Origin of the sequence: Actinotalea solisilvae (genome assembly GCF_016464425.1) — a bacterium.
GTDB classification, from domain to species: Bacteria; Actinomycetota; Actinomycetes; order Actinomycetales; family Cellulomonadaceae; genus Actinotalea; species Actinotalea solisilvae.
In genome coordinates, this window is sequence record NZ_JADDKQ010000007.1 from 1 (window position 1) to 54,727 (window position 54,727).

General features: G+C 74.8%; 61 protein-coding genes and 1 tRNA gene (1 of these 62 cut by a window edge). 36 read left to right on the forward strand and 26 right to left on the reverse strand.

Going from position 1 to position 54,727, the window contains the following annotated elements:
• From hisC to JIG38_RS06895, 10 genes are all read left to right on the forward strand, one after another.
• Positions 1–1,009: histidinol-phosphate transaminase (hisC, locus tag JIG38_RS06850; protein WP_199423025.1), on the forward strand; the 1,009-nt coding region annotated here is incomplete at its 5' end.
• A gap of 444 nt (positions 1,010–1,453) precedes the next feature.
• The gene (locus JIG38_RS06855) at positions 1,454–2,209 is read left to right on the forward strand and encodes a cysteine hydrolase family protein (protein ID WP_199423026.1); all 756 of its coding nucleotides are present in this window, start codon (positions 1,454–1,456) and stop codon (positions 2,207–2,209) included.
• Positions 2,209–2,862, forward strand: coding sequence for an AmiS/UreI family transporter (locus tag JIG38_RS06860; RefSeq protein WP_199423027.1), 654 nt, complete (start codon positions 2,209–2,211; stop codon positions 2,860–2,862). The genes JIG38_RS06855 and JIG38_RS06860 overlap by 1 nt, the downstream gene beginning before the upstream one ends.
• Before the next feature lie 329 nt (positions 2,863–3,191).
• Complete coding sequence (gene pdhA, locus JIG38_RS06865; protein ID WP_199423303.1) at positions 3,192–4,292, forward strand: pyruvate dehydrogenase (acetyl-transferring) E1 component subunit alpha; 1,101 nt, start codon at positions 3,192–3,194, stop codon at positions 4,290–4,292.
• A complete protein-coding gene (locus JIG38_RS06870; protein ID WP_199423028.1) occupies positions 4,289–5,296 on the forward strand; it encodes an alpha-ketoacid dehydrogenase subunit beta in 1,008 nt (335 codons plus the stop codon). The genes pdhA and JIG38_RS06870 overlap by 4 nt, the downstream gene beginning before the upstream one ends.
• An 89-nt stretch (positions 5,297–5,385) precedes the next feature.
• Positions 5,386–6,882 carry a dihydrolipoamide acetyltransferase family protein gene (locus JIG38_RS06875; RefSeq protein ID WP_199423029.1) on the forward strand — a complete coding sequence of 499 codons (1,497 nt, stop codon included), beginning with the start codon at positions 5,386–5,388 and terminating at the stop codon, positions 6,880–6,882.
• Between the two features lie 137 nt (positions 6,883–7,019).
• Positions 7,020–8,246 (forward strand): phage tail family protein, encoded by a 1,227-nt coding sequence (locus JIG38_RS06880; protein ID WP_199423030.1) that lies wholly within the window; start codon positions 7,020–7,022, stop codon positions 8,244–8,246.
• A complete protein-coding gene (locus tag JIG38_RS06885; RefSeq protein ID WP_199423031.1) occupies positions 8,246–8,485 on the forward strand; it encodes a hypothetical protein in 240 nt (79 codons plus the stop codon). Before JIG38_RS06880 ends, JIG38_RS06885 begins: the two co-directional genes overlap by 1 nt.
• A gap of 37 nt (positions 8,486–8,522) precedes the next feature.
• On the forward strand, positions 8,523–8,846 hold the full coding sequence (locus tag JIG38_RS06890) for a hypothetical protein (protein ID WP_199423032.1): 324 nt from the start codon (positions 8,523–8,525) through the stop codon (positions 8,844–8,846).
• Between the two features lie 22 nt (positions 8,847–8,868).
• Entirely contained in the window at positions 8,869–9,327 is a 459-nt protein-coding gene (locus JIG38_RS06895; protein ID WP_199423033.1) for a SitI3 family protein, read from the forward strand.
• A gap of 13 nt (positions 9,328–9,340) precedes the next feature.
• Here JIG38_RS06895 and JIG38_RS06900 read toward each other — a convergent pair whose 3' ends face one another.
• The 8 genes from JIG38_RS06900 to JIG38_RS06935 all read right to left on the reverse strand — a co-directional run bounded on the left by JIG38_RS06900 (position 9,341) and on the right by JIG38_RS06935 (position 16,965).
• The gene (locus JIG38_RS06900) at positions 9,341–10,171 is read right to left on the reverse strand and encodes a putative sodium/potassium/calcium exchanger (RefSeq protein ID WP_199423034.1); all 831 of its coding nucleotides are present in this window, start codon (positions 10,169–10,171) and stop codon (positions 9,341–9,343) included.
• The gene (locus JIG38_RS06905; protein WP_199423035.1) at positions 10,168–11,166 is read right to left on the reverse strand and encodes a VWA domain-containing protein; all 999 of its coding nucleotides are present in this window, start codon (positions 11,164–11,166) and stop codon (positions 10,168–10,170) included. The genes JIG38_RS06900 and JIG38_RS06905 overlap by 4 nt, the downstream gene beginning before the upstream one ends.
• Positions 11,163–12,203, reverse strand: coding sequence for a vWA domain-containing protein (locus JIG38_RS06910; RefSeq protein WP_199423036.1), 1,041 nt, complete (start codon positions 12,201–12,203; stop codon positions 11,163–11,165). Before JIG38_RS06910 ends, JIG38_RS06905 begins: the two co-directional genes overlap by 4 nt.
• Positions 12,200–12,694, reverse strand: coding sequence for a hypothetical protein (locus tag JIG38_RS06915; protein WP_199423037.1), 495 nt, complete (start codon positions 12,692–12,694; stop codon positions 12,200–12,202). The genes JIG38_RS06910 and JIG38_RS06915 overlap by 4 nt, the downstream gene beginning before the upstream one ends.
• Complete coding sequence (locus JIG38_RS06920) at positions 12,681–13,721, reverse strand: DUF58 domain-containing protein (protein WP_199423038.1); 1,041 nt, start codon at positions 13,719–13,721, stop codon at positions 12,681–12,683. Before JIG38_RS06920 ends, JIG38_RS06915 begins: the two co-directional genes overlap by 14 nt.
• Before the next feature lie 13 nt (positions 13,722–13,734).
• The gene (locus tag JIG38_RS06925) at positions 13,735–14,727 is read right to left on the reverse strand and encodes an AAA family ATPase (RefSeq protein WP_372419859.1); all 993 of its coding nucleotides are present in this window, start codon (positions 14,725–14,727) and stop codon (positions 13,735–13,737) included.
• Between the two features lie 221 nt (positions 14,728–14,948).
• Positions 14,949–15,227 (reverse strand): acylphosphatase, encoded by a 279-nt coding sequence (locus JIG38_RS06930; RefSeq protein ID WP_199423040.1) that lies wholly within the window; start codon positions 15,225–15,227, stop codon positions 14,949–14,951.
• Positions 15,228–15,237: 10 nt separating this feature from the next.
• Positions 15,238–16,965, reverse strand: coding sequence for an MDR family MFS transporter (locus JIG38_RS06935; RefSeq protein ID WP_307844654.1), 1,728 nt, complete (start codon positions 16,963–16,965; stop codon positions 15,238–15,240).
• A gap of 115 nt (positions 16,966–17,080) precedes the next feature.
• Between JIG38_RS06935 and JIG38_RS06940 the strand changes: the two genes are divergently transcribed.
• The 6 genes from JIG38_RS06940 (at position 17,081) to JIG38_RS06965 (ending at position 22,095) form a co-directional block, all read left to right on the forward strand.
• Complete coding sequence (locus tag JIG38_RS06940; RefSeq protein WP_199423041.1) at positions 17,081–17,449, forward strand: YbaB/EbfC family nucleoid-associated protein; 369 nt, start codon at positions 17,081–17,083, stop codon at positions 17,447–17,449.
• Positions 17,450–17,516: 67 nt separating this feature from the next.
• On the forward strand, positions 17,517–17,831 hold the full coding sequence (locus tag JIG38_RS06945; RefSeq protein WP_199423042.1) for a type VII secretion target: 315 nt from the start codon (positions 17,517–17,519) through the stop codon (positions 17,829–17,831).
• Positions 17,828–19,102 (forward strand): phage tail family protein, encoded by a 1,275-nt coding sequence (locus JIG38_RS20660; protein WP_199423043.1) that lies wholly within the window; start codon positions 17,828–17,830, stop codon positions 19,100–19,102. The genes JIG38_RS06945 and JIG38_RS20660 overlap by 4 nt, the downstream gene beginning before the upstream one ends.
• Before the next feature lie 36 nt (positions 19,103–19,138).
• Entirely contained in the window at positions 19,139–19,519 is a 381-nt protein-coding gene (locus JIG38_RS06955; RefSeq protein WP_199423044.1) for an SseB family protein, read from the forward strand.
• The gene (locus tag JIG38_RS06960; protein ID WP_199423045.1) at positions 19,519–19,908 is read left to right on the forward strand and encodes a hypothetical protein; all 390 of its coding nucleotides are present in this window, start codon (positions 19,519–19,521) and stop codon (positions 19,906–19,908) included. Before JIG38_RS06955 ends, JIG38_RS06960 begins: the two co-directional genes overlap by 1 nt.
• Before the next feature lie 126 nt (positions 19,909–20,034).
• Positions 20,035–22,095 carry a bifunctional copper resistance protein CopD/cytochrome c oxidase assembly protein gene (locus JIG38_RS06965; RefSeq protein ID WP_199423046.1) on the forward strand — a complete coding sequence of 687 codons (2,061 nt, stop codon included), beginning with the start codon at positions 20,035–20,037 and terminating at the stop codon, positions 22,093–22,095.
• Positions 22,096–22,109: 14 nt separating this feature from the next.
• On the opposite strand, the gene JIG38_RS06970 is transcribed toward JIG38_RS06965, so the two are convergent.
• A complete protein-coding gene (locus JIG38_RS06970; protein ID WP_199423047.1) occupies positions 22,110–22,325 on the reverse strand; it encodes a hypothetical protein in 216 nt (71 codons plus the stop codon).
• Between the two features lie 217 nt (positions 22,326–22,542).
• Between JIG38_RS06970 and JIG38_RS06975 the strand changes: the two genes are divergently transcribed.
• A complete protein-coding gene (locus JIG38_RS06975; protein WP_199423048.1) occupies positions 22,543–22,791 on the forward strand; it encodes a DUF6458 family protein in 249 nt (82 codons plus the stop codon).
• Between the two features lie 72 nt (positions 22,792–22,863).
• On the opposite strand, the gene JIG38_RS06980 is transcribed toward JIG38_RS06975, so the two are convergent.
• The 5 genes from JIG38_RS06980 to JIG38_RS07000 form a co-directional block, all read right to left on the reverse strand.
• Positions 22,864–23,631, reverse strand: coding sequence for an anti-sigma factor (locus tag JIG38_RS06980; protein ID WP_199423049.1), 768 nt, complete (start codon positions 23,629–23,631; stop codon positions 22,864–22,866).
• On the reverse strand, positions 23,618–24,289 hold the full coding sequence (locus JIG38_RS06985) for an RNA polymerase sigma factor (protein ID WP_199423050.1): 672 nt from the start codon (positions 24,287–24,289) through the stop codon (positions 23,618–23,620). The genes JIG38_RS06980 and JIG38_RS06985 overlap by 14 nt, the downstream gene beginning before the upstream one ends.
• The gene (locus JIG38_RS06990) at positions 24,289–24,939 is read right to left on the reverse strand and encodes a class F sortase (RefSeq protein ID WP_199423051.1); all 651 of its coding nucleotides are present in this window, start codon (positions 24,937–24,939) and stop codon (positions 24,289–24,291) included. The genes JIG38_RS06985 and JIG38_RS06990 overlap by 1 nt, the downstream gene beginning before the upstream one ends.
• Positions 24,940–25,128: 189 nt before the next feature.
• Complete coding sequence (locus JIG38_RS06995; protein WP_199423052.1) at positions 25,129–25,956, reverse strand: DUF4397 domain-containing protein; 828 nt, start codon at positions 25,954–25,956, stop codon at positions 25,129–25,131.
• 243 nt (positions 25,957–26,199) lie between these two features.
• Positions 26,200–26,967, reverse strand: coding sequence for an alpha/beta fold hydrolase (locus tag JIG38_RS07000; protein WP_199423053.1), 768 nt, complete (start codon positions 26,965–26,967; stop codon positions 26,200–26,202).
• A 69-nt stretch (positions 26,968–27,036) separates the two neighbouring features.
• On the opposite strand from JIG38_RS07000, the gene JIG38_RS20945 reads away from it, so the two are divergent.
• Positions 27,037–27,780 (forward strand): helix-turn-helix transcriptional regulator, encoded by a 744-nt coding sequence (locus JIG38_RS20945; RefSeq protein WP_199423054.1) that lies wholly within the window; start codon positions 27,037–27,039, stop codon positions 27,778–27,780.
• Positions 27,781–27,804: 24 nt separating this feature from the next.
• On the opposite strand, the gene JIG38_RS07010 is transcribed toward JIG38_RS20945, so the two are convergent.
• Positions 27,805–28,305, reverse strand: coding sequence for a hypothetical protein (locus tag JIG38_RS07010; RefSeq protein ID WP_199423055.1), 501 nt, complete (start codon positions 28,303–28,305; stop codon positions 27,805–27,807).
• Positions 28,306–28,422: 117 nt separating this feature from the next.
• On the opposite strand from JIG38_RS07010, the gene JIG38_RS07015 reads away from it, so the two are divergent.
• The 4 genes from JIG38_RS07015 to JIG38_RS20950 all read left to right on the forward strand — a co-directional run bounded on the left by JIG38_RS07015 (position 28,423) and on the right by JIG38_RS20950 (position 33,039).
• Positions 28,423–29,577 (forward strand): Nal1-like putative serine protease, encoded by a 1,155-nt coding sequence (locus JIG38_RS07015; protein ID WP_233404601.1) that lies wholly within the window; start codon positions 28,423–28,425, stop codon positions 29,575–29,577.
• A 34-nt stretch (positions 29,578–29,611) separates the two neighbouring features.
• Positions 29,612–29,827 (forward strand): hypothetical protein, encoded by a 216-nt coding sequence (locus JIG38_RS07020; RefSeq protein WP_199423056.1) that lies wholly within the window; start codon positions 29,612–29,614, stop codon positions 29,825–29,827.
• A 166-nt stretch (positions 29,828–29,993) separates the two neighbouring features.
• On the forward strand, positions 29,994–31,922 hold the full coding sequence (locus JIG38_RS07025; RefSeq protein WP_199423057.1) for an NHL domain-containing thioredoxin family protein: 1,929 nt from the start codon (positions 29,994–29,996) through the stop codon (positions 31,920–31,922).
• Between the two features lie 217 nt (positions 31,923–32,139).
• A complete protein-coding gene (locus tag JIG38_RS20950) occupies positions 32,140–33,039 on the forward strand; it encodes a trypsin-like serine protease (RefSeq protein ID WP_199423058.1) in 900 nt (299 codons plus the stop codon).
• 75 nt (positions 33,040–33,114) lie between these two features.
• Here the strand turns inward: JIG38_RS20950 and JIG38_RS07035 are convergent, their stop codons facing one another.
• Entirely contained in the window at positions 33,115–33,717 is a 603-nt protein-coding gene (locus JIG38_RS07035) for a TetR/AcrR family transcriptional regulator (RefSeq protein WP_199423059.1), read from the reverse strand.
• 63 nt (positions 33,718–33,780) lie between these two features.
• Here JIG38_RS07035 and JIG38_RS07040 point away from each other — a divergent pair, with 63 nt between their 5' ends.
• Positions 33,781–34,308: a DinB family protein gene (locus JIG38_RS07040; protein WP_199423060.1), complete on the forward strand. Its 528-nt coding sequence runs from the start codon at positions 33,781–33,783 to the stop codon at positions 34,306–34,308.
• A gap of 748 nt (positions 34,309–35,056) precedes the next feature.
• On the opposite strand, the gene JIG38_RS07045 is transcribed toward JIG38_RS07040, so the two are convergent.
• A complete protein-coding gene (locus tag JIG38_RS07045; RefSeq protein ID WP_199423061.1) occupies positions 35,057–35,701 on the reverse strand; it encodes a hypothetical protein in 645 nt (214 codons plus the stop codon).
• Positions 35,702–35,910: 209 nt separating this feature from the next.
• On the opposite strand from JIG38_RS07045, the gene JIG38_RS07050 reads away from it, so the two are divergent.
• From JIG38_RS07050 to JIG38_RS07070, 5 genes are all read left to right on the forward strand, one after another.
• Complete coding sequence (locus JIG38_RS07050) at positions 35,911–36,288, forward strand: ArsR/SmtB family transcription factor (RefSeq protein WP_199423306.1); 378 nt, start codon at positions 35,911–35,913, stop codon at positions 36,286–36,288.
• Complete coding sequence (locus JIG38_RS07055; RefSeq protein WP_199423062.1) at positions 36,285–36,932, forward strand: cation efflux transmembrane domain-containing protein; 648 nt, start codon at positions 36,285–36,287, stop codon at positions 36,930–36,932. Before JIG38_RS07050 ends, JIG38_RS07055 begins: the two co-directional genes overlap by 4 nt.
• Complete coding sequence (locus JIG38_RS07060) at positions 36,932–37,843, forward strand: cation diffusion facilitator family transporter (RefSeq protein WP_199423063.1); 912 nt, start codon at positions 36,932–36,934, stop codon at positions 37,841–37,843. The genes JIG38_RS07055 and JIG38_RS07060 overlap by 1 nt, the downstream gene beginning before the upstream one ends.
• A 226-nt stretch (positions 37,844–38,069) precedes the next feature.
• Positions 38,070–39,473, forward strand: coding sequence for a hemolysin family protein (locus JIG38_RS07065; protein ID WP_199423064.1), 1,404 nt, complete (start codon positions 38,070–38,072; stop codon positions 39,471–39,473).
• Complete coding sequence (locus tag JIG38_RS07070) at positions 39,470–40,513, forward strand: hemolysin family protein (protein ID WP_199423065.1); 1,044 nt, start codon at positions 39,470–39,472, stop codon at positions 40,511–40,513. The genes JIG38_RS07065 and JIG38_RS07070 overlap by 4 nt, the downstream gene beginning before the upstream one ends.
• 3 nt (positions 40,514–40,516) lie before the next feature.
• Here the strand turns inward: JIG38_RS07070 and JIG38_RS07075 are convergent, their stop codons facing one another.
• A complete protein-coding gene (locus JIG38_RS07075) occupies positions 40,517–40,921 on the reverse strand; it encodes an HNH endonuclease (protein WP_199423066.1) in 405 nt (134 codons plus the stop codon).
• A 38-nt stretch (positions 40,922–40,959) separates the two neighbouring features.
• Here JIG38_RS07075 and JIG38_RS07080 point away from each other — a divergent pair, with 38 nt between their 5' ends.
• Positions 40,960–41,637 carry a Crp/Fnr family transcriptional regulator gene (locus JIG38_RS07080; RefSeq protein WP_199423067.1) on the forward strand — a complete coding sequence of 226 codons (678 nt, stop codon included), beginning with the start codon at positions 40,960–40,962 and terminating at the stop codon, positions 41,635–41,637.
• Here JIG38_RS07080 and lepB read toward each other — a convergent pair.
• Together lepB and JIG38_RS07090 are read right to left on the reverse strand one after the other, a co-directional pair.
• Positions 41,594–42,058: a signal peptidase I gene (lepB, locus tag JIG38_RS07085; protein WP_199423068.1), complete on the reverse strand. Its 465-nt coding sequence runs from the start codon at positions 42,056–42,058 to the stop codon at positions 41,594–41,596. The genes JIG38_RS07080 and lepB overlap by 44 nt on opposite strands.
• 10 nt (positions 42,059–42,068) lie before the next feature.
• A complete protein-coding gene (locus JIG38_RS07090) occupies positions 42,069–42,662 on the reverse strand; it encodes a DUF6448 family protein (RefSeq protein WP_199423069.1) in 594 nt (197 codons plus the stop codon).
• 183 nt (positions 42,663–42,845) lie between these two features.
• Here JIG38_RS07090 and JIG38_RS07095 point away from each other — a divergent pair, with 183 nt between their 5' ends.
• Positions 42,846–43,307, forward strand: a complete 462-nt coding sequence (locus tag JIG38_RS07095) for a hypothetical protein (protein ID WP_199423070.1) — start codon at positions 42,846–42,848, stop codon at positions 43,305–43,307.
• A 62-nt stretch (positions 43,308–43,369) separates the two neighbouring features.
• Here JIG38_RS07095 and JIG38_RS07100 read toward each other — a convergent pair whose 3' ends face one another.
• Positions 43,370–44,878 carry a vWA domain-containing protein gene (locus JIG38_RS07100; RefSeq protein ID WP_199423071.1) on the reverse strand — a complete coding sequence of 503 codons (1,509 nt, stop codon included), beginning with the start codon at positions 44,876–44,878 and terminating at the stop codon, positions 43,370–43,372.
• 202 nt (positions 44,879–45,080) lie between these two features.
• On the opposite strand from JIG38_RS07100, the gene JIG38_RS07105 reads away from it, so the two are divergent.
• Both JIG38_RS07105 and JIG38_RS07110 read left to right on the forward strand, forming a co-directional pair.
• A complete protein-coding gene (locus JIG38_RS07105; protein ID WP_199423072.1) occupies positions 45,081–45,533 on the forward strand; it encodes a helix-turn-helix transcriptional regulator in 453 nt (150 codons plus the stop codon).
• A 9-nt stretch (positions 45,534–45,542) separates the two neighbouring features.
• The gene (locus JIG38_RS07110) at positions 45,543–45,953 is read left to right on the forward strand and encodes a VOC family protein (protein ID WP_199423073.1); all 411 of its coding nucleotides are present in this window, start codon (positions 45,543–45,545) and stop codon (positions 45,951–45,953) included.
• A gap of 492 nt (positions 45,954–46,445) precedes the next feature.
• Here the strand turns inward: JIG38_RS07110 and JIG38_RS07115 are convergent, their stop codons facing one another.
• A complete protein-coding gene (locus JIG38_RS07115) occupies positions 46,446–46,733 on the reverse strand; it encodes a hypothetical protein (protein ID WP_199423074.1) in 288 nt (95 codons plus the stop codon).
• Between the two features lie 360 nt (positions 46,734–47,093).
• Here JIG38_RS07115 and JIG38_RS07120 point away from each other — a divergent pair, with 360 nt between their 5' ends.
• Positions 47,094–47,360 (forward strand): hypothetical protein, encoded by a 267-nt coding sequence (locus tag JIG38_RS07120; protein ID WP_199423075.1) that lies wholly within the window; start codon positions 47,094–47,096, stop codon positions 47,358–47,360.
• A 623-nt stretch (positions 47,361–47,983) separates the two neighbouring features.
• Here JIG38_RS07120 and JIG38_RS07125 read toward each other — a convergent pair.
• Both JIG38_RS07125 and JIG38_RS07130 read right to left on the reverse strand, forming a co-directional pair.
• Positions 47,984–48,054 (reverse strand) — tRNA-Gly (locus JIG38_RS07125).
• A 564-nt stretch (positions 48,055–48,618) separates the two neighbouring features.
• The gene (locus tag JIG38_RS07130) at positions 48,619–48,942 is read right to left on the reverse strand and encodes a GNAT family N-acetyltransferase (protein WP_199423076.1); all 324 of its coding nucleotides are present in this window, start codon (positions 48,940–48,942) and stop codon (positions 48,619–48,621) included.
• 75 nt (positions 48,943–49,017) lie between these two features.
• On the opposite strand from JIG38_RS07130, the gene JIG38_RS07135 reads away from it, so the two are divergent.
• The 3 genes from JIG38_RS07135 to JIG38_RS07145 all read left to right on the forward strand — a co-directional run bounded on the left by JIG38_RS07135 (position 49,018) and on the right by JIG38_RS07145 (position 51,779).
• Positions 49,018–50,004 carry a pirin family protein gene (locus JIG38_RS07135; protein ID WP_199423077.1) on the forward strand — a complete coding sequence of 329 codons (987 nt, stop codon included), beginning with the start codon at positions 49,018–49,020 and terminating at the stop codon, positions 50,002–50,004.
• 63 nt (positions 50,005–50,067) lie between these two features.
• On the forward strand, positions 50,068–50,643 hold the full coding sequence (gene dcd / locus JIG38_RS07140) for a dCTP deaminase (protein ID WP_199423078.1): 576 nt from the start codon (positions 50,068–50,070) through the stop codon (positions 50,641–50,643).
• A 65-nt stretch (positions 50,644–50,708) separates the two neighbouring features.
• Complete coding sequence (locus tag JIG38_RS07145; RefSeq protein ID WP_199423079.1) at positions 50,709–51,779, forward strand: hypothetical protein; 1,071 nt, start codon at positions 50,709–50,711, stop codon at positions 51,777–51,779.
• A gap of 21 nt (positions 51,780–51,800) precedes the next feature.
• Here JIG38_RS07145 and helR read toward each other — a convergent pair whose 3' ends face one another.
• Both helR and JIG38_RS07155 read right to left on the reverse strand, forming a co-directional pair.
• Positions 51,801–53,960, reverse strand: a complete 2,160-nt coding sequence (gene helR / locus JIG38_RS07150; RefSeq protein ID WP_199423080.1) for an RNA polymerase recycling motor ATPase HelR — start codon at positions 53,958–53,960, stop codon at positions 51,801–51,803.
• A gap of 132 nt (positions 53,961–54,092) precedes the next feature.
• Positions 54,093–54,727, reverse strand: partial view of a (Fe-S)-binding protein gene (locus JIG38_RS07155; protein ID WP_199423081.1) — the end only. It continues 1,780 nt past the right edge of the window; only the last 635 of its 2,415 coding nucleotides appear in the window; its start codon lies beyond the right edge, outside the window — the gene reads right to left on this strand; its stop codon occupies positions 54,093–54,095.

A 54,727-nucleotide genomic window follows, 5' to 3' on the forward strand; every position in this document is an offset into this window, starting at 1 on the left:
GCGCGCGTTCAAGCTGTCGTCGAACGAGAACCCGTTCCCGCCGCTCGACTCCGTGCGGGACGAGGTCGCCCGGGCCGCCTCGCTGCTCAACCGGTACCCGGACATGTTCGCGACCGAGCTCGGCGAGGCGCTCGCGGCGCGCCACGGGGTGGACCCGGCGGGGGTCGTCGCGGGCTGCGGCTCGGTCGCCGTGCTCGGCCACGTGCTCCAGGCGTTCTGCGACGCGGGCGACGAGGTCGTCCACGCGTGGCGCTCGTTCGAGGCCTACCCGATCCTCGTGGGCCTCCAGGGCGCCGTCGGCGTCGAGGTGCCGCTCGCCGCCGACGGCCGGCACGACCTGCGCGCCATGGCCGCCGCGGTGACCGAGCGCACGCGCGTCCTGCTCGTGTGCTCGCCCAACAACCCCACCGGGCCGGCCGTGCACCACGCCGAGCTCGTCGAGCTGCTCGCCGCGGTGCCGGACCGCGTCCTCGTCGTGCTCGACGAGGCCTACGTCGAGTTCGTCCGGCACGACGACGCCGTGCGCTCGCGCGAGCTCCTCGCGGCCCACCCGAACGTCGTCGTGCTGCGCACGTTCTCCAAGGCGTACGGGCTCGCGGCGCTGCGCGTCGGCTACGCGGTCGCGACTCCCGACGTCGCCCGCGCGGTGCGGACCGCGTCGACGCCCTTCGGTGTCAACCACCTCGCCCAGGTGGCCGCGCTCGCGTCGCTGCGCGCGGAGGACGAGCTCCTGGAGCGCGTCGACGCCGTCGTCGCGGAGCGCGCGCGCCTCCTCGCGGGCCTTCGTGACCAGGGCTGGTCCGTGCCCGACGCCCAGGGCAACTTCGTCTGGCTCCCCGCGGGCCCGCGCACGGTGGACCTCGCGGCCGACGCCGTCGCGCACGGGGTGCTGGTCCGCCCGTTCGCCGGCGAGGGCCTGCGCATCACCGTCGGCGACGCCGCGGCGAACGACCGCGTGCTCGAGCTCGCGCACGGCTGGGTGACGCGGGACGGCAGCGCGCAGGGCTGAGCGCTCGGGACCGGCGTCCACCCGCCCCGGCCCGCCCGTCCCGCCGCGGACCGGCTCCGCGAGGCGCCGGTCTCGGTCTGCGAGACCCAGGCGGCGCGGCCGCCGCACGGGCCGCTCGGGCGACTAGGTTCGTGCGCGTGAGCATCACGCAGGGATCCCGGCCCGAGGCGACGTCGTCGCCGCGCGCCTGTCGCCCCTGCCGAATGCCCTGCTGAGTCCCCACGGACTCCGCCGCGCGCGCCCCCGGCCCGCGCCGGCCCCCTCTCCGCCCGCCCGCCGCGGCTGACCGCCGTCGTGCCGGCACGGGCCGCCGTCTGCCACGGCGCGTCCATCCGGGCGGGTCCGGACCACCCGTCCGGGCCGGCCCGCGGCGTCACCACCGCCGCGCACCCGACCAGCACGCCCTCAGGCGCCTCCATCGCGCGCCCCTGACCAGGGAGAACCATGACCACCCTCGACACCCGGACCGACCGCCGGACGCCCCTCGAGCCCGTCGAGCTCGACCCCGCCGCGCTCGGCCTCCCGGCGAGCAACGCCCACCTCATCCCGCCGCTGCCCGCCCACTGGGCCGGCCTCGACCTGCGGGAGATCCTCAGCCGTCCCGCCGCGTTCCTCTCGGTGAGCCAGTCCAACTCGCTCTACCGCCCGGGCGGCGTCCAGTACGCCGAGGGCCACGCGTTCCGGGGCAGCCTCCCGGCCACCGTGCGCGCCGTCCAGGCCGCCCGCCGGGCCCCGAACTTCGTCTCCTTCAACTGGATCGGCTACTCGGTCTTCCGCCAGGACTACCCGCAGTCCGTGCTCGACCGCGCGCAGTACGACTCCTGGACCGGGTCGATCGACGCGACGCCCGAGCAGATCGCCTGGGACGACGCCCTCGTCGACGAGCTGCGCGACCTCGTCGAGCCCGGCGACAACGAGCTCTACGAGAAGGCCCTGCAGACGGCGTTCGTCGGCACGGACCTCCCGCTCGAGCTGGCCCGCAAGCGGGTCGAGGTCGTCGTCATCACCGGCATCCACCTGGACTGGTGCATCGAGGGCAACGCGCGTGCGGCGCGCGACCACGGCCTGCTGCCGATCGTCATCGGCGACGCGACCGGGGCCCAGCGGCCCGACCAGGAGGCCGCGGCGTTCGAGCGCATCACCAACTTCTTCGCGCCCGTCCTCTCGTCGGAGACGTTCGAGTCGTTGGTGACCCGCTGATGGGGAACGTCGGCCTCCTCCTCGTCGGCGTGGTGCTCTTCGTCAACGGCCTGTCGACGCTCGGCGTCGTGCCCGCGCGCAGCGCCGCGCCGCTGAACTTCTTCGTCGGGACCGCGCAGGTCGTGCTGCCGACGCTCGTGCTCGTGCTCCACGGCACCGAGCCCGGCGTGCTCCAGGCGACGTGGCCGAGCTACCTGTTCGGCATCACGTACCTGTGGTTCGGCTTCCAGACCGTGCACCGGATCGAGCCCCAGGGCTTCGGCTGGTACAGCCTGTTCGTCGCCGGCATCGCGGCCTACTACGCCGTGACGTCGATCGCGACCGACCCCGTGTTCGCGGTCATCTGGGCGACGTGGGCGAGCATGTGGGCGCTCTTCTTCGTGCTCCTCGGCCTCGGGCGCACGCACGTCGGCGGGCTGGACCTGGGCCGGTTCACCGGGTGGTTCCTCGTGCTCCTCGGCATCCCGACCTGCACGGTGCCGGCGCTCTTCCTCCTCGAGGGCCGCTGGACGACGAGCCCGGTCGCGGGTCTGGCCGCGCTCGCGGCCCTCGCGCTCGCGACGGTGGCCTCGGCCGCCCTGGCCCGCCGCGCCACCCGGCCCACGACCCCGCCGGCGGTGCCGACCGAGGCCCTCGCCAGCACCCCCGCCTGACCCACGGCCCGCACCACCCGGCCACCCGGCCACCCGGCCATCCGGCCACCACGCACCCTCACCACGCCGAGGTCGCTGGTTCGCGCCGAGGTCGCTGGTTCGAACCAGCGACCTCGAGCCGAACCAGCGACCTCGGCGGCGGCGATGGTGCGGGGCGGGGGGCCGTTCGTCCCGGGTGGGCGCGTGACGACGTGTTGGAGAGTCGGTACAAAGGGGAGTCCGACGTCGTTGTCGGGCCCGGACAGCGCCAACCTACGGTGGCGTAGCCTACGCTGACGTAGGTTAGCCCTGGCCGTCACCCGGAAGGACCCTGCGTGAACGAGCCCGACATGATCCAGCTGCTCACCCCGACCGGGGAGCGCCTGGAGCATCCCGAGTACAGCCCACGCATCGCCCATCTCGACCCGGAGGCCCTGCGTGGGCTGTACCGGGACATGGTCATGGTGCGGCGCTTCGACTCCGAGTCGACAGCGCTCCAGCGTCAGGGCGAGCTCGGCCTCTTCCCGCCCGCGCTCGGCCAGGAGGCCGCGCAGGTCGGCTCGGGCCGCGCGCTCGCGCCGCAGGACTACGCGTTCCCGTCCTACCGCGAGCACGGCGTCGCCCACACCCGCGGGGTCGACCTCGTCGACATCCTGCGCCAGTTCCGCGGCATCGACCACGGCGGGTGGGACACCGAGGCCCACAACTTCCACCTGTACACCCTGGTCATCGGTTCACACACGCTGCACGCGACCGGGTACGCGATGGGCATCCAGCGCGACGGCGCCGTCGGCACCGGCGACCCGACGCGCGACGCCGCCGTCGTCGCCTACTTCGGCGACGGGGCCACGAGCCAGGGCGACACCAACGAGGCGTTCGTCTTCGCGGCGGTGAACAACGCGCCGCTCGTGCTCTTCTGCCAGAACAACCAGTGGGCCATCTCCGAGTCCACCGAGAAGCAGTCCCGTGTGCCGATCGTCGAGCGCGGCCGGGGCTTCGGCGTGCCGAGCGTCCGCGTCGACGGCAACGACGTCCTCGCCTGCTACGCGGTCACGGCCGAGGCGCTCGAGCGTGCGCACTCGGGCAACGGCCCCACCTTCATCGAGGCGTACACGTACCGCATGGGCGCGCACACGACGTCGGACGACCCGACGCGGTACCGCTCGTCCGCCGAGGAGGAGGCGTGGCGCCGCCGCGACCCGATCGACCGGCTCCGCCTCCACCTCGAGGCGATCGGCGAGCTCGACGCCGTCTTCCTCGCCGAGCTCGACGCGGAGGGCGAGGCGTTCGGCGAGCGCCTGCGCCGCGAGGTCCGCGCGATGGGCAAGCCGCCGACGTCGACCATGTTCGAGCACGTGTACGCGGGCGCCCACGCCGTGGTGGACGCCGAGCGCGCCTGGTTCGAGCAGTACGAGGCGTCGTTCGACGTCGCACCGGAGGTCACGCGATGAGCGCCGTCCCCGCCGTCGAGCGCCTGACGCTCGCCAAGGCCATCAACCTCGGCCTGCGCGCCGCGCTCGAGGAGGACCCCAAGGTCCTGCTCATGGGCGAGGACATCGGCGCCCTGGGCGGCGTCTTCCGCGTCACCGACGGCCTGCAGAAGGACTTCGGCCCGGACCGCGTCGTCGACACCCCGCTCGCCGAGTCCGGCATCGTCGGCACCGCGATCGGCCTCGCGCTCCGCGGCTACCGGCCGGTGTGCGAGATCCAGTTCGACGGCTTCATCTTCCCCGCGTTCGACCAGATCACGACGCAGCTCGCCAAGGTCCGCTACCGCTCGCGCGGCCGGCTGTCGCTCCCCGTCGTCATCCGCGTGCCGTACGGCGGCGGGATCGGCGCGGTCGAGCACCACAGCGAGTCGCCCGAGGTCCTCTTCGCGCACACGGCCGGGCTGCGCGTCGTGACGCCGGCGAGCCCCGCGGACGCGTTCACGATGATCCAGGAGGCCATCGCCTCGCCCGACCCCGTGCTCTTCTTCGAGCCCAAGGGCCGGTACTGGGACAAGGGCGACGTCGACCGCGGCTTCTCCTACGGCTCGGCGACCGGCGAGGGCCTGGACCGGGCGCGCGTCGCGCGCGCCGGCACCGACCTCACGCTCGTCGCGCACGGACCCACGGTCGCGACCGCGCTCCGCGCCGCCCAGGCCGCCGCGGCGGACGGCACGAGCATCGAGGTCGTCGACCTCCGCACGCTCTCGCCGCTCGACACCGCGACCGTCGTCGCGTCCGTGCGCAAGACCGGCCGGTGCGTCGTCGTGCACGAGGCGCCCGTGCTCTACGGGACGGGCGGCGAGGTCGCCGCGCGGATCAGCGAGGAGTGCTTCTACTCGCTCGAGGCGCCCGTGCTGCGCGTCGGCGGCTTCCACAGCCCCTACCCCGTCGCGCGGCTCGAGCACGAGTACCTGCCGAGCCTCGACCGCGTGCTCGACGCCGTGGACCGCGCGCTCGGCCACTGAGCCCGCCGAGCCTCCTCCCGCCCGAGCCCGCCGGCTGAGACGCTGAGCCGTCCGCGCGGACCGACCGACCCCGACCCCAGGAGCCCCACGTGCCCCGGTACGAGCAGTTCCGCCTCCCCGACGCGGGCGAGGGCCTCACCGAGGCCGAGATCGTCGCGTGGCACGTCGCCGTCGGCGACGCGGTGACGGTCAACCAGCCGATCGTCGAGATCGAGACGGCGAAGTCGCTCGTCGAGCTGCCGTGCCCATGGGCGGGTGTCGTGACCGCGCTGCTCGCGGAGCCCGGCGAGACCGTGGAGGTGGGCACGCCGATCATCACGGTCGACGTCGACCCGCACGGCGCGCCCGACCCGGGCGCCTCCGAGGGCGGTGCCGCCGCCGGCGGCGCGGTCCGCGCCGCTCCCCACACGGCCGCGCAGGACGCGGCGGACACCGCGGCGTCCGGCCAGGCCGCGTCCGACGACGGCGCGAGCGGCGCGGTGCTCGTGGGGTACGGCGTCAGTGCGCACAGCGCGACGCGACGCCCGCGCCGCGCCGCCACGGTCGACGCCGGCTCGGGGCCCGCAGCTGCTGCCGGGGCGGCCCCGGTCGCCGCCGTCGCAGCGCCGCCCGCGGCGGCCGGCCCCGACGTCCCCGCGGTCGCTGCCGCCCCGACGGCCGCGGGCCGCAACGAGGAGTCCCGCCGCATCCTCGCGAAGCCTCCCGTGCGCAAGCTCGCGCGTGACCTCCGCGTCGAGCTCGCGACCGTCCGGCCCACCGGCCCCGGCGGGATCGTCACGCGCGAGGACGTCCTCGCGCGCTCGCAGGCCAACGAGGTCAAGCCCCTCGCGACCTACGCGACCGACGACCAGCCGTGGCTGGCGTCCGGCACGGTGAGCGACGACGGCCGCGCGACGCGCGTGCCCGTGAAGTCGGTCCGCAAGCGGACCGCCGAGGCGATGGTCTCGAGCGCCTTCACCGCGCCGCACGTCTCGGTGTTCCACACGGTCGACGTCACCAAGACCATGCGGCTCGTGGAGCGGCTGCGCGCCGACCGCGAGTTCGCCGACGTGCGCGTGACCCCCCTGCTCGTCGCGATGAAGGCGCTGCTCCTGGCGGTGCGCCGGCACCCCGAGATCAACGCGTCGTGGGTCGACGAGACCCAGGAGATCGTCTACAAGCACTACGTCAACCTCGGCATCGCGGCGCAGACGCCGCGCGGCCTCATCGTCCCGAACATCAAGGACGCGCACCGGCTCGGCCTGCACGACCTCGCGGTCGCGCTCGCCGACCTCACCGCGACGGCCCGCGCCGGGAAGACGCAGCCGGTCGACATGAGCGACGGCACCATCACGATCACCAACGTGGGGGTGTTCGGGATCGACACGGGCACGCCGATCCTCAACCCGGGCGAGTCCGCGATCCTCGCGTTCGGCGCGATCCGCGAGCAGCCCTGGGTGCACAAGGGCAAGATCAAGGTCCGCCACGTGACGCAGCTCGCGCTCTCGTTCGACCACCGCCTGGTCGACGGCGGCCTGGGCTCGCGGTTCCTGGCCGACGTCGCCGCGGTGCTCGAGGAGCCGGGCCAGGGCCTGGTCTGGGGCTGAGCCCGCCGACGGCGTGGGGCCGCACGGCCGTCGCCCGTGACCTGGACGAGTGATGGCCCGCGACGCGCGCGGCCCGTTACAGTCGCCCCGATCGCACGCGCTGGGGGGCAGATGAGCGAGATCGCGGGGGTGCGGGGATGACGACGAACCCGTTGGTCGCGGGTCCGGTGGACACGTCGTCCGCTCTGGGCGGGACGATGCTGGTGGAGTCCCTGTACGACCTGTCGCGGGCGATCGAGTCCGAGGACTGGGTGGCGGCGGGTCTGGCGGGGCTCTCGACGGTGCTGGACACGGCGGCGGCGGTGATGGACCCGTTGGGTCAGCTGATCGCGGCCGGGCTGGGCTGGTTGATGGAGCACGTGGAGCCGCTCAAGGGGTGGCTCGACGACCTGACCGGTGATGCGGGGGCGGTGCTGGGGTTCGCGGGGACGTGGGACAACATCGCCACGCAGATGGGCAGCGCGGCGGGGGACCTGGACCACCTCGTGGCGGCGGACCTGGAGGGGATGCGGGGCCAGGGGGTCGAGGCCTACGCCCGCTACGCGAGCGACGTCGCCGAGCACCTGCGGGGGATCGGTGGGTCCTCGACGGCGGTCGCGAGCAGTCTGCGGACGTGCTCGACGATCGTGCAGGTGGTGCACGACCTGGTGCGTGATGCGATCGCGGAGCTGGTGGGTGCGGCGATCTCGTGGGCGGCGCAGATCGTGTTCACCGTCGGGCTCGGGACGCCGTGGGTGGTGTCCCAGGTCGCGACCCGGGTCTCGTCCCTCGCGGCGCGGGTGGGCAGCAAGGTCACGGGCGTGATCACCTCGGCGCGTGCGCTGGGCGACCTGATCGACGCGCTCAAGGCCGCCATCCGCAGCCTCGGCGACAACCTCCGCGGCGCCCGCCCCGGCACCACGCACACGCCCCGCACGCCGGACGTGCCGATGCAGCACACGGGGGGCTCCTACCGGCCGCGCCCGGCGTCGGACATCCGGGCCGAGGAGTGGGCCGACCGGACGTACGACGCCTTCCGTGCCGACCCCGACCTGGCGGCGGACATCGCGCGGAACAACCCGGACCTCGATCCCGACGACGTCGAGCGAGCCCTCAGGCACGTCCTCGAGGACGAGCACCTGCTCGGCACCGACTACGGCGAGCCGTGGCGCGGACGCTTCGACGCCAACCCCGACATGGCGGAGGCGTTCCTCCGGCTGCGGTCGGGCGACGCCACCCCCACGGACCGGCTGCTCATCCGGCACGAGATCGCCGAGTCCGCCTACATGCGCAGCCACCCCGGCGCGTCGTACGCCGAGGCGCACGCACACGCCAACTCCGTCGCCAACTGGCAGGCGGCGCTCGACCGACGTGGAGGTAGCTGATGGGAGCAGTGGCCTACGGCAGCCGCGTGCACGCGGACGCGCGCGCCGTCCGGTACACCTTCGGCGTCGACCCGGCGCAGCCCGAGGGCGAGGTCGAGATCCCGGTCGAGGACGTCGACGCCTGGTCCGTCGTCGGGAGCGACGACAAGCCTTCGGCGGCGCGCTACGTGGTCGTCAAGGCCTACCGGCACTGGGCGAAGACGGGCGAGTGGCCCGAGCGCGTCTTGTTCCAGTCGTGACCGACGGCCGCGGGCGGCCGCACCTCATGGCCGGTGCGTGATGGCGGGGCTGGTCTTCCTCCCCGACGGGCGCGACTGGAACGCGTCGTCGTCGGTCTTCTCCTGGATGCTCGACACCCTCGCCGCGCGGGCGCAGGACCCGGAGCTGGTCAGCGAGCTGCGCGAGGTGTCGGACCACAACCTCGGGGCGCTCGACCTCGAGGACATGCCGCCGGCTCGCCTCGCCGAGCTCACGGCGGTGATCGCCCAGCTGCCCGCGATCGGCACCGCCGAGCTGCCGGACACCCCCGCCCGTCCGGTCATCGTGGCGCAGCTCGTCGAGCTGGCGCAGATGCTGGCTCCCGACGCCGCGCAGCGCTGAGAACGGACCTCGGGGCCGACCGGTGCTCGACTACCCCATGCCGATCGCGACGAGGTGCGGCACGGCCCACGTCCGGCGCCTTCTCGACGTGCTGCTCGCCGAGCTGAGCGCGGAGCTCGCGGTGCCGCGAGGCGTGCTCTCCGGGTCGGTCGGCGACGTCGCCAGCCCGGTCTCGGCCGGGCTCTACGCCGAGCTCCTCGGCACGCCCGCGACCTGCCGGGTCATCCTCCACGTCGACAACAAGGCGACCGACGACGACGGCTACTTCGCCGCGTACCCCGCCCTGGCCGTGGCGGCCGTCCGGCTCAGCGATGCGGTCGACGCCGAGGCCTGCCTCACCTACGAGCTCGACCGGGTCGTCATGCGCCGGCGCGGCGGGCGGCTGGAGCTGTTCGACTGGTTCCGGCCGTGGGGCGACCCCGCCGTCCTCGAGCGGGTGCCCCGACCGTTCGTGGTGACGCCCCAGGACGGTCGGCTGTGACGAGGCGCCGGCGTCACCAGTTCTTCGTGCCGCTGCCGCCCTGGTCGCCCTGCTCCTCCTGGCGCTGACGCTCGGCCTCGGCCTGCGCCTCCTCGTTGCGCTCCTGGAGCTCCTGCTGACGCTTCTCCTCCTCGGCCTGCTCCGAGCCGTCCTCGGGCTCCTCCTGCTGCTGCTCCTCGGAGTCCTGCGCCTGCTGCTGCTTGTCCTCGAGCCGCTCCTGGGAGTCGGAGTTCTGCTGCTGCTCCTCCTCGGACTGGCCCTCGGGCTCGCACGAGGCGCGCGCCTCGGTCGCGGCGTCGTAGTCGCGCTGCGCCCAGGCCGCGAACTCCCGGCCCTCGGCGCGGATCTCCTCGGGCGTCATGTCCCCCCACGGCACGCCGGGTGGGTAGGCGTCGCCCGCGTCGACGTAGCCCTGGGCCTCCGCCGCCCACTCGGCGCGGGTCTGCGCGTCGGCGAGCTCCTGGTCGCCCATCATCTCGAGCGCGATCGCGTAGTTGATGAGCACCATGCACTGCGTCGTCGGGTCCTCGGGAGCGATCTCGAGCGCGTCGGCGAGGTAGAAGGTGCCGAGCAGCGGGTCCTCGCCCTTCGTGAACGTCGTGCCGAGGTCGAACGGCGCCTTCCACCTCTCCACGGGGTCGGTGCTCTTGAGCCACGTGAACCCGACGACGGCGCTGCCGATCTGCCCGTCGGCGTACTGGCCGCGCGCCGTCGCGGCCACCACGTTCATGAGCGCGAGGTGCAGGCCGAACAGGAAGACGCCCAGCCACACGGGCAGCGTGGCCCAGACGAGCCAGCGGCGGCGGACGCGACGTCGGCGCTCGAGCGGCGTGGGCGTGCTCATGCGGACCTCCGTCGGCGCAGCGGCACCCAGCCGCGGGCGGTCGTCCAGGCCTCCACGCCGAGCAGGCCGACGACGAGCACCGCGAGCGGCCACGTGACCGCCTGCCACAGCTCGGTGTCGCGGCGACCGTCCGCGGCGATCTCCTCCGGGTCGAGGCCCTCGACGAGCGCGGCGACGTCGTCCGGGCCCGTGCGGTGCGCGTAGGCGACGCCGAGCTGCGCGGCGACGGCCTGGAGCGCCGCCTCGTCGATGCGCGAGACGGCCTGCTCGCCCGTGGCGTCGTCGACGATGTACGGGGCCTCGGGGTCCGGCTCGAGCGACCCGTCGTACTCACGCATGGGACCGCCCTCGGCGGTGCCGTACCCGAGCACCGCGCCGCCGTCCACGAGGTCGGCGAGCTCCTCGTACGACGCCGGCTCGCCGTCGGTGGTCTGCTCGCCGTCGGAGAGGAAGAAGACCAGGCGGACGTGCCCGGGGTCGGTCTCGGCGGCGCCCGTGAGCGCGCGCCGCAGCGGCTCGAGCGGCCGGTCGACGAGCGACCCGGACGAGAACGCCGTGATCTCCTGCCGTGCGGTCTGCGCCCAGGTGCGCACCGCCCGCTGGTCGGTGGTGAGGGGCAGCTGGCGGCTCGCCTGGCTGTCCCACGCGATGATCGAGTAGCGCGCGCCGGGGACCGCCGCGACGAGCGCGGGCAGGTCGTGCCGCATGCCGTCCAGGCGGGGCAGCCGCTCCTCCGACCAGTCCTCGGCGGCCATCGAGCCCGTCCGGTCGACGACGAAGAACACGTCGACGGCCACGCCGAGCTGCTCGTCGGTGGTGGCGGGGACCGAGGGGCCGAGGCCGATCGCGGTGACGACGGCGACGAGGGCGGCGCGCACCGCCCAGCTCCGCCGCACGGGCCCGCGCGCGTTCCACGCCTCGCGCACCGCGAGGACGAGCACCGGCACGAGGACGAGGAGCAGGAGCCACACGGGCACCAGCGGTCGCAGGGTCATCCGCCCACCCGCCGTCGCAGGGCGAGGAGGGCGAGCGTGGCGAGCACGAGCAGCACGAACCACGGCACGGGCCGGTCCGTGACGATGCGCTGCGCGTCGGCGTCGAGCGCGACCGCCTGCTCCTCGGTGACGTCGCGGATGACCTCGGCCACGGCCGCCGTGTCCTCCGCGAACCAGGTCTTGCCGCCCGCCTCCTCGATCGCGGTGTCGAACTCCTCGTTCTGGGCGGAGCCGCGCAGGTACGCGTCACCGCCGTAGAGGCCGTAGAGGGTCACGTCGCGGTCGGTGACGACGTCGACCGCCTGCGGCAGCGTGTAGACCGGCTCGCCGTACGGGTCGTTGTCGGTCGCGAGGATGATCGAGCGCGACCGGTCCGTCGCCTGCTCGTCGAACAGCAGCGCGCAGCTCGCGAGGCCGTCGCCGATGAGCGAGGCCTGCGCCGGCACGCCCTCGGTGCCCGCGATGAACTCGAGCAGGGGGTCGAGCCCGTCCCACGTCAGCGGGTCGAGCGGGTCGAACGCCTCGATGTCGAACTGGAGCGCCTGCTCGGCGACCTGGAGCTCCTCGAGCACGAGCGCGTAGTCGTCGGTGAGCGGGAAGACCGTGCGCGACGTCGAGTTGAACACCGACAGGCCGATCCGCTCGCCGTCGAAGCCCTCGACGAGCGTGCTGAACGTCGAGACGATCTCCGAGTCGAACGGGATCATCGAGCCCGAGACGTCGAGGCACAGGACGATGTCGCGCGTGCCGAAGGTGTCGGTGCGCGTCTCGCGGTCGACCGGTCGCGCCACGAGGACCGCCGCGCCGAGCAGCGCGACCGCGAGCGCGCCCGCCGTCGCGGCGCGCAGCACGGCGTACTCGCGGACGGCCCGCCGCACCTCGGGCAGGTCGTCGAGCTCGTCGGTGTGCGCGACCCAGCGGGCCGCGTCCTTCGTCTCGCGCCGCGCCCGCCACGCCCAGAACGCGACGCCGCCGACGGCGAGCAGCGCGAGCGCGAGCGCCCACGGCCAGACGAGGCCCCAGTGCACGGACGTCACCACTGGCTGATCACCCGCCGCGCGCCCGCGAGGGCCTGCTCGGACGACGCGCCGACCGTGCCGTACCGCGCGAACGCCGGCCGGTAGTAGGTCTCGATGAGGTTGGCGAGGCGTCGCGCGCCGTCGACCCGGCGCAGCTCGCTGAGCGTGAGCACGCGCGCGTCGACGCCGCGGCGCACCGACCCGAAGTCGCGCACGACGGCGCTGAGCTCGAGGTGCAGGGAGCGCGCGTCGAGCTCGCCCGCGACGTAGCGGGCCTCGAGCGCGTCGACCTTGGCCAGGTACACCGGCCGCACGCTCGCGTACGGGTCGTCGTACGGCCCCAGCCGGCGCTGCGGCGGAGGCGGCGGGGGTGCGTCGTGCTCGGGGCGCCGCCGCGTGTGCCGCACCGCCCACACGACGTACGCGACGGCGAGCGCCATGAGCACCGCGCCCAGCACGGGGACCCACCACGAGTACAGGACGGGGTCGTAGAGCTCATCGACGGGCACGGTGGCTCCGGTCGAGGAGGGAGATGAGGGCGGGCACCACGTCCTGGGTGCTGCCGACGACGACGTCGTGCACCTGGAGGCGGCGCAGGGTCGCGGCGCGGCGCGCCGAGCGCTGCGCCCGGACGGCCGCGGCGGCACGCACCACGTCGTCCCGCCCCTGGAGCCAGACCGGCACGGCCCAGCCGTCGCCCACGTCACGCGTGGTGCCGGGCGCGGGCTGGAAGGGGTCCGCGTCGGCGACCGCGATGACCAGGACCTCGTGGCGCAGGCGCACGCTCTTGAGGGCGTCGTGGTGCTCCTCCGTCGGGTTCGCCTCGTCGGTGACGAGCACGACGAGCGACCGCCGGGTCAGCGCGCCGACGCGCGTGAGGAGGCGGCCGACGTCGGACGGCGGCGCCTCGACGTCGAACGCGCGCTCGACCTTGCGGAGCAGGAGCTCGAGGTGCGCCGTGCCGCCGCGGGGCGGGAGCTGGGTCAGGCGGCCCGAGTCGGCGGCGACGAGCGCGACCCGGTCGCCCCGGTCGCGCGCGAGGTAGGCGACGAGCGTGGCCGCGTCGAGGGCGACGGCGCCCTTGCTCTCGCCGCCCGCCGCGGTCGCGGCCATCGTCCGGCCGGTGTCGACCGCGAGGACGAGGCTGAGGTTGCTCTGCCGGACGAAGCGCCGGATCACCGGGATGCCGGCGCGCGCGCTCGACTTCCAGTCGATGTCCCCGACGTCGTCGCCCGGGCTGTAGAGCGACAGGTCGTCGAAGTCCTGGCCGTGGCCCTGGAGGATCGAGCGGTGCCGCCCGTCGAGCAGACCGGTCGCGCGCTTGGCGAGCGGGAGCTGCAGCCGCGACCGCAGGTGCGCGAAGCGCGACGCGGAGCGCTGGGGCGTCGCGGCGGTCGGCGTCCACGGCGACCGGCCGTGTCCCGCTCCCGGACCGGGCCAGCCCACCGGGGCGGCCGGTCCCGCGACGGGCGCGCCCGGCCGCGCCCCGGGCGGGGCGGGCGGGGGCGGCGATCCGCCGGTGGGCGACCAGGTCATCGGGCTCGGGCGCTCAGGGGGTGGGGACGGCGTCGAAGACGGCGTCGACGAGCTGCTCGGCGGGCACGTCGTCGGCCAGGGCGTCGAAGGTGCGGACGATGCGGTGGCGCAGGACCGGGTGGCGCATCGCCTTGACGTCCTCGGGCGTGACGTAGCCGCGCCCGGCCTGGAGCGCGAGCGCCTGGCCGATGCGCATGAGGGCGATGGACCCGCGCGGGCTCGCGCCCACGCGGATCATCCGCTCGATGCCCGGGATGGGCCGCGGGCCGGCGCCGCGCGTCGTCGCCACGACGTCGACGACGTACCGCTTGATCGCGGCGTCGACGTAGACCCGGTCGACGAGCGCCTGGAGCCGCTCGAGCTCGGCGAGGCTGATCGGCCGCCCGACGATGGGCGCGACCTGGCGGCCGCTCGAGATGCGCTCGAGGATCTCGACCTCCTCGTCGCCCTGCGGGTAGGTGAGGACCTCCTTGACGAGGAACCGGTCCATCTGGGCCTCGGGGAGCACGTAGGTGCCCTCCTCCTCGATGGGGTTCTGCGTCGCGAGCACCATGAACGGCGACGGCAGCCGGTACACCTCGCCGCCGATCGACGTCTGCTTCTCCTGCATCGCCTCGAGCATCGCGGACTGCGTCTTGGCGCTCGAGCGGTTGATCTCGTCGAGGAGCACGAGGTTCGCGTGCACGGGGCCGAGCTGGGTCGTGAACGAGCCCGTCGCGTAGTTGAAGATCTGCGTGCCGACGATGTCGTTCGGCATGAGGTCCGGCGTGCACTGGATGCGGTGGAACGAGCCGGACACCGCTGCGGCGAGCGTCTGCGCGGCCGTCGTCTTCGCCAGGCCCGGCACGCTCTCGAGGAGGATGTGCCCGCCCGCGAGGAGGGTGCTGACGAGGGCCACGCGCAGGTTGTCCTGTCCGACCACGCGCTGGGCGAAGACGGCGTCGATCCGGTCCAGCAGGTGCCGCGCCTCGGCGTGGTCGCTGTCGGTGATCGGCTCGGTCAGCATGCGAGGTCCCCCAGGTCGGCGCGCTCCGTGACCGCGTCCGACCCGGTGGGGCGCCGAGCGTGAGACGCCCGCGGCACGGGGGAGGTGCGGCAAGGGGCGAGTATGCCAGCCAGGGCCGCGCGCGCCCGGTCGGGTCCGCCGGGCCTGGGGACCGCGCGGAGCAGCCGCCGACGGTGCGTGCCGGGGCGGGCGGACCGGGGTCATCCCGTCGGGCGGCCGCGTCACCCGATCGAGAAGCCCGTCGACCCGGTGGGTGCGACGTCCTCCGCCCGGACGTCCGCGACCGCGGCACCCGGCGGGCCGTGGTGCGCCCACGCGGCGACCGCGGCGACGGCGTCGGGCGAGCCCTCGAGCACGACCTCGACCTCGCCGGACGGCAGGTTGCGCGCCGAGCCCGCGACGCCGTGCTCGGCGGCCGTGCGCCGGCACGCGTACCGGAACCCGACGCCCTGGACGCGCCCGGCCACGACGAGCCGCACGGCGACGCGGTCGGCGGCCACCGCGTGCTCCTCAGGCCCCGGGCGGCGTGCCGGGCCCGCGCGGGGCGGGTGCCGGGGCGTCGTCGTGCCCGACCGCGGCGGCGGCGTCCATGCGGCTCTGGATGCCCGACACCTGGCGCAGCGGGATCTCCGGCAGCAGGAACGCGAGCGCGATGGAGACCGCGATGATCGCGGCCGCGATGAGCAGGACGAGCGACGTGCTCTGCTCGAAGCCGTCGAGGAACGGCGCGGCGAGCCGCGGGTCCATCGCGTCGATGAACGACGAGTCGTCGAGCGACGGCGGCTCGCCACCGCCCTGGAGCATGCCGACGACGGGGGCGTTCGCCGGGTCCTCGACCACGGCCGGGTCCGCGAGCGCGTCCTGGAACGCCGGGGTGCGGCTCGCCGCCGTGAAGGCGTCGCGGATGTTGCCGGCCACCGTCGAGAAGAGGATCGACAGGAACACGGCCGTGCCCAGCGTGCCGCCCATCTGCCGGAAGAACAGGGACGACGACGTCGCGACGCCCATGTCCTTGGGCGGGACGGCGTTCTGCACCGCGAGCACGAGCGGCTGGAAGCAGAAGCCGAGGCCGAACCCGAAGATCGCCGAGCGCCACGCGACCTCGACCATCGAGGAGTCAGGTGCGAGCTGCGACATGAGCAGCGCGCCGAGCGCGAGGCAGACGGTGCCGAGGATCGGGAAGATCCGGTACCGCCCCGTGCGCGCCACGGTCTGGCCGGACACCACCGACGTCGTCATGATGCCGAGCGTGAGCGGCAGCAGGGCGAGGCCGGCCGCCGTCGGCGACATGCCCTTGGCGATCTGGAGGTAGAGCGGCAGCGTCGCGAGCCCGCCGAACATACCCATGCCGATGACCAGGTTGATGAGCGCCGAGACGCCGAACGTGCGGTTCCGGAAGAGGTGCAGGGGCAGCAGCGCGTCGTCCCCCGCACGGCGCTCGGCGAGGAGGAACGCGACGATGCCCACGACTCCGAGCGCGTAGCACGTGAGGGCGACGGGAGAGCCCCAGCCCCACTCGCGCCCCTGCTCGGCGACGAGGAGCAGCGGGACCAGGCCGCCGGCGAGCGCGAGACCGCCGGGCCAGTCGATCCGGTGGAACACCTTGGCGAGCGGCGGCAGGTGCAGGACGCGCGTGATGACGACCAGGCCGAGGATCCCGAACGGCACGTTGACGAGGAAGATCCAACGCCAGCCCGTGATGCCCAGCACGGTGTCGGCACCCGCGAGGAAGCCGCCGATGATCGGGCCCAGCACCGACGACGTGCCGAACACCGCCAGGAAGTACGCCTGGTACTTGGCGCGCTCGCGCGGGCTGAGCAGGTCGCCGAGGATCGTGATCGCGAGCGACATGAGACCGCCGCCGCCGAGCCCCTGCACGGCGCGGTACGCCGCGAGCTGGTACATGGACGTCGCCGTGCCGCACAGCAGCGACCCGATGAGGAAGAGCACGATCGCGGCCAGGTAGAGCGGCTTGCGCCCGTAGATGTCGGAGAGCTTGCCGTAGAGCGGCGTCGCGATCGTCGACGTGATGAGGTACGCCGTGGTGACCCAGGCCTGCAGGGAGAGCCCCTGGAGGTCGTCGCCGATCGTGCGGATCGCGGTCGCCACGATCGTCTGGTCGAGCGCGGCGAGGAACATCCCCATCATGAGGCCGCCGAGGATCGTGAGGATCTGGCGGTGGGTGGGGGCGAAGGTGGCGGACTGCGGGGGCGCCGAGGACGGCGCGTCGGGACTCACTGCTGCACTGTAGGTCCGGCCCCCGACACCGGCGCGGGCTGCACGATCGGGTGAACGGTGGACCCGGCGCGGACAGGGGGTGGGCGACGTCGGGCGCGCTGGCTAGGGTGCGGGCGTGACCTCCTTCCACGACCCCGACGCCGCGATCGCGAAGGTCCAGCGCGACATCGAGCTGGCGGCGCAGCGCGCGGAGCGCGCCCAGCAGGTCAAGGCCCAGATCGACGCCGTCCGCGGGCGCGGCCGCTCGCCGCGCGGCGAGGTCGTCGTCGAGGTGGACGCCTCGGGCCAGCTGCGCGACGTCGTCCTCACGGACGCGGCCATGGACCTGCGGCACGACGAGCTGTCGCGCCACATCGTCGAGGCGGCCCGCGCGGCTCAGCGCGAGGCCGGCGGCAGGGCGGTCGCGATCATGGGTGAGGCGTACGGCGAGGAGTCGCCGCTCACCGAGCACCTCAGGGCCGAGGTCGAGCAGCGGTACGCATGAGCAGCGCGAGCACCGCCGTGACGCACGAGAGCGCGCGGCGGCCGTCCGGTCGGGGGCAGGGGGAGCAGTGAGCGAGTTCGAGGTCGACACCGAGGTGCTGCGGTCGCACGCCTCGCGGCTGTCCATGGTGACCGACGCGGTGGCGCTCGCGGAGGGCGCCGCAAACCAGGTGGACCTGCACGGCGGGGCGTTCGGGGTGCTGTGCGCCTTCCTGCCGGGGTTCGTCAACTCCGCCGAGGTGGAGACGGGGCAGGCGATCGGTGCCGCGCGCGACTCGCTCGAGGCGATGGCCGACGGCGTGGTCGCGATGGCCGACGACTACCGCGCGGTCGACGACGGGGTGCGGGGCCGGATGGACACGATCGCGGGGGTGCTGCGGTGACGGCGAACCCGTTGGTCGCGGGTCCGGTGGACACGTCGTCCGCGCTGGGCGGGACGATGCTGGTGGAGTCGCTGTACGACCTGTCGCGGGCGATCGAGTCCGAGGACTGGGTGGCGGCGGGTCTGGCGGGGCTGTCGACGGTGCTGGACACGGCGGCGGCGGTGATGGACCCGTTGGGTCAGCTGATCGCGGCGGGGCTGGGCTGGTTGATGGAGCACGTGGAGCCGCTCAAGGGGTGGCTCAACGACCTGACCGGTGATGCGGGGGCGGTGCTGGGGTTCGCGGGGACGTGGGACAACATCGCCACGCAGATGGGCAGCGCGGCGGGGGACCTGGACCACCTGGTGGCGGCGGACCTGGAAGGGATGCGGGGCCAGGGGGTCGAGGCCTACGCCCGCTACGCGAGCGACTTCGCCGAGCACCTGCGGGGGATCGGTGGGTCCTCGACGGCGGTGGCGAGCAGTCTGCGGACGTGCTCGACGATCGTGCAGGTGGTGCACGACCTGGTGCGTGATGCGATCGCGGAGCTGGTGGGTGCGGCGATCTCGTGGGCGGCGCAGATCGTGTTCACGGTCGGGCTCGGGACGCCGTGGGTGGTGTCCCAGGTCGCGACCCGGGTCTCGTCCCTCGCGGCGCGGGTGGGCAGCAAGGTCACGGGCGTGATCACCTCGGCGCGTGCGCTGGGCGACCTGATCGACGCGCTCAAGGCCGCCATCCGCAGCCTCGGCGACAACCTCCGCGGCGCCCGCCCCGGCACCACGCACACGCCCAGCGCGCCGGCGACGCCTCCGCCGCCCAGCACTCACGGCGTCGCGTTCTTCGGCCCGAGCAACCTCACCTACTACACCCGGTCGAACGCGACGCTCGGCACGTCGAGCTCGCCGTACTTCCACATGCCGATCGAGGACTCCGCGCTCGTGCGGACGCCCAGCGACGCCCTGCGGTACACCGGCAACACCCCGAGCATCGAGCGGGAGATCCTCAACCCCTCGGGTCCGAACGGCCCCGAGATCTACGGTCTCAGCTTCCCGCTCGAAGGCCTGGGTTCCGTGCCGCCCACGCGAGCCGACGCCAACGGGTGGCCCCACTACATGGACGGCGGTCATACGGCGGTGCGTCTCGAGGACGCCCCCGGGCGTCCGGGGACCGGGGGCTACCTCGTCAACCCGACGCGGGAGTTCGTCGTCCACGGCGGGCCGGCCGTGCCTCCGGGCAGCGTCCTGTTCCAGCTGATGCCCGACGGCTCGTGGCAGCCGCTCCGCCGCTACTAGGCCTCGCGGCGAACCCCCTCGATCGGAGACCTGACCGTGCCCACCTTCATCCCGATGACGCCCTTCGAGTCGGCGCTGGCCGCGGGGCAGCAGTCGGGCGACGCCGCCGCCGTCCTGGCGGCACTGCCGGCGGCCGATCTCGTCGTGCCGAGCGGTGCGCCGGTCGGGGAGGAGTTCGAGGGCTTCGTCCCCGTGCTCTTCGACCGTGAGGGGGTCACGATGCTCGCCGTGTTCACCCACGTGTCGCGGATCGGTGAGCTCGCCGACCTCGCGCCCTACGCGCTGACGCTCAGCGGCGCGGACCTGCTCGCTCGTGTGCCGGCGGGCTCGGGCGTGGTCCTGAACCCCGGCCAGTCGGTGGGGATGGAGCTGCTGCCCGACGCCGTCGCGCAGGCCCGGCGGACGTTGCAGGGCTGATGGACGTCCCTCTGAGCGCGCGCCAGCGCGCAGCCGCCGCGCAGCGGGTCGCCGAGGCGGAGGAGCGTCGTCGCCGCCTGGACGAGCTGGGGGTGGCCGCCGACGCGCGCGTCGCGGAGGAGGAGCGCACGACGACGCCGGTGCCGCCCGAGGTGCGTCGCGAGATCTCGCGCCGGCTGGCCGAGCACCCGCGGGGCGGCTGCGCCGTGTGCGAGCGCCGGGCCTACACCGGTGACCACGAGCCGTACCTCCTCGAGAGCGTCGTCCAGCAGGTCGCCGTCTGGCGATGCTCCGTGTGCGGCACGTGGTGGGAGGAGATGCCGCACGAGGTGCACGCCCTGACGGACGACGAGGTGCGTCGCCTGTACGGCGACCGCCTCCCGTGCTGAGCGGGGCGCGAGCCGGCGGCGCAGCGTCCTGGTGGAGCCGAGGCTGCCTCCACCGCACCGACGGGCCCGCCGTCACCGGCGGGCCGACCGGGCGGGGCGCCCGTGGGCCCGCCGTAGGCTGAGGCGGTGACCGCCCCGACCACCCCCGCGCGCCGACTTCCGGTCGCGGGCGCGGTCGCCGGGCTCCTCGTCGCCCTCGCGGCGGCCGCCGCGGGCGTCGCCTTCTCGGGTGCCGTCGCCCCGACCCTGCTGGACCCGGGCGCCGTCGTGCGCTGGGGGCTCCCGCTCTCGACCGTCGTCACCGAGCTCGCGGCTGCGGTGACGATCGGCTCGCTCGTGCTGGCCGCGTTCGTCCTGCCCCGCGCCGCCGGACGCACCCCGGGCGAGGGCCGCGCGTGGCCGACGTCGGCCGTGGTCGCCTCGGTCGCCGCGGGCGTCTGGGCGGTCGCGAGCGTCGTGCAGCTCGTGCTCACGTACGCGCAGATCACAGGCCGTCCCGTCGGCGGGGAGGGGTACGGCGCCGAGCTCGGGCTCTTCGTGTCGTCCGTCTCGCTCGGCCGCACGCTCCTCGGGATCACCGTCGTCGCCGCGCTGACCTGCGTCGTCGCGCTGCTCGTCACGCGGCCGGCGGGCGCACTGGTCAGCGCGCTGCTCGCGGCGTCGGCCCTCGCCATGCTCTCGACGAGCGGCCACACGGTCGGCTCGACCAACCACGAGCTCGCGATCTCCTCGCTGTTCCTGCACCTGCTCGGCGCCGCCGTGTGGATCGGCGCGCTCGCCGGGCTCGCGCTCGTGAGCGGCCGCCTGGGCCGGGACCTCGCACCGTCCGTCGCGCGCTTCTCGGGCATCGCCGCGTGGTGCTTCGCCGGCGTCGCCGTCTCCGGCACGGTCAACGCGGTGCAGCGCCTGGACGAGCCCGGCGACCTCGCGACGCCGTACGGCCTCCTGCTCGTCGCGAAGATCGGGCTGTTCGTCGCGCTCGGCGTCCTCGGGGCGCTCCACCGACGCGCCGTCGTGCGCCGGCTCGCCGAGCGCAGCACGCCAGCAGCCTCACGTGCGCCCGGGGTGTTCTGGCGCCTCGTCGCCGTCGAGCTCGCGGTCATGGGCGCCGTGTCCGGCGTCGCCGTCGCGCTCGGCTCGACCGCGCCGCCCGCCGACCTCGAGCCGCCGACCACGCCGACGCCCGCCGAGATCGTCACGGGCCACGCGCTCCCGCCCGCGCCGACGGCCGAGCTGTGGCTCACGAGCTTCCGCTGGGACCTCCTGCCCGCGCTCGGCTGCCTCGCCGCCGTCGTCGTCTACGGGCGCTGGGTCGCGCGCCTGCGGCGGCGCGGCGACGCGTGGCCGGTGCACCGCACCCTCAGCCTCCTCGCGGGGATGCTCCTGCTCGCCTGGACGACGTCGGGCGGCCCGGCCGTGTACGGGCACGTGCTGTTCAGCGCGCACATGCTCCAGCACATGGTGCTCGTCATGGTCGTGCCGATCCTCGTGGTGCTCAGCGCGCCCGTGACGCTCGCCGCGCGCGCGCTGCCGCCGCGCGACGACGGCTCGTGGGGACCGCGCGAGTGGATCCTGGGCCTCGTGCACTCACGGTGGGCGACGGTCCTCGCGCACCCCGTGGTCGCGGCCGTGAACTTCGCCGGCTCGATGTTCGTCTTCTACTTCACCGACGCGTTCTCGTTCGCCCTGACGACGTACGTCGGGCACCTGCTCATGGTCGCCCACTTCACCCTCGCGGGGTACCTGTTCGTCAACGGCCTCATCGGCGTCGACCCCGGCCCGCACCGGCCGGGCTACGCGCTGCGGCTGCTGCTGCTGTTCGCGACGATGGCGTTCCACGCCTTCTTCGGGCTCGCGATCGTCAGCTCCGAGGCGCTCCTCGTGCCGCGGTGGTTCGGCCTCCTCGGCCGGCCCTGGGGGCCCTCCGCGCTCGCCGACCAGCAGGCGGGCGGCGCCATCGCGTGGGGCATCAGCGAGCTGCCCATGCTCGTGCTCGCGATCGCGGTCGCCGTCGCCTGGACCCGCGACGACGAGCGCACGGCCCGGCGGCGGGACCGCGCGGCGGACCGCGACGGCGACGCCGAGCTCACCGAGTACAACGCGATGCTCGAGCGGCTCGCGCGGCGCGACGCGACGCCGAGGCCGCAGCAGGCGGTCGAGGCGCAGGGCACCGAGCCCGGACGCTGACCGCCCGCGATCGCTCAGTCCTGCGGCTCCGCCGGGCGCTCGACCATGTACGCGCGGCCGTCCGGGCCGACGACGCGCTCGAGCGTCGTGCGCAGCGCCGCCTCGCGCTCGCGGTCCTCGGCCGACGCGGCGTGCCCGCGCGTCCGGTCGCCCACCTGGGCCGGGCCGAAGACGGGCAGCAGGAAGCGCTCGGTGAAGCGCATGCCGCGCTCGCGGCGGGGCTCGGCCATGGGGCACCTCGATCGGCTCGTCGTGCTCGGGCACGGGGCGCCTCGGTGGCGCACGACCATCGTAGGTCGGGCCGACAGCCGGCCCGCGAGGCGGCGGCGTCGCCCGGACGGGTGGTGCGGCGCCGTTCACCCGCTCTCGACAGGCGGACCCGGGGCACCTCCGCCATGCTCGTGCCGAACCGGTCGGTCCCCCGACCGCCGAGGAGGAGGTACGACCATGGGAATCGGAAGCGGGATCTTCCTGATCGTCGTCGGTGCGATCCTCGCGTTCGCCATCGCCCCCGACACGTGGGACGTGGTGAACCTCAACATGGTGGGCTACATCATGATCGTGGCGGGCATCATCGCCCTGATCATGGGCATGGTCTACAACCGGCAGCGCGCGAACACGAGCCACCGCGAGGTCGTCGAGCGCTACGACACGCGCACGCCGCCGCCGGCGGGCCCCGCGGGCCCGGCCGTCTGAGCCGCGCCGCACGCACGACGCCGCCCGCGCCCCCCGGGGGTCGCGGGCGGTGCTGCGTCCGGGGCCGGGCGGTCAGACGTCGAGGACGCCGCGGACGATGCTGTCGCCCGAGTGGGCGGGGTCCCCGTCGAACGGCTCCTCCGACACGTCGACGACCGCGAAGTCGTCGAGGTCGAGCCCGTCGGGGACCGTGAACCGGCCCTCGGAGCCCGTGAGCACGCCGAGGCTGACGAGGCGCGTGACCTCCCGGTCGATGAGCCACACCTCGCGGAAGCCGTCGTCGCCGTCCTGCTCGTCGACCGTGAGGACGAGCACGCGCGAGCCGTCGGCCGCGACCTCGACGACCGCCTCGCCCGTGGCCTCCCAGCCGGGCAGCGGGTCGAGCGTCGCCTCGGCGACGACCTCGGCCTCCGCCCCCGCGGGGTCGAGCAGCCGCGGCACCAGGGTCGCGCCCGCCCCGCCGACGACGACGCCGGCGGCGGCCGCCGCAGCGATCCAGGCCGTGCGGGGACGGCGGCGCTCGGCGAGCACCGTCACGGGCGCGCCGCCACCGGTCGCCGGGGCGGGCGCGGAGGCAGCCGTCGGCGCGGCGGGCGCCTGTCCGTCCGGGCGGAGCCCGGCAGGCAGGTCGAGCTCCGCGCGGACCCGGTCCCACACCCCGGCCGGCGGGGCGACGAGGGTGTCGCCCGGCCGTGCGGCACGCCCGACCGCCACGACAGCGGCGAGCTCCGCGACCTCCGCGGTGCACCGCGCGCAGCCGTCGACGTGTGCACGGTCGGCGTCGGCGACGGTCTCGCCCAGCGCCACCAGCGCGAGGGTCTCCTCGTCAACGTGCTCCACCGTCCACCTCCAACCTGTCCCGCAGGCGCAGCAGGCTGCGCCGGATGTGACTCTTCACCGTGCCGAGCGGCAGTCCGAGCCGCGCGGAGATCTGGTCGTGCGTGAGGTCCTCCCAGAAGGCCAGGGCCATGATCGTGCGTTGCGGCTCGCCGAGCCGCGTCAGCTCGTCGGCGACCGTGAGCCGCTCCGCGAGGTGCGCCGTCTCCGGCTCGGGGTCCCGCCCCGTCGTCGCGGCGACGGCCTCCTCGTTGCGCCGGTCCCGCCCGTGCCGGGCGTGGACGTCGGCGACCGCGTTGCGGGTGATGCCGGTGAGCCAGGCGCGGAGCGGGGAACGTCCGGGGTCGAACCCCTGCCGGCCGCGCCACGCGCTGACGAACACCTGCTGCGTGACGTCCTGGGCGTCGTCGTCGTCCCGCAGCGCGCGCAGCGCGAGGGTGTGGACGAAGGGCGACCAGCGGCGGTACGCCTCGGCGAGCGCGGTCTCGTCGCCGGCGGCGAAGGCGCGGCCCAGCGCGTCGTCCGCCCACGAGGCGGGCGGGTGGAGCTGCGCGACGGGTGACGAGGACAGCGGAGCGCTCCTTCCCGCGGGTCGGTGGCCGGGCCTGCGGACCGGCCGGGGGATCGGGATGCCGACGTGGTCGCCGGCGGCCAGGCTCATCAGCCGAGCACGGGGTCGGCCGTGACGATGATGTTGTCCGAGTAGCGACGCTCCTCGCGCTGGAACGTACCACCGCACGTCACGAGGACCAGGCGGCGCGGGCCCTCGCGCGTGAACACCGCGTCCCAGGCGGCGTCCGTCTTCGCGACCTGCTGGACGGAGCTCACGGCGTAGGCCGCCACGGTCCCGTCGGCGAGCGTCACCTCGACGACGTCGCCGACGGCGAGCTCCCCGAGCCGCGCGAAGGGGCCGAGCCCCGCGGAGGCCACCGAGTCGACGTGGGCCGCCACGACGGTGGTGCCGTCGGGGTCGGACGGTGCGGCACCGAAGCGGTACCAGCCGGCGCGCTCGGCGAGCGGGGGGATCTCCATCTGGCCGTCGGCCTGGACGCCGACGGGGTCGACGGGCAGCTGGACCTCGAGGGCCGGGATGCTCACGGCCGTCGGCGCGGGGCCCGTGGTCTGCGCGGCCGTGGCCGACGCGAGGTCGGTCGAGCGGACGGGGACGTCCACGACCGGGCCGGGCGCGGCCGTCGTCGTCGGGGTGGGCGAGGCGACGGCCTCGGTGGTGCGGGTGGGCTGCGGGTCCGCGCCGCACCCGGCGAGCAGGACCAGGAGGGCGGCGGCCGCGGCGAGCGTCCGTGCGGTCATCGTGCGCCTCCTGCGGTCGACGGGTCGGTGCCCGGCTCTGCCATGACAGGCCCCGCCCCGCTGTGCGTACGGGGCGGGGCGAGGGCCACCCGGCCGACCTCGCGGTCGTCGGTCGCGGGCCTGGCCGGGTGGCCGCCGGGTGCGGCGCCGCAGGGCAAGGGGCGCCGCACCCGACCTGATCGGTGTGGGTCAGTCCTGCGCGACAGCCGCGTTCATGCGGCGCCCCAGGAGGACGGCACCACCCGCGGCGGTCAGCAGGGCCGCGCCGATCAGCCAGGGGGCGGACGAGGAGGTGTCCGCCAGGCCCAGCTCGCCGGACGGGACGCCGGCGGGGGCGGAGTGCAGGCCGTCGATGGTCTGGACGGCGAGCTGGAGGTTGCCGGCGTCGAGCGAGCCCCACGCGTAGACGATGGTGCTCGTGCCCTCGGTGACCGGCACGTCGGCCGGGCCGATGACGGGCGCCGTCGTGCCGGTCGCGGCGACCGCGGCCGAGACGGTGCCGGCCGGGAGGTTGAGGACCTGCTCCGCCGGGTTCGAGAGGTTGGTGATCACGGGCGAGCCACCGGCCAGGACGTCGACCGCGGGCGCCGCGGCGGTGTGGCGCACGGTCAGGCGGCCCTGGCCGGCGGCGGTCTGGGAGACGTCGTTGGTGAAGAGCGTGGCGGTCGGCGCGCCCGCGGCGTCGAGGTGCGCGACCGCGGTGTAGTTCATGCCGCCCATGAGGGGCAGGTCGACGGGGCCGATCGCGGGGGCGCTGGCGTCGGCAGCGTCGGCCGCCGTGATGGCGACGCTGTAGGTGCCCGCGGGCAGGTCGAGCGGGCCGGCGAGGTCGCCGGGGGCGAAGTCGTCGAGCGTGCGCTCGCCGTTGACCCAGACGTCGACGACGAGGTCGGGCACGCCGTGGAGCACGGAGAGCTTGGCGGTGTCGGCCGTGGCGGCCGCGGCAGGGAGAGCGCCGAGGGCGGCGAGGCCGAGGGCTGCGGTGCCGGCGAGTCCGGCGGTCAGACGAGCGCGCATGGTTCCTCCTGAGTCCTGCCCCCGGAGAGGCACGAGAACTGCTTGACATCTGAACTACCCGGGGAGGGCGGCGTCCGGATGCAGCGAGTTCCAAGATCTTTCTCAGGAGGTCGGCGGGCGGGCCCGTACGGCTCGGCGACGGGACGTGCGGCGCACGGGACGCGTGGGACGGGAGTGACGTCGCGAGCGCCCGACGGGGCCGCTTGCGCCACCCTCGTCCCGTGCGCCGCACAGTCCGGGCGCCTACCCGCGCGCCGCCGCCGCGATCGCCGCGGCCAGGTCGTCGGGGCGCGACAGCATCGGCCAGTGGCCGGTCGGGAGGTCGACGTAGGTGACGTCACGGGTGTCCGGGAGCTCGGCCGGCATCTGGCCGGCGGCGATGAGCTGCTGGAGCACGTCGGACGGGATGCTCGTGCAGATCACAGTGACGGGGACGTCGTGGCGACGCGGGTCGGTGGGGTGCGCCGGCGCGCTCGCGACGCCCGCCGGGTGCGGGACCGCGCGGCGCTCGACCTCCGCGCGCAGCGCGTCGTCGAGCCCGTCCGCGCTGGTGCCCTGCGCGGCGAGCTCGTCCCACGCGGGGATGGGGTGGTCGGCGCCGGTGGCGTCCGGCGCGATCGTCGCGCCCTCCCGCATCGGTCCGGAGTCGACGTACATGGCCCGCCGCACCCGGTCGGGCAGGCGGTCGACGACGTGCTGCACCACCATGCCGCCGCCGCTGTGCCCGACGAGCACGACGTCGCCGTCGAGCGAGCGGACGAGGTCAGTGACGGCGGCCACGTGGTCCTCGAACGTGATGCCCGCCCGGTCCGCCTCGGCGGACTCGAGGCCCGGCAGCGTCACCGCGTGCGGCTCGAGCCCCGCGTCGCGCAGGCCGGGCACCACGCGGTCCCAGGCCCACGCGCCGAGCCAGAAGCCCGGGACGAGGACGACGTGCACGGTGGAGCGCGCGGCGTCTGCGCCGGCGTCGGTGGTCGGGGTGGTGGACGGGGAGGTCGTGTCGTTGCTCATGAGCCCACCGTCGCACGCCCTCGGTGACACCGGTCTGTCACCATTGTCGGACGACCTTCGGGAGGCCGCGTGAACAGGACCGAGCGGCTCTACGCCGTCGCCGAGGAACTGCGGCGCGCGGGACGTGCGGGCACGTCCGGCCCGCGGCTCGCCCGCCTGCTCGAGGTGAGCGAGCGCACCATCAAGCGCGACGTCTCCGCGCTCCAGCAGGCGGGCCTCCCGATCTGGGCGCAGGCAGGCCCGGGCGGGGGCTACGTGCTCGACGCGGTCGCGTCGCTCCCACCGGTGAACTTCACGCCGGCCCAGGCGGTCGCGGTCGCCGTCGCGCTCGCGGCGATGCCCCCGGGCAGCCCGTTCTCGGCCGACGGCGCCGCGGCGCGCGGCAAGGTGTTCGACGCGCTGGGGCCGGCGGACCGGGCGCGGGCGGAGCGGGTGGCCGGCCGGGTCTGGCTCGACGGTCGCCTCGCCCAGGCCCGGCCCGGCGACGACGACGCCGGCACCGACCCGGGGGTCCTGCGCGCCGTCGAGGAGTCCCTCGGGCGCCGCCGCGTGCTCGCGATCCGGTACCGCTCGGGCAGGGACGAGGTCACGCGCCGGCACGTGGAGCCGATCCTCCTCGCGCACGCGCGCGGCTGGTGGCACCTCGTCGCGTGGTCGCGGGACCACGACGCCGTGCGGTGGTTCCGGCTCTCCCGGATCGAGAGGGCCGACGTCACGCGCGAGGCCTACGAGCCGCGGCCGGTCGCCGTCGTCGGCGAGCCACCGCCGGGCGCGGCGCCGGCGGTGCCGCCGGGTCCGGCCGGCCCGGCCTGACCCGGCGGCCGGCGGCCGTGCAGGTCAGAGCACGCGGAAGGGCACGCCCGGCTCGAGCGCGGCGGTGAGGACGACGACGCCGTCGTGCAGGCGCAGGTCGGTGACGACCACGCCCGCGACCTTGCTCGCGACGAGCCGCCGGACGTCGACCGCGACGACCGGGTCCTCGGCGCCCGTGCGGAAGTCGACGACGCCGTCGGGCAGGCCCTGCGCGCGCAGCTGCTCGCGGACCTTGCCCTCGACGAGCGGCATGAAGCGGTGCAGCGGGATGCCGCGGCTCTCGGCGCGCACCGTCACGGTCGCGACGCCGTCGGCCCAGCCCGTGAACGTCGCGGCGACGGGGACGTCGCCCGCGAGCCCGCCGAGGAACCGGCCGAGGCCGCCCTGCTTGCCCAGCAGCTGCGACGCGTCGACCACGGCGTGCACCGTCGAGCCCTGCACCCGCACGGAGCGGACGAAGGGCGGGATCACGCCCTGGGCCCGCGCCAGCGTCAGCGCCTCGTCGGTCGGCAGCTCGATCCGCACGGTGCCTCCTTGGTCCGACCACCCGGCGGTGGTGCGTGAGAACGTCTGGCTAGACCGTACGGGTGTCGGCGCCAGGCGGCACACTCGGGACGGACGGTCGACGGAGCAGGGGGACGCATGGGCAGCACGGGCATCGGGGCGCGCGTGGGCGCGGGCGCGGGGATGGACCTCGACGAGGCGCGCCGGACCAAGCGGGAGGTGGCCGCCTACGTGCGCGAGCTGACCGAGCGCCAGGTCGACGCGAGCGCGGCGGGCGCGCCGCACGCCCCCGAGCGCGGGGGTGTCGCGGTCGGCCTCGCCCCGCTGCCCGACGGCGGCTTCGGCGTGGCCGTGCGGTACCGGCTCGGCGTGCCGCGGGCGCGCATGGTCGCGCGCCGCGTGGTCGAGCAGGTCGGTCCCGGTGTCGACGTGCGGCGCACCGGGCGCATCCGCGCCGTGCCGGGTCGCGACGCCGTCGTCGCGCAGGGGGTGGTGGGCGCTCCGGAGCGCGGCCGGTCGGGCGACGCCCCGCGGCCGCGGCCACCGGTCGTGACCGCGCAGGCGGTCGGGGAGACGGGCCGCGCGCGTCCGCTGCGTCCGGGCGTCTCGATCGCGCACGCCGACGTCTCCGCGGGCACGCTCGGCGCGTTCGTCCGCGTGGGCGGTCGGCTGCACGTCCTGTCCAACTGGCACGTGCTCGTCGGCTCGCCGTCGGCGTCCGTCGGGGACGCCGTGCTGCAGCCCGGCCCGGCCGACGGCGGCCGCGACCCGCAGGACAGGGTGGCGACGCTCGCGGCGTACGCCGAGCTGCGGCCGGGCGTCACGGCGCTCGTCGACGCGGCGGTCGCGCTGGTCGACGAGGGCGTGGACGTCGACCTCGCCTACCCGATCGGCCCGGTCACGCGCGTGGCGGAGGTCCGCGGGGCGGAGGAGGTCGAGAAGATCGGCCGCACCACCGGCCTCACGCGAGGCCGCGTCACCGCGATCGAGCTGGACGACGTCGTCGTCGGCTACGGCGCCGAGATGGGCGAGCTCTCGTTCGACGACCAGATCGAGGTCGAGGGCCTCGCGACCGGCCCGTTCTCGCGCGGCGGGGACAGCGGGTCGCTCGTCTACCTCGCCGACGGGGACGAGGCGGCGGGCGCCGCCGTCGGGCTGCTCTTTGCGGGGAGCGAGACCGGGGGCGAGAATGGCACCGGGCTCACGTACCTCAACCCGATCGCGACCGTGCTCCGGCAGCTGGACGCGGACCTCGAGGTGGAGGGCGCCCCCGGCGGGAGCTTCTCCCGCTGACGTGCGGCTCCGGCCGCCGGACCGCGAGGTGACGATGGCCGACCTGGACCAGGCACGGACCGCCAAGTCGCACCTGCGCACGGCCCTCGCCGGCCGGACGGGCGTGCGTGGCATCGGCCTCCAGCCCGACGGCGACGGGTACCTCCTCCGCGTCAACGTCGAGCGCCCCGCCGACGGCGCCGGCGTGCCGACCCGCGTCGACGGGGTCCCGGTGGACGTGCGCGTCGTCGGGGCGGTCCGCGCGATCTGAACCTCCCGCGCCCCCGCGTCCTCCCCGTGCGGCGGGGGCGCGCTCCGGGAGCGCGGCGGAGGGTTCGGCACGCCTGACGACCCGGACCCTCCGCGGATGGCCGTCGGAGTGGCCGCTCCCTGGGACGGAGGGATGCTCGACGGGCTGTCTCGCGTTGACTACCTCCGTGACCGACACGAGCACCCGCCTGCCCCGCGTCCGCGCCTCCGAGCTCGTCGGCCGCGGCTGGCTCAACACGGGCGGCCGGGACGTGACGCTCGCCGACCTGCGCGGCAAGATCGTCCTGCTCGACTTCTGGACCTTCTGCTGCGTCAACTGCCTGCACGTGCTCGACGAGCTGCGCGAGCTCGAGGAGGAGTACCGCGACGTCCTCGTGGTCGTCGGCGTGCACTCGCCCAAGTTCGTCCACGAGGCCGACCCGGTCGCGCTCGCCGCCGCCGTCGACCGGTACGAGGTGCACCACCCCGTCCTGGACGACCCGGACCTCACCACGTGGTCCGCGTACTCGGCCCGCGCCTGGCCGACGCTCGTCGTCGTCGACCCGGAGGGCTACATCGTCGCCCACATGGCCGGCGAGGGGCACAAGAACAACCTCGCCGTCCTGGTCCGCGAGCTGGTCGCCGAGCACGAGGCCAAGGGCACGCTGCACCGCGGCGACGGACCCTACGTGCCGCCGCCGGCCGCCGAGACCACGCTGCGGTTCCCCGCCAAGGCGATCCGCCTCCCGGACGGCCACCTGCTCGTCGCCGACGCCGGCCACCACTCGCTCGCCGAGCTCGCGGAGGACGGCGAGACGCTCGTGCGCCGCATCGGCACGGGCGAGCGCGGCCTGCGCGACGGCGCCCCGGACGAGGCCCGCTTCAGCGAGCCCAACGGCCTCGCCCTGGTGCCCGACCACCTCCGCGAGACGCTCGGGTACGACGTCGTCGTCGCCGACACGGTCAACCACGCGCTGCGCGGCGTCCGCCTCTCCGACGGCGCGGTCCGCACGCTCGCGGGCAACGGGCAGCAGTCGATGGTCGGCGCGGCGGACAACGTCGTCGACGGCTACGACGCGGTGCCCGAGGGCGTGCTGCACACCGGACCGGCCCAGGCGACCAAGCTCTCGTCGCCGTGGGACGTCGTGTGGTTCGCGCCGCTCGCGTCGTTCGTCGTGGCGATGGCCGGCAACCACACGCTGTGGACCTTCGACCCCGAGGCCGGCGTCGTCGCCCACCTCGCCGGGACCATGAACGAGGGCCTGCTCGACGGCCCGGTCGAGGACGCGTGGTTCGCGCAGACCTCGGGTCTCGCCGTCGGCGGCGACGGCCGGCTGTGGCTCGCCGACTCCGAGGTCTCGGCCCTGCGCTGGGTCGACTCGGCGCCCGGGACCGCCGACCTCGCGGTCGGGACCGCCGTCGGCGCGGGCCTGTTCGACTTCGGCCACCGCGACGGGGCGGCGGACCAGGCGCTCCTCCAGCACCCGCTCGGGGTCGCCGTCCTGCCCGACGGCTCGGTCGCGATCGCCGACACCTACAACGGCGCGGTCCGCCGCTACGCGCCCGGCGCCGACGGCGGTCCGGGCGAGGTCACGACCGTCGCGCGCGACCTCGCCGAGCCGTCCGGCCTCCTCGTCGAGGTGCACGACGACGGCGCGGTCGACCTCCTCGTCGTCGAGTCCGCGGCGCACCGCCTCACGCGCCTGCGCCTGCCGGCGCGGCTCGCGGGCGAGCTGCTCGACCGCGGCGCGCACCGCACGCAGCGACCGGTCTCCGAGGTGGGGTCGGGCGAGGTGCGGCTCGACGTCGTGTTCACGCCCGCGACGGGCCAGAAGTACGACGACCGCTACGGCCCCTCGACCCGCCTCCAGGTGTCGTCGACGCCGCCCGAGCTGCTGCTCGACGGCGCGGGCGACGACGTCCCGCTCGAGCGCGTGCTGCGGATCAACCCCGACGTCGCCGAGGGCGTGCTGCACGTGACCGCGCAGGCGGCGTCGTGCGACGCCGACCCGGCGGTCGAGTTCCCCGCGTGCCACCTCAACCAGCAGGACTGGGGCGTCCCGGTCCGCGTCGTCGACGGCGGCCCGGCGGTCCTCGCCCTCCCGCTGCACGGCTGACCCACCGGCCGCGCGCCGGTTCTGGAACCCGGACGCCACCGCGCGCGCCGGATCCGTTCCAGAACCGGCGCCCCCGCCGTGCCGGCGGGGGTCAGAGGTCGCCCGCCGCCGCCCGGGTGAGGAGCTCGAGCACTCGCGCGTCGGGTCGGTCGGGCCTACCGTGCGGCGAAGGTGACCCGAAACCGGGCCATCCGGACACCGTCGTCTGGGAGGAACCGTGCGCAGACCGCTCATCACCCTGGTCGCCCTGATCGCGTTGCTGGTGGGGCTCTCCGCCCCCGCCTCGGCGATCACCGGCAACTACGTCGAGGACACCGAGCACCCCTACGTCGGCCTCGTCGTGTTCTACGACGCGGACGGGGAGTTCACCCACCGCTGCAGCGGCGCCCTGCTGACGCCGACCGTCTTCCTCACGGCGGGCCACTGCACCGCCGAGTCCACCGAGGCCGTCACCGCCCGCGTCTACTTCCAGCAGGACGCAGGCGTGAACTACGACCCGGCCACCGAGCTCGACCCCGTCTCGGGCTACCCGGAGACGTGCGCCGCCGGCACGCTCGGCGTCACGTGCGCGATGTCCGACCAGCTCTACGACTACGGCTTCACGGACTTCGAGGGCTTCCCGAACGCCCGGGACGTGCGCGACGTCGGCCTCGTCGTCCTCGACCAGCCGATCATGCTGCCCGAGTACGGCGTGCTCGCCGCGGCCGGGACGCTCGACGGGTACGGCACGCAGCGTGGTCGCCAGGACCTCACCGTCACGGCCTCCGGCTACGGCCTGACCGAGAGCAACCCCGTCCACGTGACGTCGTTCCGCGAGCGCCTCATGGCGTCCGCGCGCATCAACAACGTCGAGGGCGGCCTGGCGGGCGGCTTCACGCTGCAGAGCAACGGCAACGGCACCGGCAAGGGCGGGACCTGCTCGGGTGACTCCGGCGGTCCGGTGTTCCTCGGCGGCTACACGTCCAACACGATCGTCGCCGTGACGTCCTACGGCCTCAACGCCTGGTGCCGCGGCAACGACTTCGCCTACCGCACGGACCGCGCCGAGATCCTCGCGTGGATCCTCGCGACGGTCGAGGAGAGCGGGACCGCGTACGACGACGTCCAGGTCGTCTGACCCGCCCACCCACCCGGCCCCTCGCCGGGATGCCGATTCCGCCGGCGTGTCAGCCCGACACGCCGGCGGAAGGCGTCATCTCGGCGAGGGGGGAGCGCCGACCGCCCGGAGCACGAAGGTCTCGGTGGCCGCGATCGCGGCCTCGCGGCCCGGGCCCTCGTCGGGCACGCTGCGGCTCGACAGGCACGCGTTGATGAGGGGCACCGTCGTCTCGAGCGGCTGCGCAGGCAGGTCACCGCTCGCGATCCCCTCCAGCAGGATGCGCCGCAGGATCTCCTCGACGAGCTCGGCGTGCTCGCGCAGCTGGGCGCGCGTCCCGCGCGAGAGGACGCTGCGCAGGTCCGGTCCGGGCGCGAGGTGGAACACCCGCTTGAGCTGCGTCTGCTGGCGCACGTAGGTGCGCAGCTGGTCGACCGGGTCCTCGACGTCGGCGAGCGCTCGCTCGAGCGTCGCGACGTACTGCTCGGTCTCTTGCGTGATGAACGCGATGAGCAGCGACTCCTTGTCGGGGAAGTGGTTGTAGACGGCCGTCCGGCCGATCCCCGCCGCCGCCGCGATGTCCGCGAGCGTGATCGCGTCGAAGCCCCGGTCGCTCATGAGGCTCGTGAGCGCGGCGAACAGCTTGTTGCGGGTCTGCTCGCGGTGCTCGGTCAGCGAGCCCCCGATGATCTTCGGCACGTCGCGATTCTCCCACCCCGGAGGGGCGCGCGGTGGTCGGGGGCCCGGCGCTAGGGTCCGGGCATGGCTGACGACCAGATCGAACCGGACACCAAGGACTGGACCTGGGTGCTCGACGCCCCGTGCCCCGAGTGCGGCTTCCAGGCCGAGGCGGTCTCGGGCCCCGAGATCCCGGACCTCGTCGAGAGCTACACGGCGCGCTGGGAGCACGTCCTGACGCGCGACGACGTCGCCGCGCGGCCGGCGCCGCACGTGTGGTCGCCGCTCGAGTACGCGTGCCACGTGCGTGACGTCTTCACGATCTTCGGCCGGCGCGCGCGGCTCATGCGGGACGAGGACGGGCCCGAGTTCGAGAACTGGGACCAGGACGAGACCGCCGTCGCCGAGCGCTACGGCGAGCAGGACCCGGCGACCGTCGCGCGCGAGCTGCGCGCGGCCGCGCAGGGCGCCGTCGCCGCGTTCTCGGGCGTGGCCGACGACGAGTGGGCGCGGCCGGGCTACCGCAGCAACGGCTCGCAGTTCACCGTGCTCAGCCTCGGCCGCTACTTCGTGCACGACGTCGTCCACCACCTGCACGACGTCCGGGGCTGAGGCCCCACCCGAACGGAGCAGTCGTCCCGCCCGGTCGTGCACATCTTTCGTGCACAGGCCTGTGGGGAACCTTGGGGATGACCGTGCCCGCATGTGGACGAAGCTGTGCGCGGACGGTGGACAGAAAGTCGGCCCGGGAAGCCCTTGTCGGCCCTTCCGGGGCAGGACTAGAACTAGGTCATCGGCAAGGACGGACCGCCGCACCGACCGGGGAGACCCGGGAGGGCCTGGCCAGGGAGAACCTGGGAGGGAGCCGCTGGGGCAACCCGGCGGGGACCGACCACGGACCCGTGGCGAGGGCGACGGACCGCACCGAGCCGGCAGATCGGAGCACGACGGACCAGCTCACCGGGGCGACCTGGTGGGACCTCGAGGGGGCGACCCCGAGAGCTGCGGATGGCGCCGCAGGGATCGCACCGGACCGGTCGCACGTGATCGCTGGATCGACACGATCCTGACGGGCCTCGGCCCCGACGGACGTCCGAAGGGGCCTCGGCCCCGAACGGACGACGACGATCCGCCGCATCGCCGGAGCGGGACCGCAGCACCGGGCAACCGGAGCCGCGGACGGTCGATCACGCAGCAGGGCCCCTCGGACGCTTACTCCGAGGGGCCCTTGCTGCATGTCCAGGGTAGGCAGAGGACGTCCACCCGCGCGCGACCGACACGCGGCCGGGAGGTGACGCGTCGGCGAACTCGCGCCTCGCCCGTCGGTGCGCCGGGACGGCCGACGCGAGGCTGGCGGCCGTCAGCCGCAGCCGAGGATGACGCTGCCGAGGACGACCGCCGGGCTCGCGGGGTCGGTGGTCTCGAACCACCAGACGACGCCGTCGGCCTCGACCGACTCGACCTGGAAGTTCTCCACGTAGCCGGTCTGGGCCCCCGGGAGCGCCGCCACGTCGGCGTAGGCAGCACCCGGCCCGAGGTCGTGCGGGTAGGCGACGCCGGCCGCGGGCTCCTCGCCCTGCTGGGTCCAGCCGAAGAGCGAGCCGTCGTCGGTGTCGATGAGGATCGCCAGGCCGGCGAACATCGCGTGGTCGAGATGCGGTGCCCCGCAGTCGGCGAGGAAGGCCGCGACCTCGTCCGCCGGGCCGAGCAGCTCCTCGACCTGGGCGAGCTCGACGGGTTCGCCGATGACGAGGTCCCCGACCCGGTCACCCGTGAGCTCCACGAGCGGCGCCGGCGCCTCGGCCTCGGTCGGCTCGGGTTCCGGGGTCGGGCTGGGCGTCGACGAGGGCGTGGGCGGGGCGGGGCGCTCGGACGTCGGCGTGGGGCTCGGCGCGGCCGCGTCGCCGCCGGTGCACCCGGACAGCACGCCGGCCGCGAGCACCGTCAGCGCGAGCAGGGCTCCCGACCGCCGGGAACCGAGGGCGGTACGACGTCGCGCGCGCATCTGGTCCTCCGGTGCTGGTCGGGACGCCAGTATGGCGGCGCAGGCCGCCGCACCCCGCGCGACGCCCCGCGGCTCGGCCGATCCCGACGACGGGGACGACCACGACCGGATCGGGCCGGGGCGGCGAGCGGGGCCGCTGCACCCTCGCCCGGCAGGTGCGCCGGCGTCGGCGGAGGCGACAGCGGTACGGCTAGCATCGGTACGTGACGATGACACAGGCGGATACCGATCGCCCCGCGTTCCCTGAGGCGCCCCGCCCCGACGCGGCCGCGCTCGAGGCGGCGTCGTGCCTGTTCCGCGGGCTGGCCGAACCGGCGAGGCTCGCGATCCTGCGCCACCTCGCCCTCGGCGAGCACCGGGTCGTGGACCTGACCCGGCACCTCGGGCTGGCCCAGTCCACCGTCTCCCAGCACCTCGCGTGCCTGCGCGACTGCGGGCTCGTCACGTCCCGCGCGCAGGGACGCGCGTCGGTGTACTCGATCGCGCACACCGACGCGGTCGTGGACCTGCTCGCGGCCGCCGAGCGACTCCTCGAGCTCACGGGCGACGCCGTCGTCCTGTGCCCCACCTTCGGGGTCGGCCGGTGAGCGCGGGGGTCGCCGTCGGTCCGGTCGAGACGCGCGCGCTCACGCGCCGGGCACTCGGTCTCGCCCGGTTCACCGTGGCCTACAACGTCGTGGAGGGCGTGGTCGCCATCGCCGCGGGGGCGGTCGCGGGGCTGGTGTCGGTCGTGGGGTTCGGCGTGGACTCCGCGATCGAGTCCGCCGCCGGCGTGCTCGTCGCCGTGCGCCTCGCGGCGCGTCTGCGCGACGGCGTGACGGACGAGCGGCGCGAGCGTCGTGCCCTCCGCGCGATCGCGGTGACGTTCTTCCTCCTCGCCGGCTACGTGGTCGTCGAGGGCGTGCGGAGCCTCCTCGCGGGCGAGGCGCCCGACCGGTCGCCGGTCGCGGTCGGCGTGCTCGTGGCCTCGTTGGTCGTCATGCCGCTGCTCGCCGCGGCGAAGCGCCGCGTCGGCCTGCGCCTCGGCGACCGGCTCGTCCTGGCGGACGCGGCGGAGACGCGCATCTGCGTCCTGCTGAGCGTCTCGACCCTGGCGGGTCTCGTGCTCCACGCGCTCACCGGCGCGACGTGGCTCGACCCGGTGGCCGGGTTCGTCATCGCGGCCTTCGCCCTGCACGAGGGGCGAGAGGCGTGGGAGGGCGAGCTGCTCGAGCGCGGGGTGCGGGGCTGATGGGCCACGAGCACGGCCACGGGACGGCGACCGGGCGGCACCGCCGTCGCCTCGCCGTCGTGCTGGTGCTGACGCTCGCGGTCGCGGGCGTGCAGGTCGTCGGCGGGCTGGTCTCCGGCTCGCTCGCGCTCCTCGCCGACGCCGGGCACATGCTCACGGACGCCACGGCCGTCGCGATCGCCCTGCTCGGCGCGCGCCTCGCGGGACGGCCCGCGACGAACGCGCGGACCTACGGGCTGCAGCGCGCGGAGGTGCTCGCGGCGCTCGCGAACGCGCTGCTGCTCGGCGTCGTCGCCGTGTGGGTGCTGGTCGAGGCGGTCCGGCGCTGGTCGGACCCGCCCGACGTCGCGACCGGCCCCATGCTCGTCGTCGCGCTCGTGGGCGCGGCCGCGAACGTCGTCGGGCTGCTGCTGCTGCGCGAGGGGCAGCGGGCGAGCCTCAACGTGCGCGGCGCCTACCTCGAGGTGCTGGGTGACCTGCTGGGCTCGGTCGCCGTCGTCGTCGCGGGCCTGGTCATCGTGGCGACCGGGTGGACGCGCGCCGACGTCGTCGCCTCGGCAGCGATCGGGCTGTTCATCCTGCCGCGCGCGTGGTCGCTGCTGCGCGACGTGCTCGACGTCCTGCTCGAGGCGACGCCGCGGGGGATCGACCTCGACGAGGTGCGCGAGCACATGAGGCGCGTGCCCGGCGTCGTCGACGTGCACGACCTGCACGCCTGGACGATCACGAGCGGCGTGCCCGCGCTCTCCGCCCACGTCGTCGTCGACGAGGAGTGCCTCGCGCGCGGCCGCGCCGGCGCGGTGCTCGACACGCTCGGTGACTGCCTCGGCGACCACTTCGACACCGAGCACTGCACGTTCCAGCTGGAGCCCGTGGGCCACGACGCCCACGAGCGCGCCGGGCACGCCTGACGGTCGCGGCAGGCCGCGTCGGGCCCGACCGAGGACCTGGTGCGCCGGGTGCGGCGGTCTGGACGGCCCCGTCGTGGTCGTCGGCGGCGTCGGGGTGCGGGAACGCCTGCCGGGGCCCGCACGTTGACGCGCTGACCGGTCCCCCACCCTGGAGAGAGATGGACGGCGACAGTACGAACCCCCCTGACCCGCGCGCGAGCGCACTGGCGCCAGGGGGGATGCGGTGATGTGGGTCCTGTCCCTGCTGCTGGGCATCCTCGTGGTGCTCGCGATCACGGCCGCCACCGGCTACTTCGTCGCCCAGGAGTTCTCCTACATGGCGGTGGACCGCTCGCGGCTCGGCGCGCGGGCCGCGGCCGGCGACGCGGGTGCCGAGCGGGCGCTGTCGGTGACGCGGCGCACGTCGTTCATGCTCTCGGGCGCGCAGCTGGGCATCACGGTGACGGGGCTGCTCGTCGGCTACGTCGCGGAGCCGCTCATCGGCGCGTCGCTCGGGACCGCGCTGGGCGGCGTCGGCGTCCCCACGGGCGTCGGCATCGCGGTCGGGACCGTGCTGGCGCTGCTGTTCTCGACGTTCGTCCAGATGCTCTTCGGCGAGCTGTTCCCCAAGAACCTCGCCATCGCGCGGCCCGAGCCGGTCGCGCTGCGCCTGGCGACGTCGACCACGCTCTACCTCACGGTCTTCGGCTGGCTCATCCGGGTCTTCGACCAGGCGTCCAACCTGCTGCTGCGGGCGCTGCGCATCGAGCCCGTGCACGACGTCGAGCACGCGGCCACGGTCCGCGACCTCGAGCACATCGTCGCGGACTCGCGCGAGAGCGGTGACCTGCCCGAGGACCTGTCGCTCCTGCTCGACCGCGTGCTCGACTTCCCCGAGCGCGACGTCGAGCACGCGATGATCCCGCGCGCCCGCGTCGACGTCGTGCGCGGGCAGGACACGGTCGACGAGGTGCGCGCGCTCATGAGCACGGGCCACTCGCGGTACCCGGTGCTGGACGACGACGACCAGGTGGTCGGCGTCGTGCACCTGCAGGACGTCCTGCTGCTGCCGCAGCCGAGCGCCGACGCCGTCGCGGCGCACGTCCGCCCGCCCGTCATGGTCCCGACCGTCATGCGCCTGCCGGACGTGCTGCGCCTGCTCGCGGAGAGCCGCAACCAGCTCGCGTGCGTCGTCGACGAGTACGGCGGCTTCGCGGGCGTCGTGACGCTCGAGGACCTGGCCGAGGAGCTCGTGGGCGAGATCACCGACGAGCACGACCCGGCCGTGCCGACCTACGTCCCGGTCGAGGACGACGGCACCTGGGTCATGGCCGGCGACGTGCACATCGACGAGGTCGAGCGCGCGATCGGCCACGACCTGCCGCGCGGGGACCACGAGACGATCGCGGGCCTCGTCATCGCCGAGCACGGCGCGCTGCCCGACGTCGGCACGAGCGTGCTCGTCGAGCTGCCGCCCGACCCGGGCGACCTCGCCCACGCCGACGAGCCCGAGACCGTGTGGATGCGCGTCGAGGTGCTGTCGATCGACCGGCACGTGCCGGCGACGGTCCGCGTGACGGTGCCCGCCGAGGAGGCGCCCGGCATCGCCGACGCGGACGCCGACGCCGACGGCGAGGGGAGCGCCCGATGAGCAACCCCCTGGTCTTCACGCTGGTCACGGCCGGTCTCATCGCACTCAGCGCGTTCTTCGTCGCGGTCGAGTTCGCGCTCCTCGCGGCCAAGCGGCACCGCCTCGAGGACGCCGCCGCGACGAGCCGGTCCGCGCGCGCCGCGCTGCGCAGCTCGGGCGAGCTCACCGTCCTGCTCGCCGGGTCCCAGCTCGGCATCACGGCGTGCACGCTCGCGCTCGGCGCGCTCACCAAGCCCGCGCTGCACCACTGGCTGACCCCGCTGCTCGAGCAGTGGGGCGTCGCGACCGTCGTCGCCGACGTCGCGGGCTTCGTGCTCGCGCTGGTCATCGTCACGTTCCTGCACCTCGTGGTGGGCGAGATGGCGCCCAAGTCGTGGGCCATCGCGCACCCCGAGACGTCCGCGACCGTGCTGGCCCTGCCGATGCGCGCGTTCATGCTGGTCACGCGGCCGCTGCTCGTGGCGCTCAACGGGATGGCGAACTGGTGCCTGCGCCGGGTCGGCGTCGAGCCGACCGACGAGCTCGCGTCCGGGCAGAACCCGGACGACCTGCGCCACCTCGTCGAGCACTCGGCGAACGTCGGCGCGCTCGACGCGTCGTTCTCGACGCAGATCGCGGGCGCGCTCGAGCTCGAGACGCTCGTCGTGCGCGACCTCGTCCGCACGGGCTCGCGCCCGACGGCGGTCCCGGCCGACGCCGACGTCGAGCAGGTGCGCGAGGCGACGCGGCGCACCGGTCACCTGCGCGTGCTCGTCGGGCCGGCCGACGCCCTGCAGGGCGTGGTCCACGTGCGCGACACGCTCACCGAGCCCGACGACCGCCCCGCGGCCGACCTCATGCGCCCGGTGTTCGTGCTCGAGGCGGACACTCCGGTCCACAGCGCGCTCACGTCGATGCGCGAGTCCCGCAACCACCTCGCGGTCGTCCAGGACGACGGCGCCTTCGCGGGCGTCGTCACGCTCGCGGACGTCCTCGCCCGCCTGTTCCCCGGCGCGCCCGGTCACGACGCCGCCCGCACGTCGGTGGGGACGCCGGGCTGAGCGCTACGGCGCGGACGGTGCCACCGGGTCGGGCTCGTTCCCCGTAATGGCCACGTCCGCGCCGAACCGCTCCGCGAGCTCGCGCTGGATCGCCACGTGCCGCTCGAGGAACGCGCGCTCGTCGAGGCGCTTGCGGCGCAGCCAGCCGGTGACCTCGTCGTTGCACTTGCTGGCGTTGCACGGCCCGCACGCGGGCGCGATGTTGCCGAGGGTGTAGCGGCCCCCGCGCGAGATCGGCAGCACGCAGTCGCGCTGGAGCGCGCGGTCGGCCGCGCCGCAGTACGCGCAGCCGCCCCACGCCGCGACGAGCGCCGCCCACTGCTCGGGGCGCAGGTCGTGCTCGACCGCCGCCATGCGCCGCTGCCGGCGGCGCGCCACGCGTGCTCGGCGGGTGCGTGCGACGGCCATGCGCCCACCGTAGGCGCCGTCGTCCCTAGGCTGGCCGCATGGCCGACACGTGCGTGGCGCGCGTCCCGGTCTTCGCGGCCCTCTCGCCTCGGGACCAGGAGCGCGTGGCGGCGCTCGCGCGGCCCGTGCGCCTCGCCGCGGGCCGCAGCGCCTACGCGTCCGACGACGCGCCTGCCCAGCTCATGGTCGTCCACACGGGCCGGCTGCGGCTCGCGCGGCTCGCGCCCGACGGCGCCGAGCAGCTCCTGCGGGTGCTCGGCCCCGGCGAGTTCACGGGCGAGGTCGCCGTCTTCTCCGGCGAGCGACGGGACGACCGCGCCACAGCGGTCGACGACTGCACCCTGTGCGTCTTCCGCCACGACGACCTCGCGCGGCTCGTGCGCGAGCACCCCGAGCTGGGCCTGCGGCTGCTCGCGGCGGTGAGCCGGCGGCTCGCGGCCACGGAGGACCGGCTGCACGCCGTGACGTCGAGGGACGTCGGGTCGCGCCTGGCCGACTACCTGCTCGGCCTCCCCAGCGCGTGGGCCGACGGCGTCGCGACCGTGCGCCTGCCGCTCGCCAAGAAGGACGTCGCGTCCCTGCTGGACACCTCGCCCGAGAGCCTCAGCCGCGCGCTCGCGTCGCTCGCCGCGCGCGGCCTCGTCGCCGTCGGGGCGGGCCGCGCCGTCGCGATCACCGACCCTGACGGGCTGCAACGGCTGGCCGACGGAGCCTGACCCGCCTCGGCCGCGTCCGCGGCACCCGCGCGACGACGACGCCGCGCACGGCCGCGTCGGGCACGAAGGGGTCGTCCCACACGCGCGAGTCGTCGGAGACCGCCGGGTCGTCGCCCGCGACGAACACGTGGCCGGGCGGGACGTGCCAGGTCGTCCGGCCCGCGCCGCGCGGGGGTGGGCCGCCGTCGAGCGGCCGGCCGCCGACCGCCAGGCGCCCGGCCTCGAGCTCGACGACGTCGCCCGGCACGCCGACGAGCCGCTTCACCAGGCGCGTCCCCGCGTGCTCGAGCACGACGACATCGCCCCGGTGGGCGTGCGTCGCGCGGCGGCCCGAGCGTGCGGCCCGGGCCACCACGAGGAGGTCGCCGTGCCGGAGCGTCGGCGCCATCGACGCGCCGACGACGCGGGCGAGACGGAGCACGGTCGCGTCCTCAGTGCGCGTGCGCGTGTGCGTGCTCGCGCGCGGACCCGTCGTCGTGGTGGCCGTGGTCCTCCCCCTCGGCGTGCTGGACGAACGCGACGTACGCGGCCACCGCGCGCCGGCCGGCGTCGACGTCGGCGGCGTCGTGGTCGCGCGCCGCCCGGGCCGCGCCGAAGAGCGCGTGCACGGGCGCGCGCCGCTCGGGCGGCAGGAGCGCGAGGAGGTCGTCGTCGGACCCGGACTCCAGCGCGGCGTCGGCGGCCGCGACGACCGGGTCGACGTGCGCGCCGGCGGGCTGAATCCCCGTGAAACCGACGCCCTCGCCCTGCCGGTGCAGGCGTACGAGGGTCTCGAGGAAGAGCCGGTCGGCGACGACGGCGGCGTCGGGCCCGAGCACGCGGACGCGCAGGGCGCGGTCGAAGACGTCGCGCAGCTCGGCCTCGCCCCCGGCGGGGATCCAGGCGAGCGCGGGCGTGACGTCGCCCGTCTCGAGGGCGCGGCGTCCGGCGGTGACCGCCGGACCGTCGGCCGTGTCGCAGTGGGCGCGGACCGGGACGGGCCGCAGCGCGGCGGCGACGGTGGTGAGGAGGCGGGTGAGGAGCATCGGAGCGTCCTTCCTGTGCGGGTGCCTCCGACGCTAGGCAGCGCGCGCGGCGACGTCCTTGACGCAGGTCAAGAGCACGACGGCGCGAGGAGGCGGCTCCCGGCGGTGGACCCGAGGTCCTTCGGCCCTGACCCGTCCGGCGAGGTGCGACCTAGCGTGGCGAGCACCTGAAGGGAGCGATCGATGCGTCGGCGAACCGTGCTCGGAGTGCTGCTGCTGGCCCTCGTCACCGTGCTGGGGGTGGTCGCGCAGCCCGCTGTCGCGGCACCCGGCTGGGCGAGCCGCTCGCCCGCGGGGCTGACGATCATGCCCCACGCCCGGCTCGTCGACGGCGGCGCCGCGGTGTCGGTGTCCCTGCGGATCCGGTGCGTGCCGAACGGCACGGACGGCATCCAGTGGGAGGGCTTCGTCAACGTGGAGCAGGGCGACGTGTTCGGCTGGAAGGAGCTCGGGCTCCGGTGCGACGGCCGCTGGCACACGCAGCACGTCGTCGTGCCGGTGAGCGCCGAGCCCGGCACCGAGACCTACGTCGCCGGCCCGGCGACCGTCACGGCCATGCTCGACGACGAGAACACCCTCACCCAGTGGGCCATGGAGGTCCGCACGGTGACCGTGCGCGACGGCTGGGGCTGCCCGCACCGCTGAGCGCCCTCGCGGTTCTGGAACGAATCCGGCGCTCCCACCGCCGGATCCGTGCCAGAACTCGCTCAGGTGGTCGCGCGGTGCACGAGGTCCACGAGCTCCGCGACGTCGGCGTCGCCGTCGAGCGCTGCGGTGAGGCCCTCCGCCTCGGCGCGCAGGTCCGCGTCGCTCACGCGCTCCGACCACGGGCCGCCGACGAGCCGGTCGGTGAGCAGCGCGACGACGAAGTCCTGGCGCAGGCGGGGCGACGCCTCGCGCGGCGACGACGCGGTGTCCGACGCCGCCAGGGTTCCCGTGCGCTCGACCGCCCGGCCGGACTCGTCGAGGTAGCGGACCGTCGCGGTGACGAACGGCTCGCGGGCCTTGGCGTCGCGCAGGGCGACCTCGTAGAGCGCGGTCGTCGTGTGACCCGCGAAGACCTCGCCGGCGTCGACGGCGTCGTTGCGGAAGTCCTCGTCGGCGATCGCCCGGTTCTCGTAGCCGATCAGCCGGTACCCCGAGACCTGGGCGGGGTCGAACTCGACCTGGGCGCGGGCGTCCGTCGCGGCGACGACGAGCGAGCCGGTCAGGCCCGACGCGAACACGCGCTCGGCCTCCGCCGCCGTGTCGATGTAGACGTGCCAGCCGTCGCCCTGGTCGGCGAGCTGCTCGAGCAGGTAGTCGTTGTAGGTGGTGATGCCGACGCCGACCGACACGAGGTTGATCCCGGACTTCGCCTCGGTGCTGATCCGTTGGAGGATCCCCTCGGGGTCGGTCTCGCCGACGTTCGCGACGCCGTCGCTGATGAGGACGACGCGCGTCATCCGACCCTCGGTGCGCATCTGGAGCGCGAGGTCGTAGCCGAGCGCGAGCCCGGCGGCGGCGTTGGTGGAGTCCTGCGGGTAGAGCGCCTCGATCGCGTCGAGGACGGTGCCGCGCTCGGACACCGACGTCGGCTCGAGCGCCACGGACGCCTCGGTGGAGTAGCAGACCATCGCGACCCGGTCCGAGGCGCGTAGCGAGCCGACGAGCGTCCGCAGCGCGGTCTTGGTCGTCTCGATCTTGCCGTCGTCGCCCATCGAGCCGGAGCAGTCGACGACGAGCGCGATGTCGGCGTCCGGCCGCGACTCGGTCGAGGTCGGCGCGCTCGCGATGCCCACGCGCACCAGGCGGTGCTCGGGCTCGAACGGGAGGGCGGCGGCGTCGATCGTCACGCCGAGCCCGTCCTCGGGGGCGGGGTAGTCCTGTGCGAAGTAGTTGACGAACTCCTCGGTGCGGACCTCGCTCGGGTCGACGCCGTACCCCTGCGTCATGGCGTCGCGGAAGCGCGTGTAGGAGCCGGTGTCGATGTCGAGCGCGAAGGTCGACAGCGGGTCCCCGGCGGGGTCCGTCATCCCGGACCGGGCGGCGCCCGACGACGGCTCGGGCTCGGGGTAGGTCTCCTCGGCCGTGCTCGGCCCGGGCGCGACGTAGCCGCCGTCCTCCGTGGCGCCGTCGGCCGTGCCGCTGCCGCTGGCCGCGCACCCGGCGAGCGTGATCGCGGCGACGAGCGCCGCGGCCGTGAGACCGGTCGTCCTGACCTGCTGAGTCCTCATCGCAACCCCATCCGTGTCGTCGCTGACGTTGCGGGGACGCTAGGACGGCGAGGTGCCCGCGCGGGGCCGGAAAGCCGGTTCGTGATCAAGACGATGAGCTGTTGTGACCGATGTGGCCGCCCTGTTGTCACTCCGTGGCCTGCCCGTGACCTGCGGTTCCACCGATCGGGTGAGGCATGCTGGGGCCTCGAGGAGGTGCCGCGTGGGGCGTGCGACGGAGGAGATCAACCGGGCGATGCTGCGCGTGCGCGACGCGATCGACGGCGGCTACCGCGACGAGCTGGACCTGGCGACGCTCGCCGCCGTCGCGCACGTGACGCCCGACCACCTCGTGCGCTCGTTCCGCCGCGTGTTCGGCGAGACGCCGCACCGCTACCTCCAGCGCCGGCGCGTGGAGCGCGCGATGTTCCTGCTGCGGTCGACGTCGTGGCCGGTCACCCGCATCTGCCTGGAGGTGGGGTTCACGAGCCTCGGCACGTTCGGCCGGACGTTCACCGCCGTCGTCGGCGAGTCCCCGACGGTGTACCGGGGCCGGGGTGACCTGCCCGCGGTGCCGGGCTGCGTGACGCTCGCGTGGATGCGACCGGCGGTGTTCCGCGACCCGGAGCAGACCATGCCGGTTTCGGAGAGGCGCACGGATCCGGCGCCCGCCTAGCGTCGAGCCATGACCCTCACCGCGAACAACCTCTCGTCCATCTACGTGCTCGACCAGGACCAGGCGCTCGACTTCTACGTCGGCGTGCTCGGCCTCGAGGTCTCGGCCGACATGATGTTCGGTTCCATGCGCTGGCTGACCGTGCGCGTCCCGGGCGACCGCAAGGAGATCCTCCTGGAGAAGCCCGGCCCGCCGGCCCACGACCCTGCCACCGCGGACGAGGTCCGCGCTCTGGTCACCAAGGGCGCCGGGGGTGGTTGGCTCGCCTTCACGACCGACGACGTCGACGGCGTCCACGAGCGTCTCGTGTCCGCCGGGGTGCAGATCACGCAGCCGCCGACGGACATGGGCTACGGCCGCGACATGGGCCTGCGCGACCCGTTCGGCAACAACATCAGGATCGGCACGCTGCGCGGCTGACGAGGTGCGCGCTGCGGCGTCGGACTGCGGTGGTGCTGGGGGCGGGTGACGGGAATCGAACCCGCGCTATCAGCTTGGGAAGCTGAGAGCGTCGGATCGTCAGCCCTGCTACGAGGACGAACCTGCAGGCCAGGGGCTTCGAATGCTTCCGGAAGCGGAATAGAGGTGCACGCTGCTGATCGTGCTAGTGGCACGTTGTGGCACGCCACTAGCGCTGACCCCGCGCGTTTCACGGGTTAAGACCACCCGGAGAGGCACTCATCGCCGAGGCGTCGTTTCGACCGCCGCGCCAACGTGATGCCGGGACGATCCGTGCCGCAATCTTGCGATTGCCCGCCAAGCTCGCATCCCGGCGAGCCGTGCTGCTTGACGCTCCAGGAGGTCACCACAGCGCCGCGCGACTGGGCGCATCGGCGCAGCACAGGCGCCGAGAGCTCGGCCGCTGCACCGTGGATGGGAGGGCTGGCCCTATTCGGGTCAGCCCTCCCTCTGTTAGTTCTTGATGAATTTATTCGCGAAGATGTAGAGGACGGGCTCCCCGATGCCGATCAGGGAGAGGCCTATGGCCGCTCCGCCGATGGTCCAGAAGTAGCCGCCCGCGAGAAGAATCACGACCGCGAGAATGAGCGGCACGACGCGCGCGGCCGCTGCGACCCGCACTTCGTTGGAGGCGCCCTTCCACTCGACTTCGAACGGCTGTCGGGTCTGCGGGTCCTGGTCCGGTCCGCCGTACTCCTCGTGGATTCCAGGAGCGACGCTGGCGTTCGTTGCGACGTGCATGTGAGTGGTCCTTTCAGGTGATTGGGGTCATGGCAGTGCCTCTCAAATAGGGAAAGCCGGACAAGGGCGAAGCCACGTGCGCCGGCGCTAAGTTGGCCCGAGGGCCGGCGGTGCGCGCGCGCTCCGGGCTGTGTCACGTCGTGGGCGCGACGCCCGCATCGAGGTGGTCATGGAGCCGAGAGTAGTCCAGGTGACATGCCCCTGTCAGCATCGGTGACACACCGTGTCGGTGTTGGTATAGTCTCGGTAGCACCGGGTGTCCGGGTGAGCGTTCAAGCTGGCTGGTCGAGGTGACTCGGCGGCACCGGACGCCACGTGCCGATGAGCTTCGGGTACCCAACTGAGCACGGAAGGAGAGACATGGCTGAGCGCTCGCCACTAGCGCTTGCTTCGCGTCACGGCGGCGACGGCGCGGCCGAGGCGCCGCGGCGTCTGGTCGTTGAGCTGAACCGCAGGGCAGCCACTGACCTGGCATGGCTGGTGGAGTCTGAAGAAGTCAATAAGACGACGGTGGTCAACAGGGCGCTGCAGGTCTACCGACTCCTCGTTGAGGCCCAAAGGAACGGCGGATCGGTCACGCTCCTTGACCCAGCGCACGGCGAAGCGACCCTGCGGATCATCACTTAGTCGCGTGCGTCATCACTTAGTCGCGTGCGGCAACTCGGGCGCGGCTTGTCGGCGCCTCGGCGCCTCGGTCAGGCGGTTCGTGTCTCGCCTCAGTGCGTCGTCGGCAGTGTGTTGGCAGTGCGACGCCGCCCTCGAGCTGGCGTGCCCCGCTCGCTCCATCAGTTCCGGAAGAGCCCACTCCCGCGCGGCAGCGGACTGTGCGTCAAGACGCACAGTCCGCTCTCGGCCGCCCGCTCGTGCGAGCGGTAGTGGCGCGCCGATCCACTGCTCCTGCGGCTGCATGTACAAAGCCCGCGCGCTGTAGGCCAGGACCTCGCGGGGAGGCGATGCATTCGCCGCCGGTAGTCGCCAACCCCCCTTGCTCGCCGCGGCGGAGGTCGTGCCACAGCCCGCGAGCCATCCGGGACGTCTTGTGGGCGAGCGCCCGATCGGCCTCCGTCTTGGTCCGAAACGTCCCGAGCGACCGCCCGTCGTCCGGCTTCGTGCAGCGGCCCGCCAGGGACCCGAGGAGGGCCGGCGGATTGCGCCGCTGACGCGGCGATGGGGGTGTGTCGAGCGGGTCTTCGCGGGCGTCCTGAAGAGGTAGGACGTAGACGCCACAAGCGCCTGACCTCCTACGACGGAGCGGGTGACGGGAATCGAACCCGCGCTATCAGCTTGGGAAGCTGAAGTTCTGCCACTGAACTACACCCGCGAGCGCCCGGCTGCCGGGCGCGCGGACCGATCATACCCGGCGCCGCGGGCCGCACCCGCCGGGTCCGCGCTGCCCGCTGTGAACAGATTTTGTCCACAGGGTTGGGCACAGATTCCCGCGTGAGCGCGCCTAGCTGTGGACAGCGCTGTGCACGGAGGGCGTGCCGAAACTCGGCCGCCGGAGTCCCTTGTGAGCGCTCGCAGGACGGGTCTACAACTGCTCCAACGGCAGTGCGGGACCGGCGCCGGACCAGGGAGACCTGGACCGGACGGGTGTCGCACCGCCGGCCGACCGGAGAACGACGGACCGTCCCGCCTGGGTGACCTGGCGGGCTGTGGATGGCGACGCAGGCGTCCGACGGGCCCGGGAGGCAGGTCGTCACCGACCGACGTGCGGCTCGCCGCACGGACGGTCGGCCGCATCGCCGCAGCGGAGGTCGTGCCCCCCGGTCCGCCGGGGTCGCGGCTGACGGTCACGCAGGGCCCCTCGGACGCTTACTCCGGGGGGCCTTCGCGTTGTCCGGGCGAGACGGCCCTGCCCGCGCCGCCCCGCGGTGCGCCGTCGTCAGGCGACGAGGTCCTGGTACTCCGGGTGCCGGCGGATGTACGCGGCGACGAAGGGGCACTGCGGGTCCACGCTCGCGCCGCGCGACCGGACGTCGTCGAGCGCCCAGCGCACGAGCGTCGAGCCGATGCCGTGGCCCTCGGCGTCCGGGTCGACCTCGGTGTGCGTGAACGTCACGCGGTCGCCGTGCTCGCGCACGTAGGACGCGCCGACCTCCTCGCCGCGCAGCGTCGCGACGTACCGTGAACCGTCACGTCGTACCTGCACCGGCACCTCCACCTCGCCGTCGCTCGGAAGGTCGGGGGCGGCGCCGGTGTTCTCCATGGCGTCACCGTACGACGAGCCCCGGCGCCCGGCGCGGCGGCGGCGGCCGGCCCGCGAGCACCCGAAGGAGCGCACGTGACGAACCTCGAGCAGGCGCCCAGCGAGCTCGTCTGCACGTCGGCCACGACGGGCGTCGAGGTGCTCACCCCGCGCGACGTCCCGCTCGGCGGCGTCCGCTCCATGACCGTGCGCCGCACCCTCCCCCAGCGCGCGCGCTCCTTCGTCGGGGCCTTCTGCTTCGCCGACCACTACGGGCCTGACGACGTCGCCCTCACCGGCGGCATGGACGTCCCGCCCCACCCGCACACCGGGCTCCAGACCGTGAGCTGGCTGTTCAGCGGCGAGATCGAGCACCGCGACAGCCTCGGCACGCACGCGATGGTCCGCCCGGGCGAGATGAACCTCATGACCGCCGGCCGCGGCATCGCGCACTCGGAGACCTCGACGGCCGCGACGACCGTGCTCCACGGCGTCCAGCTGTGGACCCTGCTCCCCGCGCACGCCCGCGCCACCGCCCCGGCCTTCGACCACTACGTGCCGCCCGTCGTCGCGCCCGACGGCGCCCCGGGCGCCGAGCTGCGCGTCTTCCTCGGCACCCTCGCGGGCACGACGTCGCCCGTGCGCACCTTCTCGCCGCTCGTCGGGGCGGAGGTGCGCGTCCCGGCCGGCGGCGAGCTCGAGCTCGACCTCGACCCGGCCTTCGAGCACGGGCTGCTCGTGGACACGGGCACGCTCGAGGTGGCCGGGCGCGTCGTCGTGCCCGCCGAGCTCGCGTACCTGCCCTCGGCGGGTGAGGACGGACCGTCGCGCGTGCGTCTGCGCGCGCAGCCCGGCGAGGACCTGCGCCTCCTGCTGCTCGGCGGCGAGCCGCTCGGCGAGCGCGTCGTCATGTGGTGGAACTTCATCGGCACGGACCACGACGAGGTCGCCGCGGCGCGTGCGCAGTGGCAGGCCGAGATCGCAGGCGCCCCGGACGAGCGGTTCGGCGTCGTGCCGGGGTACCCGGGCGCCGCGCTGCCCGCGCCCGTGCTGCCGGGGACGCGCCTGCTGCCGCGAGGGTGACGGCGGCCGACGGCGCCTGAACGGCCGGGCCCGGCGCCGACCCCCACCCGCTAGCGTGTGGCCGTGCTGCTCAGCGACCGCGACATCCGCACCGAGCTCGACTCCGGCCGGATCCTGCTCGACCCGTACGAGCCCTCGATGCTCCAGCCGTCGAGCATCGACGTGCGGCTCGACAAGTTCTTCCGCCTGTTCGACAACCACAAGTACCCGTTCATCGACCCGGCGCAGGACCAGCCCGACCTCACGCGCCTGGTCGAGGTCGAGCGCGACGAGCCGTTCATCCTGCACCCCGGCGAGTTCGTGCTCGGGTCCACCTACGAGGCCGTCACGCTGCCCGACGACGTCGCCGCGCGCCTCGAGGGCAAGTCCTCGCTCGGCCGCCTCGGCCTGCTCACGCACTCGACGGCCGGTTTCATCGACCCCGGCTTCACGGGGCACGTGACGCTCGAGCTGTCCAACGTCGCGACGCTGCCGATCAAGCTCTGGCCCGGCATGAAGATCGGCCAGATGTGCTTCTTCCGGCTGTCGTCGGCCGCGGAGCAGCCCTACGGCTCGAGCGCGTACGGCTCGCGCTACCAGGGCCAGCGCGGCCCGACGGCCTCGCGCTCCTTCCAGAACTTCCATCGCACGCAGGTCTGAGCCCGTCCGGGCCGGGCAACACGCAGGACCCACGCCCGCAACAGACGCGACCTAGAGTGCCCCGCATGCCGTTCCCCGCCCTGGACCCGACCGCCGCCGACGTCGTCGCCCATCACCTGCTGGTGCTGCCGGGCGACGTCGGGCCGGACGAGGTCGAGGCGCTGGTCGTGAGCCGGTTCCCGCGCGCGGCCTGGGAGCGCGAGCCGAGCGCGGCGCCGCCCCGGCCCACGGGCGGGGCGCGCGGCCTGCGGGTCACGACGGCGCCGCCCGGGGCGCTGCGGCTCTCGCGCCACTCGGTGCTCGAGGGGCCGTACACGGTGGACAAGGTCGCGGCCGCGGCGCTCGGGCTGCCCGCCGCGGCCGGGGTCGCGTACGTCGTCGTAGCGCCAGTCGAGCGCGGCGACCGGCCGTTCCCGTACGGCGGCGACCGGGACGGGATGCGACGCGCGTTCCCCGAGGGCCTCCCGGTGCGCGACGAGGAGCGCACGGTCGCGTGGCTGCTGGCCGCCGCCCGGCGCCTGGGCGGGGCGGTGCGGACGAGCGCGCGGGGCGGGAGCCCGTCCGCCCTGCTGGTGCCCGACCCGGCGGCCGCCGTCGACCTCACGGTCTGGACCGACATCTGGCTCGAGCCCGAGGCCGCGCTCACGGTGATGCGCCAGGCGCTGCCGCGCGCCTACCTCAACCTCCCGACGCCGCAGTGGGCGGGACCGCGCCGGCACGCCGAGCCCGTGCCCGGCACCGACCGGCTCACGCCCGAGATGCGGCGCGGCCTGCACGCCGCGGCCGACGACCACGACATCAGCGCGCTCACCGACCCGCCGCCCATGACCGGCTACGGCGCGCTCGCCGACCTCGACCTCGACGGCATGATCGCGCTCGAGGTGGCGGGCGAGACGCGCGTGCCGCCCGTGATCGCGCAGGTCCCGTGGGCCGCCCAGGGCGCCGTCGCGTACCGCGTCCGCTGGGAGCCGACCGACCTCGCCGACCGCGAGCAGGAGCGCCCGTCGCTCCAGCACAAGGTCGCGCGCGGGCGGGCGACGCCGCTGGTCATCGCCCTGACCCGCGCGGTCCACAAGGCGGTCGGCGGGGAGATCACCGACCAGATGGACTTCATCGTCGACCCGGCGGACCTCTAGCCGCGCCGTCCCCCGGCGGCCTCACCTGCCGCCGTCGAGCACCACGAGCTGCTGCGTCGCGCGGGTCATCGCCACGTAGCGGTCGACCGCGCGCTCGATCGCACCCTCGCCCGCGGCGCCGTCATCCCAGGTCGCCGGGTCCGCGAGCACGACCAGGTCGAACTCGAGGCCCTTCGTCGTCTCGGGCGCGAGCGACCGCACGCGCTCGGTCGCGACGAACGTCGGGTCGCCGACGACGCACGCCGTGCCGCCGTGCTCGGCGAGCCACCGCCCGAGGACCGCGTCGAGCTCGGACGCGGGCGCGTGGAGCACGGGTGCGCCGCCGCGCCGCACCGACGTCGGCACGTTCGCGTCGGGCAGCGCCGCGCGGATGACCGGCTCGGCGGCGGCCATGACCTCCTCGGGCGTGCGGTAGTTGATGCTCAGCGAGGCGAGGCGCACGTCGCGCAGACCGACCCGCTCGAGGCGCTCCGCCCACGACTCGGTGAACCCGTGGCGCGCCTGCGCCCGGTCGCCGACCACGGTGAGGCTCCGCGACGGGCACCGCGCGAGCAGCATCTGCCACTCCGCGTCCGTGAGCTCCTGCGCCTCGTCGACGACGACGTGCGCGAAGGGTCCTGCGAGCACGTCCGGGTCCGCCGTGGGCAGGGCTCCAGGGTCGACGAGGGCGCGACGCAGGTCCTCGCCGCGCAGCATGGACATGACCAGCAGCTCGGAGTCGTCGGCCGCGACCAGGTCGGCGACGACGTCGGCCATGCGCGCGCGCTCGACGGCGGCCGTCGCCTCGGCGCGGCGGCGACGTCGCGATGCCTCCGGGTCGCCCAGCCGGCGCCGGGCGGCGTCGAGCAGCGGGAGGTCCGCCCGCGTCCACGCGTGCGGGTCGGAGCGCTGGAGCGCGCGCACCTCGTCCCGCGTGAGCCACGGCGCGCACAGCCGGAGGTAGGCGGGCACGGTCCACAGGTCGCCGACGACGTCGGTCGCCTCGAGCAGCGGCCAGGCGCGGGCCACGGCGCGCGCGAGGTCGCGGCGCAGCGCCCGGCGCAGCTGCTCGGCCGGGACCTCCTCGTCGTCGGAGGCGTCGACGAGCAGGTCGAGCAGCGCCTCGAGGATGACGTCCTGCGCCTCGTTGTGAGGCGTGCCCGGGTCCGGCGCGGCGAAGGCCTCGGCCCACGCGGCGCTCGTGACCTCGACGTCTCCCCACGGCGTTGTCAGCGCGAGCGGCGCCGTCGGCGGGTTCTCGTGGAAGCGGACGGCCGGCTCGAGCGCACCGACCATCGCGAGGTCGGACTTCAGGCGGGCGACCTCGGGATCGGCCTCGGGCGGCGCCGCCGCGCCCTCGGGCACGAGGTCGGCCAGGGTGCACGTGCGCACGCCCTCCTCGCCCAGGCCGGGCAGCACGTCGGCGACGTACGCCAGGTAGGGCCGGCTCGGCCCGACGACGAGCACGCCGCCGCGCCGGTGCCCGACCCGCGGGTCCGCGTGCAGGAGGTATGCCGCGCGGTGCAGCGCGACGACAGTCTTGCCGGTGCCCGGGCCGCCGTCGACCACGAGCGTCCCGTGCGAGCCGGCCCGGATGATCGCGTCCTGGTCGGCCTGGATGGTGCCGAGCACGTCGCGCATGCGGCCCGACCGGTGCGCGGCGAGGCTCGCGACGAACGCCGACTGGTCGTCGAGGGCGACGCGCCCGTCCAGGCCCTCCGGCGTGAACACCTCGTCCCAGTAGTCGCTCACGCGGCCTGCGGTCCAGCGGTACCGCCGTCGGCTGCGCAGGCCCCTGGGGTCCGCGTGGGTCGCGCCGAAGAACGGCTCGGCCGCGGGCGTGCGCCAGTCGACGAGGAGCCGCGCCCCGTCCGCGTCGGTCAGGCCGACGCGGCCCACGTACACGGGCTCGCCGTCGGCAGGGACCATGCGGCCCAGGCAGAGGTCGAGGCCGAAGCGGCGCAGCATCCGCAGTCGCGCGCTCAGGCGGTGCACCCCCTGGTCGCGCTCGAGCGCCGCGGTGCCCGAGCGGCCCGGCTCGCGGCGGCGCGCGTCGAGGCGGTCGGCGAGCTCGGCGACCTGCTGGTCCAGGCTCGCGGCGATCGCGGCGAAGTGCCGCTCGTCCAGCTCGACGAGCGCGGGGTCGCGCTTGGCTGCGAGGTGGTCCGGGAGGTCGAAGGCGCTGGTGGCGAGGGGGTTCACGGCGTCCGCCCGTCTGCGTGAGGTGGCTGAGGGCGGCGATTCTTCGCCGTGAGGGGGGCCTTGCCGCAAGCCCCCGGGTGCTCTATACGTTGAGAGTGGCGAGAGGTCGCCGACCCGCCGCCGGCGCCCCGCTCAGGGCTGGGGCGGCCGGACCGCGTCGAGCAGCAGGCGCGCGACGTCGAGCACCTCGGGCTTGGCGGCCGCAGCGCCGCCCTCGCCCGGCGCGGCCTCCGACGCCGCGGCGACGCCGTCGGTGAGCATGATCGTGCAGAAGGGGCACGCGGTGGCGATCGCGGACGCGCCCGTCGCGAGCGCCTCGGCCGCGCGGTCGGTGCCGATGCGGGTCCCGGTCGTCTCCTCCATCCACACGCGCGCGCCGCCGCCGCCGCAGCAGAAGGACCGCTCGCGCGTGCGCGGCATCTCGGCCAGCCGCACCCCGGGCAGCGCGCCGAGCAGCTCGCGCGGCGGCGTGTAGATGTCGTTGTGCCGGCCGAGGAAGCAGGGGTCGTGGTAGGTCACGACGTCTTCGGTGCTCCCCGCCGCAGCCGCCGCACCTGCCGCATCCTCCGTACCGGCGTCGCCGTCGGCGGGTCGCGCGACCGGCGTCAGGCGACCCTCGCCCACGAGCCGGTCGAGCAGCTCGGTGTGATGGACGACGTCGTACCGGCCGCCGACCTGCGGGTACTCGCGCGCGATCGTGTTGAAGCAGTGCGCGCACGTCACGACGATGCGCTGCGCCTTCGCCTCGGTGAGCGCCGCGACGTTCG

Bases quoted from the DNA above. Each gene is read 5' to 3' on its own strand.
- JIG38_RS06855 (WP_199423026.1), top strand. From the start codon at position 1,454: ATGACCACCCTCGACACCCGGACCGACCGCCGGACGCCCCTCGAGCCC.
- JIG38_RS06860 (WP_199423027.1), top strand. From the start codon at position 2,209: ATGGGGAACGTCGGCCTCCTCCTCGTCGGCGTGGTGCTCTTCGTCAAC.
- pdhA (WP_199423303.1), top strand. From the start codon at position 3,192: ATGATCCAGCTGCTCACCCCGACCGGGGAGCGCCTGGAGCATCCCGAG.
- JIG38_RS06870 (WP_199423028.1), top strand. From the start codon at position 4,289: ATGAGCGCCGTCCCCGCCGTCGAGCGCCTGACGCTCGCCAAGGCCATC.
- JIG38_RS06880 (WP_199423030.1), top strand. From the start codon at position 7,020: ATGACGACGAACCCGTTGGTCGCGGGTCCGGTGGACACGTCGTCCGCT.
- JIG38_RS06885 (WP_199423031.1), top strand. From the start codon at position 8,246: ATGGGAGCAGTGGCCTACGGCAGCCGCGTGCACGCGGACGCGCGCGCC.
- JIG38_RS06900 (WP_199423034.1), bottom strand. From the start codon at position 10,171: ATGAGCACGCCCACGCCGCTCGAGCGCCGACGTCGCGTCCGCCGCCGC.
- JIG38_RS06905 (WP_199423035.1), bottom strand. From the start codon at position 11,166: ATGACCCTGCGACCGCTGGTGCCCGTGTGGCTCCTGCTCCTCGTCCTC.
- JIG38_RS06920 (WP_199423038.1), bottom strand. From the start codon at position 13,721: ATGACCTGGTCGCCCACCGGCGGATCGCCGCCCCCGCCCGCCCCGCCC.
- JIG38_RS06925 (WP_372419859.1), bottom strand. From the start codon at position 14,727: ATGCTGACCGAGCCGATCACCGACAGCGACCACGCCGAGGCGCGGCAC.
- JIG38_RS06960 (WP_199423045.1), top strand. From the start codon at position 19,519: ATGGACGTCCCTCTGAGCGCGCGCCAGCGCGCAGCCGCCGCGCAGCGG.
- JIG38_RS06970 (WP_199423047.1), bottom strand. From the start codon at position 22,325: ATGGCCGAGCCCCGCCGCGAGCGCGGCATGCGCTTCACCGAGCGCTTC.
- JIG38_RS06975 (WP_199423048.1), top strand. From the start codon at position 22,543: ATGGGAATCGGAAGCGGGATCTTCCTGATCGTCGTCGGTGCGATCCTC.
- JIG38_RS06985 (WP_199423050.1), bottom strand. From the start codon at position 24,289: ATGAGCCTGGCCGCCGGCGACCACGTCGGCATCCCGATCCCCCGGCCG.
- JIG38_RS06990 (WP_199423051.1), bottom strand. From the start codon at position 24,939: ATGACCGCACGGACGCTCGCCGCGGCCGCCGCCCTCCTGGTCCTGCTC.
- JIG38_RS06995 (WP_199423052.1), bottom strand. From the start codon at position 25,956: ATGCGCGCTCGTCTGACCGCCGGACTCGCCGGCACCGCAGCCCTCGGC.
- JIG38_RS07000 (WP_199423053.1), bottom strand. From the start codon at position 26,967: ATGAGCAACGACACGACCTCCCCGTCCACCACCCCGACCACCGACGCC.
- JIG38_RS07015 (WP_233404601.1), top strand. From the start codon at position 28,423: ATGGGCAGCACGGGCATCGGGGCGCGCGTGGGCGCGGGCGCGGGGATG.
- JIG38_RS07020 (WP_199423056.1), top strand. From the start codon at position 29,612: ATGGCCGACCTGGACCAGGCACGGACCGCCAAGTCGCACCTGCGCACG.
- JIG38_RS07040 (WP_199423060.1), top strand. From the start codon at position 33,781: ATGGCTGACGACCAGATCGAACCGGACACCAAGGACTGGACCTGGGTG.
- JIG38_RS07045 (WP_199423061.1), bottom strand. From the start codon at position 35,701: ATGCGCGCGCGACGTCGTACCGCCCTCGGTTCCCGGCGGTCGGGAGCC.
- JIG38_RS07050 (WP_199423306.1), top strand. From the start codon at position 35,911: ATGACACAGGCGGATACCGATCGCCCCGCGTTCCCTGAGGCGCCCCGC.
- JIG38_RS07060 (WP_199423063.1), top strand. From the start codon at position 36,932: ATGGGCCACGAGCACGGCCACGGGACGGCGACCGGGCGGCACCGCCGT.
- JIG38_RS07065 (WP_199423064.1), top strand. From the start codon at position 38,070: ATGTGGGTCCTGTCCCTGCTGCTGGGCATCCTCGTGGTGCTCGCGATC.
- JIG38_RS07070 (WP_199423065.1), top strand. From the start codon at position 39,470: ATGAGCAACCCCCTGGTCTTCACGCTGGTCACGGCCGGTCTCATCGCA.
- JIG38_RS07075 (WP_199423066.1), bottom strand. From the start codon at position 40,921: ATGGCCGTCGCACGCACCCGCCGAGCACGCGTGGCGCGCCGCCGGCAG.
- JIG38_RS07080 (WP_199423067.1), top strand. From the start codon at position 40,960: ATGGCCGACACGTGCGTGGCGCGCGTCCCGGTCTTCGCGGCCCTCTCG.
- JIG38_RS07090 (WP_199423069.1), bottom strand. From the start codon at position 42,662: ATGCTCCTCACCCGCCTCCTCACCACCGTCGCCGCCGCGCTGCGGCCC.
- JIG38_RS07095 (WP_199423070.1), top strand. From the start codon at position 42,846: ATGCGTCGGCGAACCGTGCTCGGAGTGCTGCTGCTGGCCCTCGTCACC.
- JIG38_RS07100 (WP_199423071.1), bottom strand. From the start codon at position 44,878: ATGAGGACTCAGCAGGTCAGGACGACCGGTCTCACGGCCGCGGCGCTC.
- JIG38_RS07110 (WP_199423073.1), top strand. From the start codon at position 45,543: ATGACCCTCACCGCGAACAACCTCTCGTCCATCTACGTGCTCGACCAG.
- JIG38_RS07115 (WP_199423074.1), bottom strand. From the start codon at position 46,733: ATGCACGTCGCAACGAACGCCAGCGTCGCTCCTGGAATCCACGAGGAG.
- JIG38_RS07120 (WP_199423075.1), top strand. From the start codon at position 47,094: ATGGCTGAGCGCTCGCCACTAGCGCTTGCTTCGCGTCACGGCGGCGAC.
- JIG38_RS07130 (WP_199423076.1), bottom strand. From the start codon at position 48,942: ATGGAGAACACCGGCGCCGCCCCCGACCTTCCGAGCGACGGCGAGGTG.
- JIG38_RS07145 (WP_199423079.1), top strand. From the start codon at position 50,709: ATGCCGTTCCCCGCCCTGGACCCGACCGCCGCCGACGTCGTCGCCCAT.